Here is a 56,271-nt window from a genome sequence, read left to right on the forward strand (position 1 = left end):
ATCTGCCACGTGTGGCGCGGCGGCCCGCAGCATCGCCTGGCCGAGGCCCTGGCCACCGCCCGCCGCCGCACCACCGCCCAGCCCGCCCCGGCACGGCAGCCCGTACGGCCCCGGCAGTCCGCCCCGACGCGGGAGCCCGCCCCGACACCAGAGTCCGCCGCGCCCCGGCAGTCCCGCCCACCCGTGCAGCCGGGCCAACCCGTAGAGCCCGGGAAGCACGTGCAGCCAGGACAACCCGTACAGCCTGGACAATCCGTACAGCCGAATCAGTCCGAACAGCCCGTCGTGGCGCGGCGGTCCGGTGGGCGTGGCGAGGGGAGCGCGTCGTGATCGCGTCGGTGGCCGGCCGGGTGGCCGCGATCGCTCCCGACGGGGCGGTCATCGAGGTCGGCGGCGTCGGCATCCTGACCCACTGCACCCCCGGCACGCTTGCCACGCTCCGTCTGGGCGAGGAGGCCCGGCTGGCCACCTCGCTGGTGGTGCGCGAGGAGTCGCTGACGCTGTACGGGTTCGCGACCGACGACGAGCGGGCCGTGTTCGAGCTGCTGCAGACGGCCAGCGGCGTCGGGCCCAAGCTGGCGCTGGCGATGCTCGCCGTCCACACGCCCAACGCGCTGCGGGTCGCCGTGGCCGCCGCCGATCTCAAGGCGCTCACGCAGGTCCCGGGCATCGGGCAGAAGGGCGCGCAGCGGATCGTGCTGGAGCTCAAGGACCGCCTCGGCACCCCGGAGGAGGCCGTCAACGCGGCGATCCGCGGCGAGCGGCGCGTGGCGCTGTGGCGCGACCAGGTGCACTCGGGCCTGGTCGGGCTGGGCTATTCGGCGCGCGACGCCGACGAGGCCGTGGCCGCGGTGGAGCCCGAGGCCGACGCCGAGGTGGCCGCCGGGCGCACCCCGCAGGTGGCCGCGCTGCTCAAGTCGGCGCTGCGCGCGCTGAGCGTGCGATGAAGCCCGGTGGCGCGGGCGGTCCCGGCGCGGTGGGATGCTGGAGGGCGACGCGGGAGGCGGGTGAGACGTGAGTTTCGAACGGGAGCTGGTGTCGCCCGACGCCGGCGGCGACGAGCTGCAGATCGAGGCCGCGCTGCGGCCCAAGCGGCTGGCGGAGTTCATCGGCCAGTCCCGGGTCAGGGAGCAGCTGTCGCTGGTGCTGGAGAGCGCGCTGCGCCGGCAGCGCCCGCCCGACCACGTGCTGATGAGCGGCTCGCCGGGGCTCGGCAAGACGACGCTCGCCATGATCATCGCGGCGGAGCTGGGCGCCCCGCTGCGCATCACCTCGGGCCCGGCGCTGGAGCGGGCCGGCGACCTGGCGGCGATCCTGTCGACGCTGGCCGAGGGCGAGGTGCTGTTCATCGACGAGATCCACCGGATGGCCAGGCCCGCCGAGGAGATGCTCTACCTGGCGATGGAGGACTTCCGGGTCGACATCGTGGTCGGCAAGGGGCCGGGCGCGACCGCGATCCCGCTGGAGATCGCGCCGTTCACGCTGGTCGGCGCCACGACCCGGGCGGGGCTGCTGCCCGCGCCGCTGCGTGACAGGTTCGGCTTCACCGCGCACATGGACTTCTACGAGCCCGAGGAGCTGGAGCTGGTGCTGCACCGCTCGGCCGGGCTGCTGGGCGTCGACCTGCCGGAGGAGGGCGCCCGCGAGATCGCCGGCCGCTCGCGCGGCACGCCCCGCATCGCCAACCGGCTGCTGCGCCGGGTGCGCGACTTCGCCGACGTGCGCGCCGGCGGGGTCATCGACCGGGAGATCGCGGCGGCGGCGCTCAATCTTTACGAAGTCGATGCCGAAGGGCTCGACCGGCTCGACCGGGCGGTGCTGGGCGCGCTGCTGCGCAAGTTCGGCGGCGGGCCCGTCGGGCTGTCGACGCTGGCCGTGGCCGTGGGCGAGGAGCCGGAGACCGTGGAGGTGGTGGCCGAGCCGTTCCTGGTGCGCCAGGGGCTGCTCGCGCGCACGCCGCGCGGCCGGGTGGCCACCGCCGCCGCCTGGACGCACCTAGGCATGACCCCCCCACCACATGCATTCGGAGCGACATCTCTCGACTGATTACAGAACGGTTGCAACCGTTTCAAATTGGGAACTTCCCCGCGCGCCGAAACGCTGCTTCGTTGCCGCGTTTCGCAACAACCGCCTACACTCCGTGGCTTGGCTGGCTGTGTAGGCTGACGGGCTGAGCGGCGCGGCCCGAAGCAACGCACGGAATTTCCGGCGCGAGGCCGGTGTCAAACTTCTTTGTACGAGATGGAAGGTCGCCCCTGATGGACATGGGACAACTCGGAAGCATCCTGCCGCTGATCCTTCTGGTGGTGGTGTTCTACTTCCTGCTGATCCGCCCGCAGCGCAAGCGCCAGCAGGAGGCGATCAAGATGCAGAACTCCTTGACGCCCGGCACCCGCGTGATGACGACCACCGGCCTGTTCGCCACGGTCGTCGTGGTGGACAACGAGGACGTCGTCCTTGAGGTGGCCCCCGGCATCGAGACCCGCTGGGTCAAGGCCGCCATCGGCCGCGTCGTGACGCCGGGTGAGCCGGTGGCCGACGAGCCCGCCGCGGATGAGAGCGATGACACCGTCACCGGTGAGAGCGGCACCGCCGACGGTGAGGACTCCAAGAAGTCCTGAGAAGGCTCAGCCACCAACCCCTATCCGAAAGAACTGACGACCAGTGGCCCGACCGACCAGCAGCCACAGCAAGCCGGGGCGCACGCTCCTGCTGCTCCTGGCGCTCATCCTCGCCCTGGCCGGGACGATGTTCTTGCAGAAGGCGTACACGCCCAAGCTGGGACTCGACCTCGCCGGCGGCACGACGGTGACGCTGTCACCCGTCACCCAGACCGGTGCGGCTCCGCCTGAGGAGATCCTTGACCGCGCGGTCAACATCATCCGCGACCGGGTCAACGGCACCGGCATCTCCGACGCAGAGGTCGCCAAGTCCGGCGACAACATCATCATCTCGATCCCGGGCGTCGGGCAGAGCGAGGCCATCAAGCTGGTCGCCACCACCGCGGAGCTGCGGTTCCGGCAGGTGCTCTGGATGGAGATGACGCAGCTCGGCCAGGAGCAGCTCGCCACCGAGGCCCCGACGCCCAGCGGCTCCGCGTCGCCGGGCGTCTCCTCCTCGCCCGGCGCCTCCCCCGACGCGTCGCCCGACGCCACCCCGGCCTCGCCGGACGCCTCCCCCGACGCCACCCCGACCACCACGGTGCAGCCCCGGTCGATGCCCTCGCGCTCGCCGGGCGGCAACCAGCCCAGCGCGTCCCCGACGGGCAAGGCCCTGTCGTCGGCGCTGACCTCGCCCGTCCCGAGCCCGTCGCAGACGGCGAGACAGGGCGACGACCGTCAGGGCGACGACAAGCAGGGTGACAAGCAAGGCGACCAAAAGGGTGACCAGAAGGGCGACCAGAAGGCCGCGACGCCGACCCCGGAGCCCTCTCAGGACCCCAACGCCGGCATCAACACCGATGGCGTCGACCCGGCGGTGCTCAAGCAGTTCCACGCGCTCGACTGCACCGACCCGAAGAACCGGGGCCAGGGCGTCCAGGACGACCCGAACAAGCAGTACGCCGCCTGTGAGTCGGACGGCAGCTTCAAGTACATTCTCGACGTCGCCAAGGTCGTCGGCACCGACATCGACACCGCGACCTCCGGCGTCCAGCAGGGCAGCACCGAGTGGGTCGTCCAGCTCGACTTCAAGAGCAAGGGCGCGACGGAGTGGAGCAAGCTCACCTCGGCCGCCTTTAACTCCCAGGAGCCGCGCAACAAGGTCGCGGTCGTCCTCGACGGCGTGGTCATCACCGCCCCCAACATCATCAGCCCGATTCCCGGCGGACGCGCCGAGATCACCGGCGGCTTCGATCAGCAGAGCGCCGGTGAGCTGGCCGAGCAGCTCAAGTACGGCGCGCTCCCGCTGAAGTTCGAGCGCAGCTCCATCGACACCGTCTCCTCGACGCTGGGCCAGGACCAGCTCGAAGGCGGCCTCGTCTCCGGCATCATCGGCCTGGCGCTGGTCGTCGTCTACTGCCTCCTCTACTACCGCGGCCTGGGCATCGTCGCCGTGCTGAGCCTCGTGGTGGCCTCGATCCTCACCTACACCGCGGTCGTCGTGCTCGGCCACAACGCCGGCTTCCGGCTGTCGCTGCCGCACATCATCGGCCTGGTGGTCTCGATCGGCATCACGGCCGACTCCTTCATCGTGTACTTCGAACGCATCCGTGACGAGATGAAGGAAGGCAGGCGGTCGCTGCGCGCGGCCGTCGAGGTGGCCTGGGTCCGCGCGAGGCGCACGATCCTGATCGCCGACGCCGTCATGTTCATCGCCGCGGTGGTGCTCTACCTGCTGGCGGTCGGCGGTGTGGCGGGATTCGCGTTCGCGATGGGCCTGACCACGCTGATCGACATCGTGGTGGTGTTCATGTTCACGAAGCCGTTCATCGCGTTGCTGGCGAGGGTGAAGTTCTTCGCCAAGGGGCACCCGCTGTCCGGTCTGGACGCCGAGCGCATGAGCCTCGACTCCTCCACCGGCTCCGGCCACAAGACCACCCCGCAGGAGGCCTGAGATGGGACTGGGGCGTCGCCTCTATCGGGGCGAGATCGACGTCGACTTCGTCGGCAAGTGGCGGCTGTGGTACAGCCTGTCGGGCATCCTGCTGGCGATCTCCATCGCCGGTCTGCTGATCAACGGGCTCAACCTGGGCGTCGAGTTCAAGGGCGGATCGGTCTTCTCCTGGCAGCCGAAGACGACGGTCGGCATCGAGCAGGTCCGCGAGACGTTCCTGGACGAGGGCGTGCACCAGCCGATCGTGCAGACGGCCGGCGAGCGCTACCGGGTCACGACCGAGACGCTGCCCGAGAGCAAGACCCTCGAGCTGCAGAGCGTCATCGCCAAGGAGTACGGCGTCACGGTCGACGACGTCAACATCCAGTCGATCGGCGCCTCGTGGGGCGGTGAGGTGTCCACCAAGGCCTGGTGGGGCCTGGCCGTCTTCATGGTGGCGATCATCCTGTACCTGTCGATGGCGTTCGAGCCGAAGATGGCGCTGGCGGCGATCGTCGCGCTCATCCACGACCTGGTCATCACGGCCGGCATCTACGCCTGGTCGGGCTTCGAGGTCACGCCGGCGACGCTGCTGGGCTTCCTGACGATCCTCGGCTACTCGCTGTACGACGCGGTCGTGGTGTTCGACATGATCAAGGAGGTCACGGCCAAGCTGGGCGCGACGTCGAAGCAGACCTACTCGATGGCGGCCAACGACGCCCTGAACCACACGCTGATCCGCTCGCTCAACACCTCGCTGGTGGCGATCCTGCCGGTGGCGGCGATCCTGTTCATCGGCACCACGGTGCTGGGCGCGGGCACGCTGAAGGACCTGTCGCTGGCCCTGTTCGTCGGCATGATCGTCGGCACCTACTCCTCGATCTGCGTGGCCACGCCGCTGCTGGTGACGCTCAAGGAGCGGGAGCCGCGCTACCAGGCCATCGCCCGCCGGCTGGCCTCCACCGGGGGCGGCAAGGGCGCCAAGGGGTCGAAGGGCTCCAGGAGCGCGGCCACGGCCAAGGGCTGACCGCTTCGCCGACGCCCCCGCCCATGCGACCGGGCGGGGGCGTCCGCGCGTCTGAACGCCCCCGTGAGTGCGTCTGAACGCCCCCTGAGCGCTCGCGGGGCCGCGGGTGGGCTCCGGGGGCGCTGGTCGGATTACCGCCCGTCATGGGCCATCATGGAGCCCGCAAGCGTGGACAGCCCCCGAGGAGTGACGTGAAGACCGAGCTGAGCACGATGATCCTGGAGCGCATCCGGGACATCCCCGACTATCCGCAGCCCGGGGTGCTGTTCAAGGACATCACCCCGCTGCTGGACGACCCGGTGGCGTTCGCGGCCGTGGTGGACGAGCTGGCGGGGCTGCACGAGGTCGACAAGATCGTCGGCATCGAGGCGCGCGGCTTCATCCTGGCCGCCCCGGTCGCCTACCGGGCCGCCGCGGGATTCGTGCCGGTCAGGAAGAAGGGCAAACTGCCTGCCGCCACGCTGGAGGCGTCCTACGATCTGGAGTACGGTTCCGCGACCATCGAGGTGCACGCCGACGCGTTCCAGCCCGGCGACCGCGTCCTCATCGTCGACGACGTGCTGGCCACCGGCGGCACGGCGGAGGCGACGGTCGAGCTGGTGCGCAGGGCCGGAGCCGAGGTCGTCGGCGTGGCCGTCCTCATGGAGCTCGCCTTCCTCAAGGGGCGCGAGCGCCTGACGGGGGTGGAGACCCACGCCCTGGTGATCGTCTGAGCAGGACCCGCGGCGGCCCAGGTTCGCCGCCTGGATACACTGGGGGACCTGGACTCGAAAGTGAGGAGTCTGAGTGCCCCGTGATGTGGTCGCGCCCGACGTAGCGGACGCAGGCAGCGCCGAGACCGTGCCCGGCGCGCCCGCGGCACGTCGACGGCGATTTGGGGGTGGTGGCATGAACCCGGTGCTGGAGCCGCTGTTCCGGACCGTCCGCGCCACCCATCCCAAGGCCGACCTGCGGCTGATCGAGCGCGCCTACGACGTGGCCGCCTATCACCACCGCGATCAGAAGCGCAAGAGCGGCGACCCGTACATCACGCACCCGCTGGCCGTGGCGACGATCCTGGCCGAGCTCGGCACCGACGACGAGACGCTCTGCGCCGCCCTGCTGCACGACACGGTCGAGGACACCGCCTACAGCCTGGACGAGCTGCGCGGCGACTTCGGCGACACGATCGGCTCGCTGGTCGACGGCGTCACCAAGCTCGACAAGGTCAAGTTCGGTGACGCCGCCCAGGCCGAGACCGTGCGCAAGATGGTCGTCGCCATGTCGCGCGACATCCGGGTGCTCATCATCAAGCTGGCCGACCGGCTCCACAACATGCGCACGATGCGCTACCTGCCCGAGCACAAGCGCCACCAGAAGTCCCGCGAGACCCTGGAGATCTTCGCCCCGCTGGCCCACCGCCTGGGCATGAACACGATCAAGTGGGAGCTGGAGGACCTGGCGTTCGCCATGCTCTACCCCAAGCGCTACGACGAGATCGCGCGCATGGTGTCGGAGCGGGCGCCGCGTCGCGACCTGTTCCTGCAGGAGGTCATCGAGAAGGTCTCCGGCGACCTGCGCGACGCCAAGATCCGCGCCGTGGTCAAGGGCCGGCCGAAGCACTACTACTCGGTCTACCAGAAGATGATCGCCCGCGACGTGGCCTTCGACGACATCTACGACCTGGTGGGCATCCGGGTCCTCGTCGACAGCGTGCGCGACTGCTATGCGGCGCTCGGAACGATCCACGCGCGCTGGAACCCGGTCCCTGGCCGGTTCAAGGACTACATCGCGATGCCCAAGTTCAACATGTACCAGTCGCTACACACGACGGTGATCGGTCCCGAGGGCAAGCCGGTGGAGCTGCAGATCCGCACCCACGGCATGCACCACAGGGCCGAATACGGCGTGGCCGCGCACTGGAAGTACAAGGAGGAGGTCGGCGGCCCCGGACCCGCCGGCAAGGTCAAGCCGGGCAGCGACATGGCCTGGCTGCGCCAGCTCCTCGACTGGCAGAAGGAGACCGCCGACCCGGGCGAGTTCCTGGAGTCGCTGCGCTTCGACCTGTCGGTGTCGGAGGTCTACGTCTTCACCCCCAAGGGCCAGGTCATCCCGCTGCCCGAAGGGGGCACGCCGGTCGACTTCGCCTACGCCGTGCACACCGAGGTGGGCCACCGGTGCATCGGCGCCCGGGTCAACGGCCGGCTGGTGCCGCTGGAGTCGCGGCTGGGCAACGGCGACACCGTCGAGATCTTCACCTCCAAGTCGCCCGACGCCGGGCCGTCGCGCGACTGGCTCAAGTTCGTCAAGTCCGGCCGCGCCCGTAACAAGATCCGGCAGTGGTTTTCCAAGGAGCGCCGCGAGACCGCGATCGAGGCGGGCAAGGAGGCCATCGGGCGGGCGATGCGCAAGCAGGGCCTGCCGCTGCAGCGGCTGATGTCCGGCGAGGCGCTGCTGGCCCTGGCCCGCGACCTGCGCTACCCGGACGTCTCGGCCCTGTACGCGGCCGTGGGCGAGGGCCACACGGCCGCGCAGACGGTCGTGCAGAAGCTCGTGGCGTCCATCGGCGGGGTGGAGAGCGCCGAGGAGGACATCGCCGAGACGTCGCTGCCCACGCGCCTGCGCGGCCGTCCCAGGGGCGGCGGGGCCGGCGTGGTCGTGGCGGGCGACGCCGACGTGTGGGTGCGGCTGTCCAAGTGCTGCACGCCGGTGCCCGGTGACGAGATCGTCGGGTTCGTCACCCGCGGCCACGGCGTCTCGGTGCACCGCGCCGACTGCACCAACGTCCAGCAGCTGCGCACTCAGCCCGACCGGCTGGTCGAGGTGAGCTGGTCGCCGGGCGACGACAGCGTGTTCCTGGTGGCGATCCAGGTGGAGGCGCTCGACCGGCCGCGCCTGCTGTCCGACGTCACCCGTACGCTGTCCGACCAGCACGTCAACATCCTCAGCGCCTCCGTCACCACCTCGCGCGACCGGGTGGCGGTCAGCAAGTTCACCTTCGAGATGGGCGATCCCAAGCACCTGGGCCACGTGCTCAAGGCCGTCAGGAGCATCCAGGGCGTCTTCGACGTCTACCGGGTGAGCGGCGCGGGCAGCTAGCGGGGCCGCAGGTCGGGCAGGTTGACGACGATCGCCTCCTGGGTGCTGCGCGCGATGACGACGACGGCCTCCCGCGACGGGTCGGGGTTCTCCTCGCGGTGCGGCACGTACGGGGGCACGAAGACGTAGTCGCCGGGCCCGGTGTCGACGCGCCGCTCGCGACCGTCCTCCAGGAAGACGAACGACGGGGTGCCGCTGACCACGTAGATGGCGGTCTCCGAGGCGCCGTGGTGGTGGTCGGCCGAGCGGGTGGCGGGGGAGACGTGCGTCTGGCCCATCCACAGCCGCCGTGACCCGGTCGTGCCGTCGCTGATCGCGGCCAGCCGCCGCATGCCGGGCGTCTGCGCGGTGCCGCCGGACAGGCCGGAGGACGGCACGTGGCGCAGCGGCTGGTGGAACGGGTCGGCCTCGATGCGGTGGCCCTCCCACAGGCGGCCGCCGGCGCGGTCGAGGACGCCGGTCGCGGCGGCGGCCAGCCGGGCCGGGTCGTCGCGGGCGGCCAGCAGCTCGGCGGCCAGCTCGGGGTCCTGGGCGCGCAGCTCGCGCAGCAGCCACTTGCCGTCGCCGTGCCAGCGGCCCGCCAGCGACAGTGCCAGCCGGGCGGTCTCCTCGACGACGTGCCAGGAGGTGAAGGCGCGCTCGCCGGGGTCGCCGCCGCCCGCCAGGTCGTCCAGCAGGTCCGACAGCACGTAGCGGGCCCGGTCGAGCCGGGGCGCGGGCAGCGGGCCAGGACCGGCGTCGAGGCGGGCGCGCAGCTCGCGCTGGAGCTCGGCGGCCTGGCCGTCCGAGCGGTCCACGAGCAGGACGCCGTCGGCGCACAGGCGCATCAGCGTGGGCCGGTCGCGCGCGACGTCCTGCTCGACGAAGGCGAGCAGGCTGGTGCGGCTGTGCACGAGCAGCTCCACCGGCCACTCCCGCCACCGGCGCGACTCCTTCACCGGCCGGGCCAGGCCGTCGATCACCACGACGACGTCGAGGTCGGAGGTGGGCGTGCGCCGCCCGGTCACCGAGCTGCCGCCGAGGAAGGCGTACAGGGCGCCGGGAAAGAGCTCCTCGACGAGGGTGCGCGCGGCCGTCACGGGATCCATGACGGCCAGCATAGGTCTCAGAGCTGCCGGGAGAACGTGACCAGGTCGTTACCGGGGCCGTTGTAGCCGGGCACCGGCGGGCTCACCTCGAATCCCAGACGCCGGTGGAAGGCGATCGACGCCGTGTTGACGGGGGAGGTGATCGCCCTGACCACGTGGCAGCCGTGCTCACGGGCCAGGTCGAAGAAGCGCCCGTACAGGCGCCTGCCCAGGCCGGCCGCCCGCTCGCGCGGGCTGACGCCGACGAAGTGGATGTACGCCTCGCCGGGCAGCGACGGCGAGACGAGGCCGACGAGGAAGCCGGCCAGCCCGGCCGGCCCCTCGGCGACGAAGCTCGTGCGGTGAAAGTGGTCGAGGAAGAGCCGGGGGAGCACGGGCAGTATCGGCCGCCCCCACCACTCGTCGACCACCGCCGCGATCGCGTCATAGTCGCCGGGGACGGCGGACCGGATCTCGTCCACGCGCGTCAGCTGAACTCGGCCAGCGTGCGCTCGGCCTCCTCCAGCCAGGAGCGGCGCGCGATGATCGCCTCCTCGGCCTCCTTGGCGTCCTTGGCCCGGCCGTTGGCCTGGGCCTTGGCCAGCCGCTTCTCCAGCTGCTCGATCGAGGTGCGGAGCTGGTCGACCGTGCTCTGCGCGCGGGCGCGGGCCTCGGGGTTGGAGCGCTTCCACTCGGCGTCCTCGGCCTTGCGCACGGCGTCGTCGACCTTGCGCAGCCCGCCCTCCAGCCGGTCGCGCTGCTCGCGCGGCACCGGGCCGGCGGCCTCCCAGCGCTCCAGCAGGTTGCGCAGCGCCGCCCGGGCCGCGCGCACGTCGGTGACCGGGAGCAGCTTCTCGGCCTCGATCAGCAGCTCCTGCTTCACCTCCGCGTTGGCGGCCAGCGAGGCGTCACGCTCGGCGAAGACGGCCGAACGCGCCTGGAAGAACTGGTCCTGGGCGCCCTTGAAGCGCGCCCACAGCTCGTCCTCGACCTCGCGGGAGGCGCGGCCGGCGCTCTTCCAGCGCTGCATCAGGTCGCGGTAGACGGCCGCGGTCTCGCCCCAGTCGGTCGAGCCGGCGATCGCCTCCGCCTCGGCCACGATGGCCTCCTTGGCGGCGCGCACGCCCTCACGCTGCTCGTCGAGCCCGGCGAAGTACTGCTTGCGCCGCTTGGCGAAGGCCGTGCGGGCGGCCGAGAGCCGCTTCCACAGCTGCGCCTCGGTGACCCGGTCGATGCGGTCGGCGGCCTTCCACTCCTCGACGAGCTGGCGCAGCCGCTCGCCGCCGGACTTCCAGTGAGTGGTCTCGTCGGCGATGCGCTCGGCCTCGGCGACGATCCGCTCCTTGACGCCCCTGGCCTCGACCCGGGCCTGCTCACGCGCCGCCTTGACCTCCTCGCGGCGCTGGGCGACCAGCTCCGAGAGGGTGTCGAGGCGGGCCGTCAGCGCGCCCAGGTCGCCGACGGCGTGCGCGTCGGAGACCGCCTCACGCAGCTTGACGATGCTGGCCTCGGCCTGCGCCGGAGCCAGGTCGGTGCCGCGCACGCGCTGCTCCAGGAGCTGGACCTGGCCGGCCAGTTCGTCGTACTTGCGATGGAAGTAGGCCAGTGCCTCTTCGGGCTCGCCGGCCTGCCAGGACCCGACGGCCCGCTCTCCCTCAGCCGTACGCACGTAGACGGTGCCGTCGTCGTCTACCCGGCCCCACGGGTCGGTGCTCACCGTGTCCTCCCGCACTTTCCATCAGACCCTTCGGGACTCTTCGTCCCTAGTTTGTATTACGTCAGCTCTTGCCACTGATTGTCACGTCTTTGATTTCGACGGTTTCCTTGGGAGCTCCGGTCCCATCACCCGAATCGCCGATGACGCCCGCCTTGTTCACCTTGTCCAGGATGTCGAGCCCCTTCGTGATCGTACCCACCGGTGTGTAATCGGGGGTGAGACCGATGTCGCCGTACACGAGGAAGAACTGGCTCCCCGTCGAGCCCGGCGCCTGCGTCTTGGCCATCGCCATCACGCCGCGCTTGTAGGTGGCGCCCTCCAGGTTCTCCTCGACCATCACGTAGCCGGGCCCGCCCGAGCCGTCGCCCTGGGCCTTGCCGTCGGCCTTGGCCTTCGGGTCGCCGCACTGCAGCATCGGGAACTTGTCGTTGCCGAGCCGGTGGCACTTGCTGCCGTCGTAGAAGTTCTTGCTCGCCAGGTGGTCCAGCGAGTTGACGGTGCACGGCGCCTTGGCGTTGTCCAGCGTCACCACGATGTCGCCGAGATTGGTCTCCAGCGTCATCGTCTTGGTGGCCGGCTTGAGCTTCACCTCCGCCGGCGGCATGCCGACGTCCTTGACCTGTCCGCCCGCCGTGTCGGCGACGTAGCCGCACGTGCCGGTCGCCGGATCGTACGGCTTGGGCTGCGCGGCCGCGGAGGCGGTCTCCTGCGGCGCGGAGGCGGTCGGGGTGCTGGCTGCCTCCGTCGCGGAGTCGCCACCGCCCAGCATCGCCACCGCGGCGACGATGCCGCCCACCACGACGACCACGCCCACCGTGGAGCCGATGATCGCGGTGCGCTTGTTGCGCTGCTCACGCTCCAGGCGGCGCTGCATCTGCCGCTCGTAGTGCTCGCGTGCCAGCTGCTTCTGCCGGTCCTTCCCCGTGGCCACCGCTTTGCCTCCCATAGTCAATCAACTGAGGTGGGCGAATCGTATCGGCCAACGGGTAATGATTCGCAGCCCGGCGACCCGCACCGGTACCCTTCGGTTACATTCCCATTGGCATTTTTGACGAGATCAGCTGAGGCAGATGCTCATCGCCGGCTTCCCCGCAGGGGCCTTCCAGGCCAATTGTTACGCCGTCGCGCCCGCTGCGGGCGAGGAGTGCGTCATCATCGACCCAGGTCAGGACGCCACCGAGGGAGTCGAGGAGCTGCTGCGCGAGCACCGCCTCAAGCCGGTCGCGGTCCTGCTCACCCACGGCCACCTCGACCACGTGTGGTCGGTGGCCCCGGTCTGCGGCGCGCGCGACGTCCCCGCCTGGATCCACCCCGAGGACCGGCACCTGCTGAGCGACCCGGCGGCCGGCTGGTCGCCGACGAGCGCGTCGCTGTTCGGCGGCATCACGCTGAGCGAGCCCGACGACGTCCGCGAGCTGTCCGACGGCGCCGTGCTGGAGCTGGCCGGCATGGAGTTCACCGTCGACCACACGCCCGGCCATACCAGGGGGTCGGTGAGCTTCAGGCTGCCCGCTGACGAGATCATGTTCGCGGGTGACCTGCTGTTCGCCGGCTCCATCGGCCGCACCGACCTGCCGGGCGGTGACTATCCGACGATCCTGCGCAGCCTCGCTGCCAAGTGCCTGACGCTGCCTGACGATACGGTCGTCCTGCCGGGCCACGGACCACAGACCACGATCGGCCACGAGCGCGCCACCAATCCTTATCTCAAGGAGGCCGCGCCGCACGCCGGTCCCACACGAGGAATCTGATGACTTTCCAAGCACCGAAGGGCACGTTCGACTGGCTGCCACCCCGCTCCGAGCAGGTTCTCGCCGTCCGCGAGGCGCTCGTCGCCCCGGTACGGCTGGCGGGCTACGGCTATGTCGAGACGCCCGTCTTCGAAGACACGCAGCTGTTCGCCAGGGGCGTAGGCGAGTCGACCGACATCGTCTCCAAGGAGATGTACACCTTCCCCGACAAGGCCGGCCGCTCGCTGACCCTGCGGCCCGAGGGCACCGCGTCCGTGGTGCGCGCCGTCCTGCAGCACAACCTGCAGGCCGGGCAGCTCCCGGTCAAGCTGTGGTACTCCGGCAGCCAGTTCCGCTACGAGAACGTGCAGAAGGGCCGCTACCGGCACTTCTGGCAGGTCGGCGCGGAGGCGCTCGGCACCGAGGACCCCGCGCTCGACACCGAGCTGATCGTGCTGGCCGCCCGGGGCTTCGCCGCGCTGGGGCTGCGCAACGTCCGGCTGCTGCTCAACTCGCTGGGTGACAAGACCTGCCGGCCCGTCTACCGGGCGGCGCTGCAGGACTTCCTGCGCGGCCTCGACCTCGACGACGACACCCGCGCCCGGATCGAGATCAACCCGTTGCGCGTGCTGGACGACAAGCGGCCCGAGGTGCAGGCCCAGCTCACCGGCGCGCCGCTGATCGTCGACCACCTGTGCGAGGGCTGCAAGGCCTACCACGAGGAGGTCCGGTCCCTGCTGACCGCCTCCGGCATCGCCTTCGAGGACGACCCCAAGCTCGTGCGCGGCCTCGACTACTACACCCGCACCACGTTCGAGTTCGTGCACGGCGGGCTCGGCTCGCAGTCGGCCATCGGCGGCGGCGGACGCTACGACGGCCTCAGCGAGATGCTCGGCGGCCCGCCGCTGCCCAGCGTCGGCTGGGCGCTCGGCGTCGACCGCACGTTCCTGGCGATGGAGGCCGAGGGCCTGCTGCCCGAGACCGCGCCAGGCCGCGTCCAGGTGTACGGTGTCGCGCTGGGCGACGACGCCCGCCGCCGGATGTTCCACCTCGTCGCGGAGCTGCGCGGGGCGGGCGTCAGCGCCGACATGGCCTTCGGCGGCAAGGGGCTCAAGGGCGCGATGAAGGGCGCCGACCGCTCGGGCGCCCGGTTCGCGCTCATCCTGGGCGAGCGTGACCTGGCCGCCGGGGCCGCGCAAGTGAAAGACCTGACCACCGCTGAGCAGACCGAGGTGCCGCTGGCCCAGGTCGTCGACGTCTTGAAGGGGAAAGTGCAGTGATCCGCACGCATAAGGCCGGGGAGCTCCGCGAGGAGCACGCCGGGCAGCAGGTGACGCTCGCAGGATGGGTGGCCCGCCGCCGTGATCACGGCGGCGTGGTCTTCATCGACCTGCGCGACGCCTCCGGCTCGGCGCAGGTGGTCTTCCGCGAGGAGGACCACGCCCACGACCTGCGCGCCGAATACTGCGTGCAGGTGTCCGGCCTGGTACGGGTGCGGCCCGAGGGCAACGAGAACCCCGAGCTGCCCACCGGCGCGATCGAGGTCGTGGCCGAGACGGTCGAGGTGCTCAGCGAGTCGGCGCCGCTGCCGTTCCCCATCGAGGGCAACGTGGGGGTGTCGGAGGAGGCGCGGCTGAAGTACCGCTACCTCGACATCCGCCGCCAGCAGGTCGCCGCCGCGATGCGCACCCGCTCCAAGGCCACCTACCTGGCCAACGAGGTGATGAACGAGCTCGGCTTCGTCTACGTCGAGACGCCGACGCTCACCCGCTCCACGCCCGAGGGCGCGCGCGACTTCCTGGTGCCGGTGCGCCTGCAGCCGGGCAACTGGTACGCGCTGCCGCAGTCGCCGCAGCTGTTCAAGCAGCTGCTCCAGGTGGCCGGGCTGGAGCGCTACTACCAGCTCGCCAAGTGCTACCGCGACGAGGACCTGCGCGCCGACCGTCAGCCGGAGTTCACCCAGATCGACGTCGAGATGTCCTTCGTCGACCAGGAGGACGTCATCGAGGTCGGCGAGAAGCTGATCGGCAGGCTGTGGCGGGAGATCCTCGGCTACGAGATCCCCATGCCGCTGCCCCGCATGACCTACGCCGACGCGATGGCCCGCTACGGCTCCGACAAGCCCGACCTGCGCTTCGGCCAGGAGCTCGTCGAGATGACGGACTACTTCGCCGGCACGTCGTTCCGCGTCTTCCAGGCCGACTACGTCGGCGCGGTCGTCATGCCCGGCGGCGCCTCGCAGACGCGCAAGGAGCTCGACGGCTGGCAGGAGTGGGCGCGCAGCCGCGGCGCCAAGGGCCTGGCGTACGTGCTCGTCCAGGAGGACGGCACGCTCGGCGGCCCGGTGGCCAAGAACCTGTCGGAGTCCGAGACCTCGGGCCTGGCGGCGAAGGTCGGCGCGCAGCCGGGCGACGCCGTCTTCTTCGCGGCCGGCGCCCGCGGCGCCTCGCGCGACCTGCTCGGCGCGGCCCGGCTGGAGATCGGCCGCCGCTGCGGGCTCATCGACGAGTCGCAGTGGTCGTTCCTGTGGGTCGTGGACGCGCCCATGTTCGAGGAGGACGGCGAGGGCGGCTGGACGGCCGTGCACCACCCGTTCACCGGCCCCAAGCCCGAATGGGCCGACAACTTCCAGGACCACCCGGCCGAGGCGCTGGCCTACGCCTACGACATGGTCTGCAACGGCATGGAGATCGGCGGCGGCTCCATCCGTATCCACCGCGCCGAGATGCAGCAGCGCGTCTTCGACGTGCTCGGCATCTCCAAGGAGGAGGCGGAGAGCAAGTTCGGCTTCCTGCTGGAGGCGTTCAAGTACGGCCCGCCGCCGCACGGCGGCATCGCCTACGGCTGGGACCGGATCTGCATGCTGCTGTCGGGCGGCGACTCGATCCGCGACGTGATCGCGTTCCCGAAGACCGCCTCCGGCTTCGACCCGCTCACCGGCGCGCCCACGCCCATCACCGGCGTCCAGCGCAAGGAGGCGGGCGTCGACGCCCAGCCCAAGGAGAGCTGAGCCTCCGGCGCGCATGACAACGGCAGGCGTCCGACGGGACGCCTGCCGTTGTCGTTGCCGTCGCCGCTCGTCAGGTGAGGGTGACCTTCTTGATGATGATCGGCGTCTTGGGGGCCGTGGAGCCGCCGTCGCCGGTGATGTCGTTCTCGTTGACGATGACGCCGTCCTTGGCGACCTTCTCGATGATCTCCAGGCCCGACTGGACCATGCCGAGCACCGAGTAGACCGGGTCGATCTGGGCGTTCTCGTCCGAGAGCGAGATGGCGAACTGGCTGCTGTTCTGCCCGGCGGCGTCCTGCGGCTGGGTGAGGAACACCACGCCCTTCGTGTACGGCACCAGGCCCGCGGCCTCGTCACGGAAGACGTAGCCGGCCGTGCCCTGGCCGTCGGTCGGGTTCTTGCCGTCGGCCTTGGCCTTCGGGTCGCCGCACTGCAGCAGGAACAGGCCGGACGTCTCCGGGGTCACCAGGCGGTGGCACTTGGTGTTGTCGTAGAAGCCCTTCTTGGCCAGGAAGGCCATCGAGTTGACCGAGCACGGCGTGACCGCCGGGTCGACCTGGATGACGATGTCGCCGTGGTTGGTGGTGATCGTCATCTTCGAGAGCTTCATGTTGGGCTTCTTGCCCGGCATGCCCACGTACTTGACCGGGACACCGGAGGTGTCCTTCTTGTAGTCGCACGTCACGGGGCCGGTCGGCGTCGCCGTGGGCGACGGCATCTCGGTCACCGGCGGCGAGGGCGTGGCGGAGGCCGTGGGCGTGGTCGCCGCCGCGACCGTCTGCTTGTCGTCGCCGCCGACGAGGGTGGTCACCGCGAAGATGCCGCCCGCCACCACGGCCACGGCCACGCCGGCGCCGATGAAGGTGTTGCGCCTGGCCTTGGACGCCTGGCCCGCCGCGCGCTGCGCCTGCCGCTCCTTGTGCTCGCGAGCCAGCTGGCTCTGGCGGTCGTCGTCGTCGCCGCTCACCGGTATGTCCTCCATCTTTGCTGACACATGACCAAATAACTCCGCGAATGCTACCGGCCCCGCGATGTGCCGGACGTAAGTGACGAAAACTCACCGCAGTGACTCGACGGCGCTGACCACGGACGCGACCCGGGACGACCGGTGGCGGCGGGCGCGTAAACTCGCGATGTGGAGAGTCTGTTCGATTCAGCGGCTGAGGAGGCCACGCCGCAGCCTCTGGCGGTCCGCATGCGGCCCCGCACGCTCGACGAGGTGATCGGCCAGCGCCACCTGCTCGGCGCCGGCACGCCCCTGCGCCGGCTGGTCGAGAGCGAGGCGCCGATGTCGCTGTTCCTGTGGGGACCGCCCGGCACCGGCAAGACCACGCTGGCCTACGTGGTCTCCAACGTCACCAAGCGGCGCTTCGTGGAGATCTCCGCCGTCTCGGCCGGGGTCAAGGACGTCCGGGCCGCCATCGACGACGCCCGCCGCCAGCTCGGCATGTCCGGCCGCCAGACCGTGCTGTTCGTCGACGAGGTCCACCGCTTCAACAAGGCCCAGCAGGACGCGCTGCTGCCCGCCGTGGAGAACCGCTGGGTCACCTTCATCGGCGCCACCACCGAGAACCCCGCCTTCTCCGTCATCTCGCCGCTGCTGTCGCGCTCGCTGCTGCTCACGCTGGAGTCGCTGACCGACGACGACATCGCCGCCGTGCTGCGGCGCGCGGTCTCCGACGAGCGCGGGCTCGGCGGGCGCGCCACGCTCGCCGACGAGGCGCTGGAGCACCTGGTCCGGCTGGCCGGCGGCGACGCCCGCCGCTCGCTGACCTACCTGGAGGCCGCCGCGCTGCTCGACGACGAGATCACGGTCGAGGTCGTGGAGAAGGCCGCCGACAAGGCCGCCGTCCGCTACGACCGGCAGGGCGACCAGCACTACGACGTCATCAGTGCCTTCATCAAGTCGATGCGCGGCTCCGACGCCGACGCCGCGCTGCACTACCTGGCCCGGATGATCGAGGCCGGCGAGGACCCCCGGTTCATCGCCCGCCGCCTGGTCATCTTCGCCTCCGAGGACGTCGGCCTGGCCGACCCCACCTGCCTGCAGACCGCCGTCGCCGCCGCCCAGGCCGTGCAGCTCATCGGCCTGCCCGAGGGCCAGATCAACCTGGCGCACGCCGTCATCCACTGCGCGCTGGCGCCCAAGTCCAACGCCGTCGTCAAGGCCATCGGCGCGGCCGTCGGCGACGTGCGGCGCGGCCTCATCGGCCAGGTCCCCGGCCACCTGCGCGACGCCCACTACCCGGGCGCCGCCAAGCTGGGCCACGGCGAGGGCTACAAGTACCCGCACGACTTCGAGCACGGCCTGGTCCGCCAGCACTACGCGCCCGAGCAGGTGCGCGAGCGCCGCTACTACGAGCCGACCACGCACGGAGCCGAGGCGCCGGTCGCCGGACGCTGGGGAAAGATCCGCGAGTTCCTCAGGGGATCGGACCCGTCCTGACATGTCCTCACCGACCTCGTCCCCGGGACGCGATAGGGTCTTGGCGTTCCGGCCCAGCGTACGAGGGAGATGAGCGGATGCTTACCGCTGGAGAGGTCGCCGGGCTGATCGCCGCCACGGGATGGATCGTCCTGGTCTGCGTTCTCGCCATGGTGCTCGTCAAGCTCGCCAGGCTGCTCACCGAGACCACCAAGGCGGTCTCCGAGCTCAACGCGCGCCTGACGCCGCTGCTCGACGACATGAGCGTCACGGTCAACGAGACCAACCGGCAGCTCGTCGCGGTCGAGGCCATCGCCAGGGACGTCAAGCAGGTCAGCGGGCACGCCGCCAAGCTGAGCGCGGTGACCCAGACCGTCTTCACCGGGCCGCTGATCAAGGTGTCGTCGCTGAGCTACGGCGTCCGCAGGGCCATCGAGGCCCGCAGGCCGCGCAAGGCCGGGCGGCGGTGATCACGGCGATGATCAGACGGCTGTTCTACCTGTCGCTCGGCGCGCTCATCACGCTGTGGGTGATGCGCAGGCTGCAGGCGCTGCACCCCAACCACATCGCCCGCCGCACCGCCGACGGCGCCGCGGGCATGCTCGTGCGGGTGAGAGACTTTACCTCCGACGCGCTCGGCGAGGCCGCCGGACGCGAAATCGAGTTGCGGGCCCGCTTCGGTCTCGACAACGCTGAAGACAACCACTAAAGCAAAGGATGGCCACCATGGAGTCGGCAGAGATCGCGCGCCGCTTCCTGCGCTTCTTCGAGGAGCGTGGGCACAAAGTAGTGCCCTCGGCCAGCCTGATCGCAGAGGACCCCACGCTTCTCCTGGTTCCGGCCGGTATGGTGCCGTTCAAGCCGTACTTCCTGGGGCAGCGCAAGCCTCCGGCGTCCCGGCTGGCCACCGCCCAGAAGTGCGTGCGCACCCCCGACATCGACGAGGTCGGCAAGACCACCCGTCACGCCACGTTCTTCCAGATGCTCGGCAACTTCTCCTTCGGCGACTACTTCAAGGCCGAGGCGATCCCGTTCGCCTGGGAGCTGCTGACGCGCTCGGAGTCCGACGGCGGCTTCGGCTTCCCCGAGGAGAAGCTCTGGGCGACCGTCTACCTGGACGACGACGAGGCCTACGACCTCTGGCGCAACAAGGTCGGGCTGCCGGACGAGCGCATCCAGCGCCGCGGCCTGGAGGACAACTACTGGCACATGGGCGTCGCCGGCCCCGGCGGCCCCTGCTCGGAGATCTACTACGACCGCGGCCCCGAGTACGGCAAGGAAGGCGGGCCGGTCGCCGACGAGGACCGCTACCTCGAGGTGTGGAACCTCGTCTTCATGCAGTACCAGCTCAGCCAGGTCCGCACCAAGGTCGACTTCGACGTGGCGGGCGAGCTGCCGGCGAAGAACATCGACACCGGCATGGGCCTGGAGCGCATGGCGGCGATCCTGCAGGGCGTCGACAACATCTACGAGATCGACACCACGTACAAGATCCTCGACAAGGCGGCCGAGCTCACCAAGAGCCGCTACGGCAGCGACCCGCGCACCGACGTGAGCCTGCGCGTGATCGCCGACCACGTCCGCACCGGCACCATGCTGGTCGCCGACGGCGTGCTGCCCAGCAACGAGGGCCGCGGCTACGTGCTGCGCCGCATCCTGCGCCGCTCGGTGCGCAACCTGCGGCTGCTCGGCTCCGGTGACGAGCGCTACATGCACACCCTCACCGACGTGGCGATCAACGTCATGGGCGAGCAGTATCCCGAGCTCAAGGTCGACGCGCCGCAGATCCACGGGGTCATCGACGCCGAGGAGGCGTCGTTCCTCGGCACGCTGCGCACCGGCACGGCGATCTTCGACGTGGCCGTCGAGGAGACCAAGCGCAAGTCCGCAACGACGCTCTCCGGCGACCAGGCGTTCCAGCTTCACGACACCTACGGCTTCCCCATCGACCTCACCCTGGAGATGGCGGCCGAGCAGGGGCTCAAGGTCGACGAAGAGGGCTTCCGCCGGCTGATGAAGGAGCAGCGCGAGCGCGCCAAGGCCGACGCGGCGGCGAAGAAGACCGGCAACGCCGACATCTCCGTCTTCGGGCAGCTCCTGGAGAGCGCGGGCAAGGTCGAGTTCCTCGGCTACGACGAGACCGAGGCCGACACCACCGTCATCGGCATCCTGTCGGGCGGCGTCTCGGTCCCGGCGGCGGGCGCGGGCACCGAGGTCGAGGTCGTCCTCGGCCGCACCCCCTTCTACGCCGAGGGCGGCGGCCAGCTCGCCGACCAGGGCGTCATCCGCACCGCGGGCGCCGAGGTGGAGATCCACGACGTCCAGACGCCGGTCGCCGGCCTGGTCGTGCACCGCGGCAAGGTCCGCTCCGGCGAGCTGCGCGCGGGCGACGAGGCGCACGCGGAGATCGATCTGGAGCGCCGCCGCGCGATCTCGCGCAGCCACAGCGCCACCCACCTGGTCCACCGCGGCTTCAAGAACGCGCTCGGCGAGTCGGCGGCCCAGGCCGGCTCGGAGAACTCGCCCGGCCGCTTCCGCTTCGACTTCACCGCGGCCGGGGCGGTCCCGCCGAGCGTGCTGCGCGACGTCGAGGACGAGGTCAACGCCGTCCTGATCAACGACCTCAAGGTCAACGCCTTCTACACCTCGCAGGCCGAGGCGCGGGCGATGGGCGCGCTGGCGATGTTCGGCGAGAAGTACGGCGACGAGGTCCGCGTGGTCGAGATCGGCGACTACTCGCGCGAGCTGTGCGGCGGCACCCACGTGCACAGCTCCGGCCAGCTCGGCCTGGTCAAGGTGCTCGGCGAGCAGTCGGTCGGCGCGGGCGTGCGCCGCGTCGAGGCGCTGGTCGGCATCGACGCCTTCCGCTTCCTGGCGCGCGAGAGCCTGCTGGTCGCCCAGCTCACCGAGCAGCTCAAGGCGCGCCGCGAGGAGCTGCCCGAGCGCATCGAGGGCATCGTCACCCGGCTGCGCACCGCCGAGAAGGACCTGGAGAAGCTGCGCTCCGCCCAGGTGCTCCAGGTGGCGGGCGAGCTCGCCGCGCAGGCTGCCGACCTGCGCGGAGTCTCCGCGGTGACACACCGCGCGCCTGATGGCACCAGCGCCGACGATCTGCGTAAGCTCGCGCTTGACGTGCGCGGGAGGTTCCCGGCCGACCGTCCGGTGGTCATCGTGATCGCCGGAGTCCCCTCCGACCGGCCCGTGGTGGTTGCCGCGGTGAACGAGGCGGGACGCGAGCGCGGGCTCAAGGCCGGGAGACTGGTCGGCGTCGCCGCCAAGGCGCTTGGGGGTGGCGGTGGCGGCAAGGACGACGTCGCGCAGGGCGGTGGCACCAGGCCCGACGCGATCGACGACGCGTTGCGGCTGGTCGAGCAGGCCGTCGGCGAGCAGCTCGGCTGAGATGAGGTTCGGCACGCGGCTCGGCGTCGACGTCGGGTCCGTACGCATCGGCGTGGCGCGCAGCGACCCTTCGGGGATGCTCGCCACGCCGGTGGAGACCGTCAGGCGGGGCGAGGGCGACCTCGACCGCATCGCCGCGATCGCGGCAGAGCACGAGGCCGTCGAGGTGGTGGTGGGGCTGCCCACCTCGCTGTCCGGCCGACAGGGCCAGGCGGCCCAGCTGGCGCGCGAGTTCGCGGCGCGGCTGGCCGCCCGGCTGGCCCCCACGCCCGTCCGGCTCTTCGACGAGCGGCTCACCACGGTGGCCGCCCAGCAGGGGCTGCGGGCCAGCGGCGTGCGCGCCAAGAAGCAGCGCGGCGTCATCGACCAGGCGGCGGCCGTGGTGCTGCTGCAGGACGCGCTCGACGCCGAGCGCGCGACCCGCAGGCCGCCGGGCCGGCCGGTCGACCCGCCTTCCGCGACAGGCGACGGCCCGTCCGCATGACGGCCGTGCTCCACCGCTCGAAGATCGCTAAAGTGATCGTCGGCCGGTGCCGCGCGTGGAAACTGTTACCCAGCGTGACGATCAGATGCGCGTGGCGTGTCCGGCGACGGGTGATCCGCACCGGTTTAACGCGACGAATCCGGTGCATAGAATCACGAAATTCACCGACAAAGAGAGCGGGTTCGTGAGATACCGGAAAGAGCCGAACGACAACCTCGGGACGAACTGATGCTCGCCGGGCTGCATCCCACCCCGCGGGAGCGCGCCGGTGTCACCGCGCGAAGCTCCCGACCCGGGACACACACGCTCTTTCCGTCCTCTAGCATGGCTACTCACAGTGACCCCTGCCGGCCGTCGCAGCGTGTCCGGCACATCCCCCTCGTCCGCTCGGTGACCCCCCACCGCCGGGTGTCACCGAGTGACCCCGGGCCAGCAGTTCCGGGAGATTGGCCGGCTCACCTATGAACGATCTCGACATGGACTTCCTCCTCGGCGCCGAGGACGACGACGGCCGGGGCGGGCGTCGCGCCAGGGGCTCGGGCAGACGCGGCGGGCGCAGAAGGCGCAGGCGCCGCAGCCGGGGCCGCTTCCTGGCCCCGCTGCTCGCGTTCATCGTGCTGGCGGGCATCATCGGCGGTGGCGGCTACTACGGCTACCTGTGGGTCAGCGACGCCATCGTCCCCGACGACTACGCCGGCAAGGGCAGCGGCGAGGTCGTGATCGAGATCAAGGACGGCCAGAGCGCCTCCGAGGTGGCCCAGGAGCTGGAGCGGCAGGGGGTCGTCGCCAGCGCCAGGGCGTTCACCAACGCGGTCGACAGCGCGGGCAAGAGCTCGTCGCTGCAGCCCGGCTCGTACAAGCTCCGCAAGCAGATGGCCGCCGCCGAGGCCGTCAAGCTGCTCCACCCCGACGCGCGGCTGCGCCTGACGGTGACGCTCAAGGAGGGCCTGCGCCTCTCCGACACCTTCACCCAGCTCGCCGAGGCGACCGGCAGGAACGTGAAGGAGTTCGAGACCGCGGCCAAGAAGCCCGACGAGCTCGGCCTGCCCAGCTACGCCAAGGGCAAGCTGGAGGGCTACGCCTTCCCCGCCACCTATGAATTCCAGCCCAAGGCCACCGCGTCCGAGATGCTGGGCCAGATGGTCGAGCGGTTCAACCAGTCGGCCGAGAAGCACGACCTCAAGGCCGCCGCGAGGAAGCGCGGCTTCACCGCCCACCAGATGCTCACGATCGCCAGCATCGTCCAGGCCGAGGCGGGCCGGCACGAGGACATGGCCAAGATCGCCCGGGTCATCTACAACCGGCTCGACCACCAGCCGGAGATGCACCTGCGCATGGACAGCACGGTGATGTACGCCTGGAAGCGCTACAAGACCGCGGCCACGCACGCCGAGCTGGAGATCGATTCGCCGTACAACACCTACAAGCACCTCGGCCTGCCGCCGGGCCCGATCGCCAACCCCGGCGACCACGCGATCGAGGCGGCGCTGAATCCCGCCAAGGGCTCCTGGCTGTACTTCGTGGCCACCGATCCCAGCAGGAGCAGCGTGACCAAGTTCGCCACCACCGAGGCCGAGTTCGAGGCGCTGCTCGCCGAATACAGACGGAACGGCGGCTGAGCCGGGGATGAGGGCCGCGGTCCTGGGCTCGCCCATCAGCCACTCGCTCTCGCCGTTCCTGCACCGGGCGGCGTACCGGGAGATGGGCCTGACCGGCTGGAGCTACAAGGCGTTCGAGTGCGATGAGGCGCGGCTGCCCGCGAAGCTGCGCGAGCTGCGCCCGGTGCGCGGCGAGCGCGCCGGTGACGCGAGCGCGTGGGCGGGGCTGTCGCTCACGATGCCGCTCAAGCGCGCCGTGCTGCCCCTGCTCGACACCGTCTCGGAGCTGGCCGTCGAGGTGGGCGGCGCCAACACCGTGGTGTTCTCCGATGGCGCCGCGCACGGCGACAACACCGACGTGTACGGGATCACCCAGGCGCTGGCGGAGGCCGGGGTGCCAGCGCCGCGCTCGGCCACCGTGCTCGGCGGCGGCGCCACGGCCGGGTCGGCGCTCGCGGCGCTGCGCGAGCTGGGGCTGTTCGCGGTGACGCTGATCGTGCGCGATCCGGCCCGGGCGGGGGAGACCGCGGCCGTGGCCGAACGGCTCGGAGTGACGCTCTCGGTGCGGACGTTCGACAAGCTCGACGCCGCGCTGGAGGCCGACCTGGTCGTCTCGACGCTGCCCGGCGGGGCCGCCGACGCCTACGCCGACCGGCTGGCGCGGGTGCCGGCGCTCTTCGACGTGGTCTACGCGCCCTGGCCGACCGTCGCGGCGGCGGCCGTGCGCGCGGCGGGCGGCACCGTGGTCGGCGGGTTCGCCATGCTGCTGCACCAGGCGGTGCGGCAGGTGGAGCTCATGACCGGCCGCACGGACGTGCCGGTGGACGCCATGCGCGCGGCCGGCGAGGCGGAGATCCTCAGGCGATCCAGCGAGCGGGCATGACCAGCGCGGATGACCAGCGGGGATGATTCGAGGAAGCTCCGTGGTTGTGGTAATGTAGCTCTCTGATCGGTCCGGCATGACTTGCTGGACGCGCAAGCGGAGGTCTCCCTCCCACCCGAGTCGCCGCGAGGTGGCCGGGTAAAGGATCACGCCGGACTACTCCGGGGAGCTTGAGGCCACGAAGCCGAAAAGCTCAGTGGCCCCGCATGCGCGACGTGCGGGGCTTTTCGCGTTGCGGCGAAGAGCTGCCCGGCACGACGAGCACGTAGGGATCGCAAACCTAGGAGGCCCCATCAGCACTGAGCCCCGCATCAACGAGCGTATCCGAGTTCCCGAGGTCCGCCTCGTGGGCCCGAACGGCGAGCAGGTGGGCATCGTGTCCATTCACGACGCCCTGAAGCTCGCCCAGGAAGCCGACCTGGACCTCGTCGAGGTCGCGGCGACGGCTCGACCGCCCGTGTGCAAGCTCATGGACTACGGCAAGTTCAAGTACGAGTCCGCGATGAAGGCGCGCGAAGCGCGCAAGAATCAGGCGCACACGATCATCAAGGAGATCAAGCTCCGGCCGAAGATCGACCCGCACGACTACGAGACCAAGAAGGGTCACGTGGTGCGGTTCCTCAAGGCGGGAGACAAGGTCAAAGTCACGATCATGTTCCGCGGCCGTGAGCAGTCCCGGCCGGAGCTCGGCTTCCGGCTGCTGCAGCGGCTCGCCGAGGACGTCCAGGAGCTCGGGTTCGTCGAGTCCCAGCCCAAGCAGGACGGCCGAAACATGATCATGGTGATCGGTCCGCACAAGAAGAAGGCCGAGGCCAAGGCCGAGAAGGCCGCCGCCAAGGCACAGCGTGGCAGCGAGGAGCCTTCCGTAGAGGAAGTGTGACCCGCGGTTCGGGTTTAGCCTTACTGGACACCCGAGCAGGCCACCCCGCCACACGAAGACGCCGCGACCGGGCCGGCCAGCACCGGCCCGGCCACCGGCACGACCGAATGAGGAGAGACGGCGACATGCCGAAGATGAAGACGCACAGCGGTGCGAAGAAGCGGTTCCGGCTCACCGGCACCGGCAAGGTCAAGCGCCGCCGCGCCAACCGCGCGCACTACAACGAGTGGAAGTCGTCCACGCTGACGCGCCGTCTCAAGAACGAGGTCGTCCTTTCCGACGCCGATTCCAAGAAGATCAAGAAGCTGCTCGCCAAGTAGCGCGAACTTTCCCCGGGGAGAAGAAACATGGCACGCGTGAAGCGGGCGCTCAACGCCAAGAAGAAGCGCAAGGTCGTCCTCGAGCGGGCGAGCGGTTACCGTGGCCAGCGGTCGCGGCTCTACCGCAAGGCCAAGGAGCAGATGCTCCACTCGATGACGTACGCCTACCGGGACCGCAAGGACCGTAAGGGCACGTTCCGTCGTCTCTGGATCCAGCGGATCAACGCCGCCGCCCGCCAGAACGGCATCACCTACAACCGCCTGATCCAGGGTCTGCGTCTGGCCAACATCGAGGTCGACCGCAAGATCCTCGCCGACCTCGCGGTGAACGACAGCCAGACCTTCGCCACGCTCGTCGAGGCCGCCAAGAAGGCGCTCCCGGCGAACGTGAACGCGCCGGCCGCGAGCTGAGCCGTACCGAGCTGAGCCAAGGGCCCGCCTGACGGTGGGCCCTTTGCCGTGCCCGGGACCGGTTCGCCCGAGCCGGTCGTCCGGGCCGACCGTTGTGAGAGCCAGGGGGATGAGATGGCCGGGACCGAGCTGACCAACCTGAGGTCGCCGCGCGTGAAGGCGGCCCGCAGGCTCACCAAGCGCGCCTTCCGCGAACAGGACCGCAAGTTCCTGGCCGAGGGCCCGCAGGCGGTGCGCGAGGCGCTCAAGCTCGACGGCGTGACGCTGGAGCTGTTCACCACCGCCGAGGCCGAACTGCGCCATCCCGAGCTCGTCACCCAGGCCACCCTCCAGGGCCTGCCGGTCCACCGGGCCAGCGGCGAGGTCATGGCCGAGCTGTCGCAGACCGTCACCCCGCAGGGGCTGCTGGCCGTCTGCCGCCACGTCCACGTGCCGCTCGGCGAGGCGCTGCCCGCCGAGCCGAAGCTGGTCGCCCTGCTCGCCCACGTACGCGACCCGGGCAACGCCGGCACCGTGATGCGGGCCGCCGACGCCGCCGGGGCCGACGCCGTGGTCTTCACCGACGCCTCCGTCGACCCGTACAACGGCAAGTGCGTGCGCGCCAGCGCCGGGAGCCTGTTCCACCTGCCGGTCGTCATCGGCGAGCCGGTGGCGGCGGCCGTGGCGCGGCTCAAGGAGCGCGGGCTGCGCGTGCTGGCGGCCGACGGCGCGGGCAAGCACACCCTCGACGACGTCGACCTGTCCGGGCCGGCCGCGTGGATCTTCGGCAACGAGGCGTGGGGGCTGCCCGACGACGTGCTCGCGCTCGCCGACGACGTGGTCCGGGTGCCCATCTACGGGCAGGCGGAAAGCCTCAACCTGGCGACCGCCGCGGCGGTCTGCCTTTACTCGTCCGCGAGGGCTCAGCGAGTGCCCTAGGCGGCGGGAAACCCGCTATTGTCGGCCTTGTAGGCGGAGGAGGCGAGGTCGTGCACGGCGCAGACACCGACGGGCGGGTGGTGGCCGCCGCGTGTTCGATCGCCATCGACGACCTGCCCGACGGGCTCATCGTGACCGACCGGTTCGGCCGTGTCCTCGCCGTCAACCGGGCCGCCGCCCGTCTCACCTCCGTGACGGCCGAGCGCGCCGTCGGCCGCGACATGAGCGAGGTCTTCCCCTTCCGCGACAACGACGGGCGCGAGTGGTGGAAGGCCCTCGACCCCGAGGGCGGCCTGCGCACCCGCAGCCGCGTCCCCGAGCGCCCGCTCCACCTGCCCGGCGGCCAGGAGCTGTACGTGGCGGCCAGGCTCGTGCGCGAGCCCGAGCGGTGCGGCGACGTCGAGCGCGTCACGATCACCCTGCGCGACGGCGGCGCCCGCGCCCGGCTGGAGCGCAGCCGCGCCGACCTGGTCTCCACCGTCGCCCACGAGCTGCGCTCCCCGCTGACGAGCGTCAAGGGCTTCACCGCCACGCTGCTCGCCAAGTGGACGCGCTTCACCGACGAGCAGAAGCGCGTCATGCTGGAGACCGTCAACAACGACGCCGACCGCGTCACCCGGCTCATCACCGAGCTGCTCGACGTCTCCCGCATCGAGTCGGGCCGGCTGGAGCTGCACCGCCAGGTCGTCGACCTGCCCGCGCGGGCGCGCCGGGTCATCGCCGGCCGGGTCGCCGCGGGCGAGCAGGAGGACCGCTTCCGCCTCGTCGTCGGCGACGACCTGCCCGAGATGTGGCTCGACCAGGACAAGGTTGACCAGATCCTGGCTAACCTGGTGGAAAACGGAGTGCGTCACGGGCGCGGAACTGTGACGATCGAGATCGAGTCCGTCGAATGGGGAGTGGCCGTGTCGGTGCGCGACGAGGGCGAGGGCGTCAAGCCCGAGCTGGCTCCGCGCGTCTTCAGGCAGTTCTGGCGCGGCGGCAACAGCCGCCGGCGGGGCGGCACCGGCCTGGGCCTGTTCATCGTCAAGGGCCTGGTCGAGGCGCACGGCGGCACCATCATCGTGCAGCGCGCCCCTGAGGGCGGCGCGGAGTTCCGATTTACCATGCCCACCGGCACTCCTGACTTCGCATAAACAGGACCGGTGGGCCGGGCCACTAGACTTTTCCCGCTCAAGCCCTGGATACGGAGCTCACTCTTGTCTGACTACGACCCCGTCGAGGTCACCCCGCTGCACGCCGACGAGGTGGCGCGCATGGAGGCCGGCGCCCTGGAGGCGATCAAGGCGGCCGACACGCTCGACGCACTCAAGCAGGCCAGGCTGGCGCACGCCGGCGACCGCTCGCCCATCGCCCTGGCCAACCGCGAGATCGGCGCCCTGCCTCCGGCCGCCCGCGCCGAGGCCGGCAAGCGCGTCGGCGCCGCCCGCAGGGCCATCGGCGAGGCGCTGGCCGCCCGCCAGGCCGAGCTGGAGGCCGAACGCGACGCCCGCGTGCTCGTCGAGGAGACCGTCGACGTCACCCTGCCCTGGGACCGGCGCCCGCGCGGCGCCCGCCACCCGCTGACCACGATGCAGGAGCGCATCGCCGACACCTTCGTCGCCATGGGCTACGAGGTCGTCGAAGGCCCCGAGCTCGAAGGCGAATGGTTCAACTTCGAGGCGCTCAACATCGCCAAGGACCACCCGGCCCGCTCCGAGCACGACACGTTCTTCGTCGGCTCCGCCGACTCGGGCATGGTGCTGCGCACCCAGACCTCGCCGCTGCAGATCCGCGCGCTGCTGGAGCGCGGCGTGCCCTGCTACGCGATCGCGCCCGGCAAGACGTTCCGCACCGACGAGCTCGACGCCACCCACACCCCGGTCTTCCACCAGACCGAGGGCCTGGCCGTCGACAAGGGCCTGACGATGGCCCACCTCAAGGGCACGCTCGACCGGTTCGCCGAGGTCATGTTCGGCGAGGGCATCACGACCCGGTTCCGGCCCAACTACTTCCCGTTCACCGAGCCGTCGGCCGAGCTGGACCTGAAGTGCTTCGTGTGCCGCGGCGCCTCCGCGGTGCCCGGCAACCCGCCCTGCCGCACCTGCAAGAGCGAGGGCTGGATCGAGTGGGGCGGCTGCGGCATGGTCAACCCGCGGGTGCTCGTCGCCTGCGGCGTCGACCCGTCGGTCTACTCCGGGTTCGCCTTCGGGATGGGCATCGAGCGGACGCTGATGTTCCGCCACAACGCCGAGGACATGCGCGACATGATCGAGGGAGACGTGCGCTTCACGCTCCCGTTCGGAATGGAGATCTGATGAGGGTCCCGCTTTCCTGGCTGCGGGAGTGTGTCGATCTCCCGGCGGCGGTCACCGCGCAAGAGGTGGCCGACCAGCTCACCGCGGCAGGGCTCAAGCTGGAGTCCATCACCTCGCACGGCCACGACGTCAAGAACGTCGTCGTCGGCGAGGTGCTGGAGATCGAGGAGCTGACCGGCTTCAAGAAGCCGATCCGCCACTGCAAGGTCGAGGTCGGCGAGGCCGCGCCCCGCGAGATCGTCTGCGGCGCCACCAACTTCGCCGCCGGCGACCGCGTCCCGGTCGTCCTGCCGGGCGGCGTGCTGCCCGGCGGGTTCGAGGTCGGCGCCCGCAAGACCTACGGCCGCATGTCCGAGGGCATGATCTGCTCCGAGCGCGAGCTGGGCCTGGGCGACGACCACGGCGGCATCATGGTGCTGCCCGAGGGCACGCCCATCGGCGCCGACGTGGTCGAGCTGCTCGGCCTGCGCGACGACGTGCTGGAGCTGGAGATCACCCCCGACATCGGCTACGCGCTGTCGATCCGGGGCGTGGCCCGCGAGGTCGCCACCGCCTTCGGCGTGCCGTTCCGCGACCCCGCCGCCGTCGAGCCGCCCGCCGAGACCGAGCAGTCCTGGCCGGCGTCCATCGCCGACGAGAACGCCTGCGACCGGTTCGTGCTGCGCCGCGTCACCGGCTTCGACCCGGCCGCGCAGAGCCCGCTGTGGATGCGCGTACGCCTCACCCGCGCCGGCATGCGGCCCGTGTCGCTCGCCGTCGACATCACCAACTACCTCATGCTGGAGCTCGGCCAGCCGCTGCACGCCTTCGACGGCGCCAAGCTCACCGGCCCCGTCGTGGTGCGCCGGGCGCGCGCGGGCGAGCGGCTGGAGACGCTCGACCACGTCGTACGCGACCTCGACCCCGACGACATCCTCATCACCGACGAGTCCGGGCCGATCTCGATGGCCGGCACCATGGGCGGCCTGCAGACCGAGATCTCCGAGGGCTCGACCGACATCGTCATCGAGGCCGCGCACTTCTCCGCGACCGGCATCTCCCGCGAGTCCCGCAGGCACAACCTCGTCTCCGAGGCGTCCAAGCGGTTCGAGCGGGGCGTCGACCGCGAGCTGCCGCTCGTCGCCTCCTGGAGGGCCGTGTCGCTGCTGGCCGAGCTCGGCGGCGCCACCGTCCAGCCGGGCGTCACGCACGCCGAGGTGGACGTGACGCCCGCCCGCATCGCCATCCCGGCGAGCCACCCCGGCGACATCGCGGGCCTGCCCTACTCCAAGGAGACCGTCGTCCACCGCCTGGAACAGGTCGGCTGCGTCGTCACCGACGGCGCCGACCCGGCGGTGCGCAGCGGCGGCGTCGACCCGACCGGCGTCGTCACCGGCGGCGAGCTGGCCGCCCGGCTGGCCGTCACCGGCGACGACATGATCACGGTGACGCCGCCGTCGTGGCGCCCCGACCTCACCGACCCCAACGACCTGGCCGAAGAGGTCATCCGGCTGGAGGGCTACGAGAAGCTGCCCTCCGTGCTGCCCAAGGCCCCGGCCGGCGCCGGGCTCACCGAAGGGCAGCGGCTGCGCAGGCGCGTCGGCCGGGCGCTCGCCGAGGCGGGCTACGTCGAGGTGCTGGCCTACCCGTTCATCAGCGCCGACGACTTCGACCGGCTCCAGCTGCCCGCCGACGACGCGCGCCGCCGGGCCATGCGGCTGTCCAACCCGCTGGCCGAGGACGAGCCGCTGATGCGCACCACGCTGCTGCCGGGGCTGCTCAAGGTCCTGGTCCGCAACGCCGGACGCGGCTTCGCCGACGTGGCGCTGTTCGAGACCGGCGCGGTCTACCGGCCGCGCGAGGGCGCCCCCTCGGTCGCGCCGGTGCTCGGCGTCGAACGCCGTCCCGCGGCCGACGAGCTCGCCTCCATCGAGGAGGCGCTGCCCGACCAGCCGATCCGGGTCGCGGCCGTGCTCGCCGGCGAGTTCGAGCGCTCCGGCTGGTGGGGCGCCGGCCGCCAGGCCTCCTGGGCCGACGCCGTCCAGGCCGCCCGCCTGATCGCGGGCGAGGCCGGGCTGGAGCTGTCGATCACCGCCGACCAGCACGAGCCGTGGCACCCGGGCCGCTGCGCCGCCCTCTACCTGGGCGACACGCTCATCGGCCACGCCGGCGAGCTGCACCCGCGCGTGGTCGAGGCCTACGGGCTGCCGCCGCGCACCGCCGCGCTGGAGCTGGAGCTGACCCGCCTGGAGGCGGCGCTGACCGGCCCCGTCGACGCCCCGGCCATCTCGTCCTACCCGATCGCCACCCAGGACGTGGCGCTCGTCGTCCCCGACTTCACCCCGGTCGCGGACGTCGAGGCCGCGCTGCGTGACGGGGCGGGCGAGCTGCTGGAGTCGGTGAGGCTGTTCGACGTCTACGCGGGCGAGCAGGTGGGCGAAGGCAACAAGTCGCTCGCCTACAGCCTGCGCTTCCGCGCCCCGGACCGCACGCTGACGGTGGAGGAGACGACGGCCGCCCGCGACGCCGCGGTCGCCCTCGCCGCCGACCGCGTCGGTGCCCACCTGCGCACCTCCTGACCCCGACCCCCAGGGCCGGTACGGACTCCCGTACCGGCCCTCGCCATGCCTAGAAGGTGTCGATCTCGGTGAGGTCGAGGTCGATGTCGAAGGGGACGGTGACCTTGAGGCGGTCGTGGTAGATGCCGGTGGGCACGTAGGAGCGGGTGGGCGGGTCGAGCTCGTGGACGTAGACGACGGGCCTGCCGGAGTCGCTTTCGACGCGCCAGAAGTGCGGGATGCCGGCTTCGGCGTAAAGGACGGGCTTGCGGTCGCGGTCGCGCGTCCTGGACTCGGGGGAGACCACCTCGACGACGAGCGTGACGTCCCGGGCGCGGTAGAAGGTCTGCTCCGGGCTGGTGTCCGCCTCGGCCCTGATGACGCACACGTCGGGCTCCGGCCGCTGGTCCCGGCCGAGGACGACGCTCATCTCCCGCCGCACCCGGAGGTCACGCGGGACACTGCGGCGCAGCGAGACGACCAGGAGGTCGGTCAGGCGGGTGCGGAGGGAGGTCCGGGGGCCCGCGGGCACCAGGTGGCCGTCGATCAGCTCCGTGTGCGCGGGCAGGCCGGGGAGGTGGTCGAGGTCGTCCGCCGTGAAGCCTCGCGGCTCGGTCGTCACGGGCTAGAAGGTGTCGATCTCGGTGAGGTCGAGGTCGATGTCGAAGGGGACGGTGACCTTGAGGCGGTCGTGGTAGATGCCGGTGGGCACGTAGGAGCGGGTGGGCGGGTTGAGCTCGTGGACGTAGACGACGGGCCTGCCGGAGTCGCTTTCGACGCGCCAGAAGTGGGGGATGCCGGCTTCGGCGTAGAGGGCCGGTTTGCGGGCGCGGTCGCGCTCCTCCGACTCGGGCGAGACCACCTCCGCCGCCAGCACCACGTCGGCGGCCTCGTAGAAGGTGGCGTCGGGGCGGATGACGGCCCGGGGGCCGAGGACGATGAGGTCCGGCTCGGGGCGCTGCCGGGGGCCGAGCTTCACGCTCATCTCGCGGCGGACCCGGTGCCCTTCGGGGGCCGCCGCGCGCAGCCCCACGGCCAGCAAGAACAGCGCCGAGGTGTGGAAGTCTCGCTGTGGGCTCACGAAGACCAAGCTTCCGTCAATCAACTCCGTGTGCGCAGGCAGATCCGGAATGTGATCGAGGTCTTCCGCCGTGAAGCCCTGCGGTGGCGGGAACACCCAGTCGGGTAGCGAAGGTGGCGTCATCGTCAGGCTCACCGCTTCGGCCGTCATGGTTCTTACCGTAGCAAGCTACTTCGATCACTGTAGGTGAACGAGTGCCGGGCTGACGAGTGGTGAGAGAATGCGGCTCTATGAGGCAGCTGCTCGTGTTCGGTGAGAGGGACGACGCCGAAGAGGTGGCCGAGACGCTGGGGGAGTGGTTCCCGGGGCTGGGGGTGCCGCGGGTGGTGCGGGAGACCCTGGCGGGGGAGGACGACGCCGAGGACGCCCAGTGGGTCGTGGTGCTCGACGGCGCCGACGGGGTGGATCCGGTGAAGGTCGACGAGCTGGTGGAGCGCTACGACGGGTGGCGCGAGGACGCGTAGGGCGCCGGAGCGGGCGTGCTCCGGCGCCCGGCGGGGCGGTGCGGGTCAGCCGATGGGCTCGAAGGGGTTCGGAGGCTGGGCGGTCCAGCGGTGGAGCTGGGCGTGGGCGGTCTGCTTGGTCACCCCGTCCTCGACGATCTTGCCGTCCTTGACGACGTAGAAGCGGCCGTCGTCCAGCGAGGCGAGGCCGTACTGGCCGCCCGACTCCCAGCCGCGGACGCCGCTCTGCGGGTCGTGCAGGCCCTTGGGGGCGAGGGGGAGGATGGCGCCCTGCTCCGGCTGCGGCTGGCCCTCGACGGGCCCGGTGACGGGCTTGGCCGAGGCGTCGACGGTGAAGAGCGAGTAGTTGGGGAAGCCCGGCTTGGCGCCCTTGTAGGCGGCCATGAGCCAGGTGCCGCTGTGGCCGTCGAACTCCAGGTTCTGCACTCCGTACCTGGTGTTGCCGGTGCGGACGAAGTACTTGCCGGCGGGGGCGTCGGGTCCGGCGGTGTGCGGGGCCGACTGGGTGAGGGGGCGCTCGTACTTGCGCCACTGGTTCACGTCGTACTGCAGCAGGACCTGGTGGTCGTTGTCGGCGCGGGTGGTGTTGGAGTAGACGCCGTAGGCGACGGTGAGCTTCTGCTTGCCGTGCCGCTTGCCGAACTCGGGCCCGAACGCGACGCCGTCGATGCCGCTGCAGCCGTAGCGGTGGTCGGGGGTGTCGGCCACGTTGCCGTCGAAGACGCCGTCGCCGTTCATGTCGGCGCTGTAGTCGGCCACGACCTCCTTGAGGTAGACGGTCTTGACCACGTCGGAGTTCTCGGCGTCCATGCCGAGGCTGGTGATGCGGTCGACGTCGAAGATCGCGATGTAGAACGCCTTGGCGTCCTTGTACTCCAGCGAGCCGTAGACGCGGCCGTCCTGCCGGTTGAGGTCGAGGTCGCCCAGGTGGCCGGTGAAGCCGGTCACCGAGCCGACGGGCTTGCCGGTCAGGTCGGTCTTGACGAGGAGGTTGGTGAACGAGAAATACATGAAGCCCTTCTTCTCGTCCACCGCGATCCCCTGGACGTGCCCCGCCTGCCAGGCCCCGCCGTACACCTCCGCCGGGAAGGACGGCCGGTCGGCCGCGTGGGCGGGGAGGGAGACGAGGGTGGAAGCCGTGAGGGCGGCGGCCAGGACGTGTGCGACCCGCATGTGTTGCCTTTCAGGATGTTCCTTGACGAACCCGGACAATAGGGCGCCGCAGAAGATCCTTACAGACTTCTAGACGGCCAGTCCATGTCCGCTGGTCAAACTCCTGGTGAGGCGGAGGTCGTGGGAGCCGTCGGCGCGGGTCAGCTCGTAGTAGAACCACCACTCGTCCCCGACGGCCAGCGCGTTCACGTAGCGGAGGGACCCGGTGGCGTACGGCGAGACCGACCAGGGGCCGCCGGGCGTGAGGCTGCGCCAGGAGCGCAGGTCGGCGGAGACGGCCAGGCCGCAGCGCTCCTCGTAGTTCTCCTCGTGGGAGGCCGAGCCGTCGTAGAAGCCGAGGAAGCCGCCCTCGACGGGCACGACGCTGTTGAGCCGGGCCTGGTAGCGGTCCCAGCCGCCGCCGACCGCCAGCGCCTCGCCCTCCCAGCGGAACTCCTCGCCGCCGTCGTGGGAGACGGCCAGGCCGGTGGGGTGGGTGGTGGCGCCGACCGCGTAGACGTCGCCGCTCGCGTGGGCGTCCGCGCGCGGCCCGGCGAACGGGGCGGCGTAGCTGGCGAACAGGTACGTCATCCCGCCCCAGGTCAGCGCGTACGGGTCCTTGACCCCCTCGGTGCCGGTGGACGCGGCCGTCAGGACCGGGCGGCGGGCGGCGAGGTCGAAGCGCGCGGGGTGGGCGGCGGTCAGGCCGTCGATCCGCCAGCGGTTGTCGGCGGGATCCACGTACGAGATCAGCAGCCGGTAGCCGCCGGACGCGGTGCGGGTCAGGCAGAAGCGTTCCATGGAGGGGGTGCCGAGCTCGTCCTTGCGCACCGACCACACGTCGGTGAAGCGCACGCCGTCGTCGGAGACGGCCACGGCGCAGCGCCAGCCGCGCTCGGCGTCGGCGCCCCGGGGGCGGCGCTGCCGGTAGGTGAGCCAGAACCGCTCGCCGTCGTGCAGCACGCCGGCGCTGCCGGCCCAGTAGCCGGGCTCGTCGCGTTCGGGCCGCAGGACGACGGTCGCGCCGGCGGGGTCGATCGGGGGGAGGGGCATGGGGCCTCGCAGGCGGGAACGGGCGGCCCGCGGAGGCCGCCGTGAGATTTGCTCAGGTTGCGAAATTAACCCGCCGTTCGTCACGCGCCGCAACCCTCGTTACGCGAACGTTACGGGCCGTACACGATCATCTACGGCGTCATTTCTGCTGGTGAAAGCCGAAATTCGGCCCGTAGACAGTTTTTTCCGGGTTATTGACCAAAAAGAGTGGCGGTCGGCAGACTCTGCCCTATGCCCGGTCCACTCTCACAGTTGCGCCGCGGGCACGAGGAGCTCGTCCTCGGCCTGTTGCGCCGGCACGGCCCGCTGAGCCGCGGCGAGCTCGGCAAGCACTGCGGCCTGTCCCGCACCACCCTGTACGACATCCTGGCCGAACTCGTGGCCAGCGGCGCGGTCGTCGCCGCCACCCAGCAGGAGGCGCCGCGCGGGCGCGGCAGGCCCGCCGAGACCCTCACCCTCAATCCCGACGCCGGCCAGGCCATCGGCATCGACTTCGCCCGGCGCGCCGTGCACGTCGCCGCCGTCAACGTGGCGCACGAGGTCGTCGGCTCGGCGAGCGAGCCGCATCCGGCCGGCCTGCCGTGGGAGGAGCGGGTGGAGCTCGCCGCCCGGCTGGTGCGCGGCCTGACCGGCGCCCACGGCGGCGGCGCGCTGCGGCTCGGCGCGCTCAGCGCGATCGGCGTCGGCGTCGTCGGCCCCGTGGGCGGCGGCCCGAGAACCGAGGACGGTCGCGGTGACGGTCGCGGTGACGGTCGCGGGGGGAGCGATCCCCGGGGGCACGAACGGCTCGCCGGGCTGCTGCGCGAGCGCTTCGGCGTGCCGGTGCTGGCCGACAACAACACCCGGCTGGCGGCGCTGGCCGAGTCCATCTGGGGCGCGGCCACCGGTGTCGAGGACGTGCTCTACCTGCGGCTGTCGCACGGTGTCGGCGGCGGGCTGGTGGTCGGCGGATCGCTGCACCGCGGCGCGTACGGGCTGTCGGGGGAGTTCGGCCACATCACGGTCGACCCGGCGGGCGCGCGCTGTGACTGCGGCGGGACCGGCTGCCTGGAGACCGTCGCGTCGATAAGGGCCGTGCTCGACGCCTACCGGGCGGCGGGCGGGCGCGCCGAGGACGTGCCGGAGCTGGTGAAGGCGGTGCGCGAGGGCGACGCCGTCGCGCTCGGCCTGCTGCGCGACGTCGGCTCGCGCGTCGGTGCGGTGCTCGCCGCGCTGTGCAACGCGATCGGCCCCAGCGTGGTCGTCGTCGGCGGCGAGCTGGCGGAGGCCGGGGCCGCGCTGCTGGACCCGGTCGGGGAGACGCTGGGCGCGCAGATCATGCCCGTCACCCGCGACCGGGTGAGCCTGCGCAGGGCCACGCTGGGCGAGGCCGCGGGCGCGCTCGGGGCGATCGCCCTGGTCCTGCATGAATCGCCCCTGCTGTCCCGCTACCCGGCGGACGGCGACGAGGCGGAGCGGCCTCCGGCGGCGCCGGAGCGAGCGGAGGAGACCATGAGCCCTGGGAGGCGGCGATGACCGCGATCTCCGCGCCGCAGCGCAAGACGGGCGGCGGGGCCGAGGGGCGCAGGCCGCGCCGCTCGATCGTGCTCAACCTGGTGGCCGTCGTCATCGGCCTGGCGGTCTGGACGCTGCTGGCGTCGGTCGGCGTGCAGGGCATGCCCGGCCCGGCCGAGGTCGCCGCCCGGGCGGTCGAGCTGGTCGCCGACGGCACGCTGGCGATGGACGCGCTGGCCAGCCTGCGCCGCGTGCTGCTCGGCTTCCTGCTGGGCACGCTGCTGGCCGTGCCGGTCGGGTTCCTGATGGGCTGGTACGCCACCGCGCGCGGCCTGCTGGAGCCGTACGTGCAGTTCTTCCGCACGATCCCGCCGCTGGCGATCATTCCGCTGGCCATCGTGCTCATGGGCATCGGCGAGGTGCCCAAGGTGTTCGTGATCTTCCTGGCGTCGTTCCTGTCGAGCGTCGTCGCGACGTTCCAGGGCGTGGTGGACGTGGACAAGACGCTGATCAACGCCGCCCGGGTGCTCGGCGCCTCGGACCGGACCATCTTCCTCAAGGTCGTGGTGCCGGCCTCCACGCCGTTCATCCTGGTCGGCATGCGGGTCGGGCTCGGCTCGGCGTGGGGCACGCTGGTGGCCGCCGAGCTGATCGCCGCGCAGGAGGGGCTCGGCTTCCGGATGCAGCAGGCCCAGCTCTACTACGACCTGTCCACGATCTTCGTCGGACTGATCGCCATCGGCGTGCTCGGCCTGCTGATGGACCGGCTGCTGCTCCTGGCCGAGCGACGACTCACCGACTGGCAGGAGCGCCGATGACCACCAAGATCTCCTTCAGGGACGTCGTCAAGACCTACCCGATGCGCGAGGGCACGTTCACCGCGCTCGACCACGTCAGCCTGGACATCGCCGACCAGGAGTTCGTCACCGTCGTCGGCCCGTCGGGGTGCGGCAAGAGCACGCTGATGAGCATGGCCGCCGGGCTCGTCGAGCCGTCGGCGGGCCAGGTGCTCGTGGACGGCGAGCCGGTCGCCGGCCCCGGCCCCGACCGCGGCGTGATCTTCCAGCAGTACGCGCTGTTCCCCTGGCTGACCGTGCGCAAGAACGTCGAGTTCGGGCTGAAGCTGGCCGACCTCCCTGCGGAGGAGCGCAGGCGCCGCGCCGAACGGGCCATCGAGCTCGTCGGCCTGTCGGACTTCGCCGACGCGCTGCCCAAGACGCTGTCCGGCGGCATGAAGCAGCGCTGCGCCATCGCCCGCGCCTACGCGGTCAACCCGAAGGTGCTGCTCATGGACGAGCCGTTCGGCGCCCTCGACGCGCTCACCCGGGTGCAGCTCCAGGACCAGCTCCTGCACACCTGGAGCCAGGACCAGCGCACGGTCATGTTCATCACCCACGACGTGGACGAGGCCGTCTACCTGGCCAGCCGGGTGATCGTCATGGCCGCCAGGCCCGGCCGGGTCCAGCGGATCATCGACGTCGGCCTGCCCTACCCGCGCACCGAGGAGATCCGCCTGTCGCCCGAGTTCGGCCGCGTCCGCAACGAGGTCTGGCACTCCGTCTACCACCAAGCTCCCGCGGCCTGATCGGCCGACGAAACCCCCCGGAAAGGACGTACCCGCCATGCGTGTGCTTCGCCGCGCCCTGACGGCCGCCACAGCGGTGATCATGATGTCGCTGTCCGTGTCCGCGTGCTCCGAGGACGGCTCCACCGTCCGCTTCGGCTACATCAGCGACTACAACGGCGCCAGCCTGCTGGCCATCGCCGACAAGCAGGGCCTGTGGGAGAAGCAGGGCCTGACGCCCGAGATCAAGGTGTTCACCAACGGCCCGCTGCAGATCCAGGCGCTCGGCGCGGGCGACCTCGACTTCGGCTACATCGGCCCGGGCGCCATGTGGCTGCCCGCGTCCGGCAAGGCCAAGGTCGTGGCGGTCAACACCCTCGCCTACGCCGACCGCGTCATCGCCCGGCCCGGCATCGCGAGCATCCAGGACCTGAAGGGCAAGAAGGTCGGCGTGCCCGAGGGCACCTCCGGCGACATGGTGCTCAACCTGGCCCTGCGGAAGGCCGGCATGACCGTCGAGGACATCGAGAAGGTGCCGATGGACCCGGCCACGGTCGTCTCCGCGTTCGCCGCCGGGCAGATCGACGGCGCCGGCATCTGGTACCCGCTGATCGACACGATCAAGGCCAAGGTGCCCGGCACGGTCGAGCTGGCCAGCACCAAGGAGTTCCCGGACAACTCGTTCCCGACCGCGTTCGTCGGCGGCAACGAGGTGGCGCCTGAGCTGACCGAGAAGGTGCTCAAGGTGCTGCAGGAGGCCAACGACTGGCGCGCCGCCCACCCGGACGAGGCGATCGCCGAGGCGGCGGCCCTGCTCAAGCTCGACAAGGCCAAGGTCGCGGCCGACGCGGCGAACGTGCAGACGATGTCGACCGCCGACCTGGTCGCCAAGACCCAGGACGGCAGCGTCGGCAAGTGGCTGAACAGCCTGAGCGAGTTCTTCGTCAGCACCGGCCAGCTCCCGTCGGCCCCCGACCCGGCCACCTACTACACCGGCGATCTCTACACGAAGGCCTACAGTAAGTGAACCTGCTGTTCCTGATGACCGACCAGCACCGCGTCGACACGCTGGGCTGCTACGGCAACCCGCACGTCGCCACGCCGAATCTCGACCGGCTGGCCGAGACCGGCACGCGGTTCGACCGGTTCTACACGCCCACGGCCATCTGCACCCCGGCGCGGGCCAGCCTGCTCACCGGGCAGGCGCCGTTCCGGCACCGGCTGCTGGCCAACTACGAGCGCAACGTCGGCTACCTGGAGGACCTGCGCGACGACGCCTTCACCTTCCCGGAGGCGCTGAAGGAGCGCGGCTACCGGCTCGGGCTGATCGGCAAGTGGCACGGCGGCACCCACCGCAACGCCGCCTCGTACGGCTTCGACGGCCCCGACCTGCCCGGCTGGCACAACCCCGTCGACCACCCCGACTACCTGGCGTACCTGAAGGAGCGTGACCTGCCGCCGTACCGGATCTCGGACCTGATCCGCGGCACCACGCCCAACGGCAACCCGGGCAACCTGCTGGCGGCGCGGCTGCACCAGCCGGTGGAGGCCACGTTCGAGCACTACCTGGCGACGCGGGCGATCGAGCACCTGGACCGTTACGCGGCCACCGGGGAGCCGTTCTTCCTGGCGACCCACTTCTTCGGGCCGCACCTGCCGTACCTGCTGCCGGACGAGTACTTCGACCTGTACGACCCGGCGCTGGTCGAGCTGCCGCCCTCGATCGCCGAGACGTTCGAGGGCAAGCCGCCGGTGCAGCGCAACTACAGCGAGCACTGGACATTCGACACGATCCCCATCGAGGTGACGCGCAAGCTGATCGCCGTCTACTGGGGGTACGTGACGCTCATCGACCAGCAGATCGGCCGCATCCTGGACAGGCTCGACGAGCTTGGTCTTTCCGACCGGACCGGGGTGTTCTTCACCGCGGACCACGGCGAGTTCACCGGGGCGCACCGGCTGCACGACAAGGGCCCGGCGATGTACGAGGACATCTACCGCATCCCCGGCATCATCCGCGTCCCGGGGGCGCAGCCGCAGGTCAGGGACGAGTTCGTCACGCTCACCGACTGCACGGCGACGATCCTCGACCTGGCCGGCTGCGACACCTCCCCGGCGGTCGACAGCCGCAGCCTGGTCCCGCTGGTGCGCGGCGAGCGGCCGGAGTGGGCCCCCGAGCTGATCGCCGAGTTCCACGGCCACCACTTCCCCTACCCGCAGCGGATGATCCGCGACGAGCGCTACAAGCTGGTGGTCAACCCCGAGTCCGTCAACGAGCTGTACGACCTCGCCGGCGACCCGCACGAGCTCAGCAACCGCTACGAGCACCCCGAGCTGCGGCCGGTCCGTCAGCGCCTCATACGCAGGCTGTACGACCTGCTCCGGGAGCGCGGCGACAACTTCTATCACTGGATGACGCCCATGTACGACATCGGCGCCTCGGACTACGACCCGAGCCTGAGCGCCTTCGAACCAGAGAACAGTCCGGTCTAGGCGGTCGTCGGCTCCTGGGCGCGGCGCGCCCGCTCCGCCAGCGCGTGCTCGTCGGTACGGGCGTCGTAGCGGCGGAAGGCGGGCAGCGCCGCGCTCAGCAGCGCGACCGCGCCCACGCACATCAGCCCGCCCAGGCCCAGCGACAGCCTCGGCCCGCCGAGCTGGCCCATCAGCGACGCCCTGGCGTTGCCCAGCATCGGCCCGGTCGAGTAGGACAGCAGCTCGATGCCCGCCAGCCGGCCGCGCATCTCGTTCGGGATCGTCTGGTTCCACATCGTCATCCGGAAGATGCCGCTGATCATGTCGGCGGCCCCGGCCAGGGCCAGGCAGGCGACCAGCGCCCAGAACTGCGGGATCGCGGCGGCCAGCGCCACCGCGACGCCCCACACCGACGCGGCCACGATCACGCCGAGCCCCTGCCGCTGCACCCGGGCCGCCCAGCCGCCGGTCACCGAGGCGATGAGGGAGCCGATCGCGCCCGCCGAGTAGAGCAGGCCGACGGCCGGCAGCGCTCCGTACTCCTCGGCCAGGCCGGGGAACAGCGCGGTGGACATGGCGAACACCATCGCCGCGATGTCCACCAGGTAGGTGCCGACCAGGTCCTTGCGGCTCGCCGCGTAGCGCAGCCCGTCGATCAGCGACCTGATCGAGGCGGGCTGGGCGTCCTCGGCCGGCGGGCGGGATCCGATCCGCCACAGCAGCGCCAGCGACAGCAGGAAGCTGACCGTGTCGAGCCCGTAGGCGAAGGCCGCACCCCATTCGGCCACCAGCCAGCCGCCCAGCGCGGGGGCGGCGATCGCGCCGAAGTTCCACCGCAGGCTCGTCAGCACCGCCGCGGCGCCGAGCTGCTCGTGCTTGACCACCTGCGGGATCAGCGACTCCATGCTGGGCCGCTGCAGGCACGAGATGGCCATCGCCAGCGCCCCGACCACGTACAGCACCCAGATCTGCGGCTCCGGCAGCATGGCGTTGACCATGAGCGCCGCCGCCGTCACGGCCAGCCCGACCTCGCTCAGCAGGATGATCCTGCGCCGGTCGAGGGAGTCGGCGATCGCGCCGCCCCACAGCCCGAACACGACCATGGGCACGAACTCGACCAGGCTCATCATCCCGACGGCCACGTACGAGCCGGTGAGCTGCCACATCTGGAACGGCAGCGCCACCATCGTGATGAACGTGCCGAACATCGTCACGACGCCGGAGGCCATCAGCAGCCGGAAGTCACGCGAGTCACGCAGCGGGCTCAGGTCCGGGGCGAGTCTGCTGAGCTGGGATATCACACGACGGCGCACGGGCGTCGATTGTCCACGCCCGTGCGCGTTCCCGGCAAACCGTTTTCCGCCCCGGTGGTCAGCGGAGCTTGCGCAGGCCCATGATCTGCAGCTCGGCGAACACGCCCACCACGAGCGCCTGGGCGATGGCCCACACGGCGCCGATCGTGGTGAACTCCATCATCCCGGTGATCACGGCGGCGACGCTGCCGAGCGTCCAGGCGATGTTCAGCCCGATCACGGCCTTGACACCCGCCTGGCTGACCGTGCCCCTGGCCGCCAGGAGGCCCACGGCGGCGCCGTACACGAGCAGGAACGCCCCGATGCCGCGCAGCAGGCCCGCGTCCGGCCCGAGCAGGTCGCTCACCAGGCCGGCCCCGGCGAGGTAGACCAGCCCGTTGGCGCCGGTGACGACGGCGTCGAGGGCCAGCACGAGGCGCAGGAACTTGGCGCGGCCGGTGGTGGCGACGGTGAGAGTGGTCATCTCGCTTCTCCTTCAAGGATTCTGTCCGACACCGCAACCGTGCCATCACGGGCGTAGGCGGCGCGATTACGCGTGAGGTAATGCGCCCTCCGGGCGGCGGTTCAGGCGGGCGAGCTCGCCGGGGGTGAGCCTCAGCCCGGCAGCGGCGGCCGAGTCGGTGATCGAGGCTGGCCGGGTCGCGCCCGGGATGGGGATCACCCGCGCGCTCAGCGCGAGCAGCCAGGCGAGGCAGACGCGCTGCGGGCTCACCCCGCGCTCGCGGGCGACCTCGTGGAAGACGGTCCCCCCGGCGGGCTCGCCGCTCTCCAGGGCGCTGCGGGAGATGCCGCCGAGCGGGCTCCACGGCAGGAACGCCAGCCCGAGCTCGTCGCACAGCCGCAGCTCCGGCTCGCCGTCGCGGACGGCGGGGGAGAAGCGGTTCTGCACCGACACCAGCCTTTCGCCCAGGTCGAGCCGGGCCAGGGCGATCTGGTCGCGGTCCACGTTCGACAGGCCGATCATGCGGATCTTGCCCTCGTCGTGCAGCTCGCGCAGCGCCCCGACCGACTCGGCGAACGGCACCGCCGGGTCCGGCTTGTGCAGCTGGTACAGGCCGATGGCCTCGGCGCCCAGCCGCCGCAGCGACGCCTCGCAGGCGCGCCTGAGGTGGCGCGGGTCGCCGTTCACCGTCCAGGAGCCGTCGCCGGGCCGCCCCCGCCCGCCCTTGGTGGCCACCAGGACGCCGTCCACGCCCCGCAGGGCCCGGGCGACGAGCCGCTCGTTGTGGCCCTCCTCGCCGGCGTGCCAGTGGTAGGAGTCGGCCGTGTCGATCAGCGTGACGCCGGCGTCCAGCGCCGCGCGGATCGTGGCCACGGCCCGGTCGCGGTCCGGCCGCCTCTCGACGGACAGCGGCATCGCGCCCAGCCCGACGGCGCCCACGCGGACGTCCCCGATCACGCGCACCCTGCCACCCCCGCCACAACCTCCGCCGCCACCCCGGGCAGCCAGGCGCCCAGCTCCGAGAAGCGGAACCCGAGCCCGCTCGCCCGGCCGTTGTCCAGGGCGTACGCGCGCCCGAACGAGTACGGGGACACCTCCTCGCCGACGGTGTAGACGGCCCGGCCGGCCCCCGCGGCGGCCAGTGCGTCGCACAGGCCGAACACGTCGGCCGCCCCGTGCGAGCAGGCGTTGACCGGCCCGGTGAACGAGCCGCGCACCGCCCACACGAGCACGTCGGTGATCTCCTCGTGGCTGACGAACGTCGCCGGGCGGGGCCGCCGGTGCACCACGATGGGGACGCCGTCGCGCATCCGCCGCGCGTAGTGGGCCAGCCGCCCGGTGAAGTCGGCCCCGCCCAGCACGTGCGCGGTGCGCACCGCCACCACCTCGAACGGCGGGCGCCCGGCCAGCACCGCCTCCGCCTGCCGCTTGCCCTCGCCGTAATGGGCCGCCAGGAAGCCCGGGTCGCGCCACGGCAGCTCCGGCCGCACCGGCCAGGCGCCCGCGTCCACCGCGTCCTCCGCCCACGGGCCGCCGTCGAGCCGGTCGTACACCTCGGCCGTCGAGGTCATCACGTAGCGGCCGGCGCGCCCGGCGAAGACGCGCCGCGCCGACGCCGCCTGCAGCGGCGTGTAGCAGACCTGGTCGAGCACCACGTCGAAGGAGCGTCCCGCGAGCGCGGCCCGCAGCCCCGCCTCGTCGTCGCGGTCGGCCGCCACGTGCCGCACCCCTTCGGGCACGGGGGCCGAGCCGCGGCTGACCACGGTCACGTCGGCCCCCTCGTCGCGCAGGCGCTCGACCACCCGCCTGCCGAAGTACCGGCTGCCGCCGATCACGCACACACTGTCCATGCGCACAGCCTCGCGGCACTACAGTCATCAGCGGTAGTGGTGATCTGCTTATCCGGTCGTAAGGAGCACTGATGATCGATGTCCAGCGCCTGCGGGTGCTGCGCGAGGTCGCCCGGCACGGCAGCTTCAACCGCGCCGCCGCCACCCTGCGCTTCACCCCGTCGGCCGTCTCCCAGCAGATCGCCGCCCTCGAACGCGGCCTCGGCCTCCCGGTGGTCGAGCGCAGCACGCGCGGCGTGACGCTCACCGCGGCCGGGCGCACGCTGGTGGAGACCGCCGACGCCATCGCGGCCGAGCTGGCCGACGCCCAGGAGCGCCTCGACCGGCTCTCCCGCCAGAGCGCGCGGTTCACGGTCGCGGCGTTCGCCAGCGGCGGCAGGCGGCTGCTGCCGGCCGCGCTGGCCGCCTTCAGCGCCCGGCACCCCGAGGCGGAGCTGACGATCCTGGAACGGGAGCCGGAGGAGAGCCTGCCGCTCGTCCGGGAGGGGCGGGCCGACCTCGCCCTCGCCTACCACTTCGACGGCCCGCCGCCCGCCAGGCCGGGTGACCGGTCCGGCCTCGACTGGACGCCGCTCGCCGCCGACCCGCTCCAGGTGGTGCTGCCCGCGGGCCACCCGCACGCCGGGCGCGCCGCCGTGCACCTGGCCGAGCTGGCGGGCGAGCGGTGGGTGCTCGGCTGCCTCAAGACGGCCGGGCTGATGGACCGCTACGCCGCGCTGGCCGGGTTCGAGCCGCGCGTCTGCTGCGCGGCCACCGACTACGGGTTCGCCCAGTCGCTGGTCGGCGCGGGCGTCGGCGTCGCGCTCATCCCGAGCGTCGCGCTCGGCGACACGCCCGGCCTGGTGGCCGTGCCGCTGGAGCCGCCCGCCCCGGCGCGCCACATTGGCGTGGCCACGCCGCGCCGCCACCGCGGCGCCACGCAGCCGTACGTCGAGTCGCTGCTGGAGCTGCTGCGCGGTTAGGCGCCCAGCACCTCCCTGCGCAGGCGGGTCTTGAGGATCTTGCCGCCGGGGTTGCGGGGCAGCTCGGTGTCGCGGAACCACACGTGCGCCGGGATCTTGAACTTGGCGATCCGGTCGGCCAGGAACGCCGTCAGCTCCTCGCGCGTGGCCGAGGCGCCCGGGGCGAGCCGGATCACCGCCCCGACCTCCTCGCCCAGCTCGTCGTGCGGCACGCCGATCACCGCCACGTCGTCCACCGCCGGGTGCTCGAACAGCGCGGCCTCGACCTCGGCGCAGTAGACGTTCTCGCCGCCCCTGATCACCATGTCCTTGGCCCGGTCGACGATGTAGACGAAGCCCTCCTCGTCGATCCTGGCCAGGTCGCCCGTGTGCAGCCAGTTGTCGACGAACGTCTCGGCGGTGGCCTGCGGCTTGTTCCAGTAGCCCATGATCACGTTCGGGCCGCGCAGGCAGAGCTCGCCCACCTCGCCCGGCGGCAGCTCCTCGCCCATCGGGTCCACCACGCGCACGTCCACCACGGCCGTCGGGCGGCCGATGCTGTCGGGCTTGGCCTGGTAGTCGGCGCCGCCGTTGCCGATGGCCAGCGCGGTCGTCTCGGTCATGCCGTAGCCGTTGGACGGCGCCCGGTCGGGCAGGTTCGCGGTGATGCGCTCCAGCAGCTTGGGCGGGGCGGGGGCGCCGCCGTAGCCGAGCGTCGTCAGCGAGGACAGGTCGTGCTTGCCGAAGTCGGGGTGCGACATGAGCTGCCAGGCGTTCGTCGGCACGCCGATCATCGCGGTGACCTTCTCCCGCTCGATCAGCTCCAGCGCCTGCTTGGGGTCCCACTTGTACATGAGCACCAGGCCGCCGCCGCTGAAGATCGTCGTCATCAGCGCCGAGAAGCAGCCCGTCACGTGGAACAGCGGCACCGTCAGCAGCGTCACCCGGCGCACCGCCGACGCCTCGGTGTAGTCCTTGCCCGCCATCGTCACCGCGCGCATCAGCCCGTAGGCGACCGTCATCGGCGCCTGGCCCAGGTTGCGGTGGCTGCCCAGCGCGCCCTTGGGGCTGCCGGTGGTGCCGGAGGTGTAGAAGATCGTGGCCGGGTCCTCGGGGGACAGCTCCACGTCGGGCAGCCGCACGCCGGGCTCGACCACGCCCAGCACGTCCTCGAACGAGCGCGCGCCCGCCGGGACCTCGCCGCGGGCGACGATCAGCGGCACGCCGGTGCCCGTCAGCCGGGCTGCGCGCTCCCCGTCGGCGACGATCACCTTGGCGCCCGAGTCGCTGACCCCGTAGGCCAGCTCCTTCTCCGTCCACCAGGCGTTGAGCGGCACCGCGATGGCCCCGGCGGCCAGCGCCGCCGAGAACGCGATCGACCACTCCGGGTAGTTGCGCATGGCCACGGCGACCCGGTCGCCCTTGCGGACCCCGTACTCCTCGACGAGCCGGTTGGCGAGCGTGGCGGCCCTGCGGAAGTGGCCCTCGAACGTGACGTGCTCGTCCTCGTACACCAGGAAGACCTTGTCGCCGTGGAAGGCGCTGTTCTCCAGCAGGGTGCGGAAGTGGCCGGGGGCGTGCTTCCACGTCCGTATCCCGCTCTCGCCGATCTCCTCGACCTCGAAGAGCTGGCCAGGGCCGGTGAGCTGGGCTTGCACCTCGGCGTGCGACAGGGTCATGACGCAGAACTCCCGCAGTGGAACGGCATCCGGATAAATCACAGTACCGACCGGTTAGTACGTCGCGCTAGACCAATGTTCCGGAGTTCCTGATCTCGACATGTGGGACGGCGAGACGCCTCGACTTGCATGTTCATCATCGGGAGTACATAGTCTTTACAAGCAAGCCTATGAGCTATGATGCATGAATATGCAGGAGGTCAGATGAGAGCCGCGATCGCCGGAGCCAGCGGCTATGCGGGCGGCGAGCTGCTCCGCCTGCTGCTCGGCCATCCGGAGCTGGAGATCGGCGCCCTCACCGCGGCGTCCAGCGCCGGCAGCGCGCTCGGCTCCCACCAGCCCCACCTGCCGCAGCTGGCCGACCGGGTCATCCAGGAGACCACCGCCGACGCCCTCGCCGGGCACGACGTCGTCTTCCTCGCCCTGCCCCACGGCCACTCCGCCGCCGTGGCCGCCCAGCTCGGCCCCGCGACGCTCGTCGTCGACTGCGGCGCCGACCACCGGCTCGCCGACCCCGCCGCCTGGCAGGAGTTCTACGGCGGCGAGCACGCCGGCACCTGGCCCTACGGCCTGCCCGAGCTGCCCGGCCAGCGCGAAGCGCTCCGGAGCACCCGCCGCGTCGCCGTCCCCGGCTGCTACCCCACCTCCGTGCTGCTCGCGCTGACGCCCGCGTTCGCCGCCGGGCTCGCCGAGCCGGACGTGGTCGTCGTCGCCGCCAGCGGCACCAGCGGCGCCGGCAAGTCGCTCAAGCCCAGCCTGCTCGGCAGCGAGGTCATGGGCTCCGTCAGCGCCTACAGCGCCGGCGGTGTCCACCGCCACACCCCCGAGATGGAGCAGGGCCTCAGCGCCGCCGCGGGCGCGCCCGTACGGGTCTCGTTCACCCCGACGCTCGCCCCCATGAGCCGCGGCATCCTGGCCACCTGCACGGCCCCCGCCCGGCCCGGCGTCACCCGCGACTCGCTCCGGGCGGCCTACGAGACGGCCTACAAGGCGGAGCCGTTCGTGCACCTGCTCCCCGAGGGAGCCTGGCCCGCCACCGCCATGACCTACGGCGCCAACACCGCCGCCCTCCAGGTCGCGCTCGACGAGCGCGCGGGCCGGATGATCGCCGTCATCGCCATCGACAACCTGACCAAGGGCACGGCCGGAGGCGCGATCCAGAGCGCCAACCTCGCCCTCGGCCTCCCGGAAGAGCTCGGACTTCCCACGACAGGAGTTGCTCCATGAGCGTGACCGCCCCCCTCGGCTTCAGGGCCGCGGGCATAGCCGCAGGCATCAAGGCCGGCGGCGCCCGCGACCTGGCCCTCGTCGTCAACGACGGGCCGAGCCGTGCCGCCGCCGGCGTCTTCACGGCCAACCGCGTGAAGGCCGCCCCGGTGCTCTGGTCGCAGCAGGTGCTGCGCGGCGGGCGGTTGCGAGCGGTGGTGCTCAACTCCGGCGGCGCCAACGCCTGCACCGGCCCCGAGGGCTTCCAGGACACCCACGCCACGGCCGAGAAGGCCGCCGCCGCGCTCGACGACTCCGCGGGAGAGATCGCGGTCTGCTCCACCGGCCTGATCGGCGAGCGGCTGCCGATGGACGCGCTGCTGCCCGGCGTCGAGCTGGCCGCCTCCCAGCTCTCCCGCGACGGCGGCCTGGCCGCCGCCGACGCGATCCGCACCACCGACACCGTCTCCAAGATCTCCTTCAAGCGCGGCGACGGCTACATGGTGGGCGGCATGGCCAAAGGCGCGGGCATGCTCGCCCCCGGCCTGGCCACCATGCTCTGCGTCATCACCACCGACGCCGACCTGACCGCCGAGCAGCTCGACAGCGTGCTGCGCCGCGCCACCTCGCGCACCTTCGACCGGCTCGACACCGACGGCTGCATGTCGACCAACGACACCGTCCTGCTGCTGTCCAGCGGCGCGGCGGGCGTGAGGCCCGAGCTCGCCGAGTTCGAGCAGAAGGTCACCGAGGTCTGCGCCGACCTCGCCCGCCAGCTCCTCGTCGACGCCGAGGGCGCCTCCAAGGCCATCGCCATCGAGGTCATCGGCGCCGCCTCCGAGGACGACGCCGTCACCGTCGGCCGCGCGGTCTCCCGCTCTAACCTGCTCAAGTGCGCCATCCACGGCGAGGACCCCAACTGGGGCCGGGTGCTGGCCGCCGTCGGCACCACCGACGCCGTCTTCGAGCCCGACCGGCTCAACGTCGCCATCAACGGCATCTGGATCTGCCGCGCCGGGGCCGTCGGCGACGACCGCGCCAAGGTCGACATGCGCCCCCGCGACGTGACGATCACCATCGACCTGTCGGCCGGCCCCCACACGGCCACCGTCCACACCACGGACCTGACGGCCGACTACGTCCACGAGAACTCGGCGTACTCCTCATGAGGGCCGGCACCGCGCAGGCGAAGGCCGGCACGCTCATCGAGGCGCTGCCCTGGCTGACGCGCTTCCACGGCGCGACCGTCGTCATCAAGTACGGCGGCAACGCCATGACCGACGAGTCCCTCAAGGCGTCGTTCGCCGAGGACGTCGTCTTCCTGCGCTACGCCGGGCTGCGCCCGGTCGTCGTGCACGGCGGCGGCCCGCAGATCAGCGAGCACCTCGACAAGCTCGGCATCGAGTCCACGTTCACCGCCGGGCTGCGCGTGACCACGCCCGAGGCCATGCAGGTCGTCCGGATGGTCCTGGTCGGCCAGGTCGGCCGCGACATCGTCGGGCTGCTCAACCAGCACGGCCCGTTCGCCGTCGGCCTGTCGGGCGAGGACGCCCACCTGTTCACCGCCGAGCGCAAGAGCGCCGTCGTCGACGGCAGCCCCGTCGACATCGGCCAGGTCGGCGAGATCGTCGACGTCCAGGCCGGAGCCGTGCGCGCGCTGCTCGCCGACGGCCGCATCCCCGTCGTCTCCAGCGTGGCGCGCGGCGACGACGGGGAGATCTACAACGTGAACGCCGACACCGCGGCCGCCGCGCTCGCCGTGGCGCTGCAGGCCGACAAGCTCGTCGTCCTCACCGACGTCGAGGGCCTGTACGCCAACTGGCCCGACGACTCGGAGGTCATCAGCCGGCTCGACGCCGCCGAGCTGGCCGAGCTCATGCCGACGCTGTCGAGCGGCATGGTGCCCAAGATGGAGGCGTGCCTGACCGCGGTCAAGGGCGGCGTGCCGCAGGCCCACGTGCTCGACGGCCGGGAGCCGCACGCGCTGCTGCTGGAAATCTTCACCAACGAAGGAATCGGAACGATGGTGGTGCCCTCATGAGCCTCTTCGACAGGTTCGAGCAGGCCTTCATGCCCAACTACGGAGTCCCCCCGGTCGCGCTGGCGCGCGGTGAGGGCACCCGCGTCTGGGACGTCGACGGCCGGGCCTACCTCGACTTCATCGGCGGCATCGCCGTCACCTCGCTCGGCCACGCTCACCCGGCGCTCGTCGAGGCCGTCTCCACCCAGGTGGCCACGCTCGCCCACACGAGCAACCTGTTCCTGCACGAGCCCGAGGTGCTGCTCGCAGAGAAGCTGCTGGAGCTGCTCCAGGCCCCCGGCCGCGTCTTCCTCGCCAACTCCGGCACCGAGGCCAACGAGGCCGCGCTCAAGCTCGCCATCAAGTACGGCAAGCGCCACGGCCGCACCTACTTCGTCGCCGCCGAGAACGGCTTCCACGGCCGCACCCTCGGCGCCCTGTCGCTGACCGGCAAGCAGGCGATCCGCGACCAGTTCGGCCCGTTCCCGGTCGAGGTCCGCTTCGTCCCCTACGGCGACGCCGACGCGCTGAAGGCGGCCGTGACCGGCGAGTGCGCCGCCGTCTTCCTGGAGCCCACGCAGGGCGAGGCGGGCGTGGTCCCGCCGCCCGACGGCTACCTGGCGGCCGCCCGCGAGATCTGCGACGCCGCCGGCGCGCTGCTGGTGGCCGACGAGATCCAGTCGGCGATCGGCCGCACCGGCCACTGGTTCGCCCACCAGGCCGACGGCTGCACGCCCGACATCCTCACGCTGGCCAAGGGCCTCGGCGGCGGCCTGCCGATCGGCGCCTGCGTCGGCTTCGGCGAGGCGGGCACGCTGTTCGACAAGGGCGACCACGGCTCGACGTTCGGCGGCAACCCGGTCTCCTGCGCCGCCGCGCTGGCCGTGCTCGCCAACGTCGACCTCGGCCACGTCCGCACGGTCGCCGCGCGGCTGCGCGACGGCCTGGAGGCGATCGGCCACCCGCTGCTGAAGGGGGTGCGCGGGCGCGGGCTGTGGCTGGGCGTCGTCCTCACCGAACCGGTCTCGGCGCGGGTCCAGAAGGCCGCCGCCGACGCCGGCTTCCTCGTCAACGCCCTGCAGCCCGACGCCGTACGCCTCGCGCCCCCGCTGGTCGTGACCGAGCAGGAGATCGACGCCTTCGTGACGGCGTTCCCCCGGATTCTCTCGGAGGCAGCCAAATGACCCGCCACTTCCTCAAGGACGACGACCTCACGCCCGAGGAGCAGGCCGAGGTTCTCGACCTGGCCGCCGCGATGAAGAAGGACCGGTTCGGCTACCGGCCCTTCGAGGGCCCCCAGTCGGTCGCCGTCCTGTTCGACAAGCCGTCCGCGCGCACCCGCGTGTCCTTCCACACCGGCATCGGCGAGCTCGGCGGCCTGCCGCTCATCGTCGACGGCGTCTCCACGCTCATGGGACGCGGCGAGCCCACTGAAGACATCGCCCGCGTGCTCGGCAGGCAGGTGTCCGCCATCGTCTGGCGCACCAGCGGCCAGGAGCTGATCGAGACCATGGCCGCCCACGCCGGCGTGCCCGTGGTCAACGCGCTCACCGACGACTACCACCCCTGCCAGATCCTCGCCGACCTGCAGACGGTGCGCGAGCGGTTCGGCCGCACCGCCGGGCTGACCCTCGCCTACACCGGCGACGGCGCCAACAACATGGCCCACTCCTACCTGCTCGGCGGCGCCACCGCCGGCATGCACGTACGGATCGCCGCCCCGCCCGGCTACCAGCCCGACGCCGTCATCCTCGGCCGCGCCGCCGCCATCGCCGCCCGCACCGGCGGCTCGGTGGTCGCGCTGTCCGACGCGGCGGCCGCCGTCCAGGGCGCGCACGTGGTCGCCACCGACACCTGGGTGTCGATGGGCCAGGACGGCAAGGAACGGCGCATCGCCGACCTCATGCCCTACCAGGTCAACGACGAGCTGCTGGAGCACGCCGACGCCGAGGCGATCGTGCTGCACTGCCTGCCCGCCTACCGCGGCCACGAGATCACCGCCGAGGTCCTCGAAGGCCCGCGCAGCGCCGTCTGGGACCAGGCGGAGAACCGGCTGCACGCGCAGAAGGCCCTGCTCCACTGGCTGATGAGCGAGACATGACGATCCCGATGACCAAGGCCGGCAGACAGGCCAAGATCACCGACCTGCTGCAGCGCCAGCCCGTCCGCTCCCAGCCGGAGCTGGCCAAGCTGCTCGCCGAGAGCGGCGTGGAGGTCACCCAGGCCACCCTGTCCCGCGACCTCGACGAGCTCGGCGCGCTCAAGCTGCGCGCCGAGGACGGCTCCCTCGTCTACGCGCTGCCCGGCGAGGGCGGCGGGCGCATCCCGCTCGCCCGGCTCGGCACCGGCGAGTCGCCGGCCGCCCGGCTGCACCGTATCGCCGAGGAACTGCTGGTCAGCGCCGAGGCGTCGGCCAACCTGATCCTCGTCAGGACACCGCCGGGAGCCGCCCAGTTCCTGGCCTCCGCCATCGACCACGCCGACTGGGAGTCCATCCTCGGCACCGTCGCCGGCGACGACACGATCCTGGTCATCAGCCGCGACCCGCTCGGCGGGCAGGCGGTGGCCGAGGCGCTGCTGAAGACGGCCGACAGGCGCAGCCAGCACGCCGAGTGACGAAGTTCGACCCATGACCGCGAGAGTGGTCCCGGCTCGCCCGGGAGGGCCCGGCACGTCCGCCGCCCTCCCGGCGCCGCCGGGCGCCACACCGCCGGCCACGACCAGGCCACAGGGTTCGTGCACCCGCCTTCCATGATCGCCGCGACCCGCGACACGGGGAACGGCCGGGGTGCACTATGGTCGCGGAGACGGTGGCAGGACAGTTTGAGGAGATGACGGTGAGTGATGGCAAGCCGATGCGGCTGTGGGGCGGGCGTTTCGAAGGGGGACCGTCCGACGCGCTGACCCGGCTGTCGGTGAGCGTGCACTTCGACTGGCGGCTGGTGCCGTACGACCTGGCGGCGTCCAGGGCGCACGCCCGCGTGCTGCACAGGGCGGGGCTGCTCAGCGCGGACGAGCTCGAGCGCATGATCGGCGCCCTCGACGACCTGGAGCGCGCCTGCAAGGCCGGAGAGTTCCGGCCGACGGTCGCCGACGAGGACGTGCACACCGCCCTGGAGCGCGGCCTGCTGGAGCGGCTCGGCTCGCTCGGCGGCAAGCTCCGCGCCGGCCGCAGCCGCAACGACCAGATCGCCACCGACCTGCGCCTCTACCTGCGCGACCACGCCCGCACGATCGTCTCGCGGCTGGTCGAGCTGGAGACGGCGCTCATGGCGCAGGCCGAGCAGCACGCCGAGACGGCCGCGCCCGGCATGACCCACCTGCAGCACGCCCAGCCCGTCTCGTTCGGCCACCAGCTCCTGGCCCACGTGCACGCCTTCGCCCGCGACGTCGACCGGCTGTCCGACTGGGACCGGCGCGCCGCCGTCTCGCCGCTCGGCGCGGGCGCGCTGGCCGGCTCGTCGCTGCCGCTCGACCCGCAGGCCGTGGCGGAGGAGCTCGGCTTCTCCTCGGCGGCTCCCAACTCGATGGACGCCGTCGCCGACCGCGACTTCGCCGCCGAGTTCCTGTTCGCCGCGGCGATGATCGGCACCCACCTGTCGCGGCTGGGCGAGGAGATCGTCCTGTGGGCCTCGCAGGAGTTCCGCTGGATCGAGATGGACGACGCCTACTCCACCGGCTCGTCGATCATGCCGCAGAAGAAGAACCCCGACGTGGCCGAGCTGGCCCGAGGCAAGTCCGGCCGCCTCATCGGCAACCTCATGGCGCTGCTGACGACGCTCAAGGGCCTGCCGCTGACCTACAACCGCGACCTCCAGGAGGACAAGGAGCCGGTGTTCGACTCGGTCGACACGCTGCTGCTCGTCCTGCCCGCGATGGCCGGCCTGGTCGCCACCATGCGCGTCAACACCGCCCGCATGGAGGCGTCGGCCCCCGACGGGTTCGCGCTCGCCACCGACCTGGCCGAGCTGCTGGTGCGGCGCGGCGTGCCGTTCCGCGAGGCGCACGAGGCCGTCGGCCACCTGGTGGTGTGGTGCCAGGTCAACGACAAGGACCTCGGCGACCTCACTGACGACGAGCTGGCCAAGGTGTCGGCCCACCTGACGCCCGACGTGCGCGACGTGCTCAACGTGCCCGGCGCGCTGGCCGCCCGCAAGGCCCACGGCGGCACGGCCCCCGACCGCGTCCGCGACCAGCTCGTCGCGCTGCGCGAGTCGGTCGACACGCAGGCGGCCTGGGCGGCGGGCGAGTCCTGACCGCAGTGTCGTCATCCGCGCTGTCCTTCGAGCCGCTCCCGCGCGGCTTCTTCGACCGGCCCTCCCACGAGGTGGCGCCCGACCTGCTCGGGCGCGTCCTCGTGCACAGCGGCGCCGACGGGTCCGTCGCCGTGCGCCTCACCGAGGTCGAGGCGTACGGCGGGCCCGGCGAGGACCCCGCCGCCCACACCTACCGGGGCAAGACGCCGCGCAACGCCGTGATGTTCGGCCCGCCGGGACACCTGTACGTGTACTTCACGTACGGGATGCACTTCTGCGCCAACCTGGTCTGCCTGCCCGAGGAGCACGGCTCGGCGGTGCTGCTGCGGGCCGGTGAGGTGGTGGCGGGCCTCGGCCTGGCGCGCGAGCGGCGCTCGAACGGGACCAGGCGGCCCGCGGACCGTGACCTCGCCCGCGGTCCCGCCCGGCTGGCCGTGGCGCTCGGACTGCGGCGCGAGCACAACGGGCTCGACGCCGTCCTGGACGGGGCGGCGCCCGGCTTCATGCTGGGAGACCGGCTCACCGGGTGGCCCGCCGGGGCGGCGGCCGTGCTCGAAGGCAGCCCGCCCGCCCGCGCGCGGATCCGGTCAGGCCCCCGGACCGGGATCTCGACCGCCAAGGACACGCCGTGGCGGTTCTGGATCGACGCCGACCCGACCGTCTCGCCGTACCGGGCTCACGTGCCGCGGCGGCGCAACGCCGCGGCCACCTCCGTGGGCGAGGCGCCCAGCTCGTGAGGGCTGAAGATGTGCAGATGGTCGCCGGTGTCGATCTCCAGCATCTCGCTGCGCAGCCCGAACCGCGTGCGCACGTCGACCTTGACGTCCTGGATGTCCTCCCACGGCACGTGCCGCCGGCCGGCGAAGCCGTGCGTCACGGTGATGCCGCTCTCGTCGGCCGCCAGCCGCACCGGCACCAGCACGTCACGCAGGCCCATCGCGCCCACCAGCACGGCGGCGGGCACGGCCAG

The 56,271-nt window shown here is 71.7% G+C and carries 54 protein-coding genes and 1 pseudogene (2 of these 55 cut by a window edge); 40 read left to right on the plus strand and 15 right to left on the minus strand.

The features are described 5' to 3' along the window. From ruvC to KME80_RS08355, 8 genes and pseudogenes are all read left to right on the plus strand, one after another. Positions 1-48, plus strand: a pseudogene (gene ruvC / locus KME80_RS08320) (crossover junction endodeoxyribonuclease RuvC); its annotated part reaches 447 nt to the left of the window's first position; the annotation flags it as partial. 278 nt (positions 49-326) lie between these two features. Then, on the plus strand, positions 327-947 hold the full coding sequence (gene ruvA, locus KME80_RS08325) for a Holliday junction branch migration protein RuvA (protein WP_219502169.1): 621 nt from the start codon (positions 327-329) through the stop codon (positions 945-947). Between the two features lie 67 nt (positions 948-1,014). Continuing rightward, on the plus strand, positions 1,015-2,046 hold the full coding sequence (gene ruvB, locus KME80_RS08330; protein WP_219502170.1) for a Holliday junction branch migration DNA helicase RuvB: 1,032 nt from the start codon (positions 1,015-1,017) through the stop codon (positions 2,044-2,046). Between the two features lie 218 nt (positions 2,047-2,264). Then, positions 2,265-2,621 carry a preprotein translocase subunit YajC gene (gene yajC / locus KME80_RS08335; protein ID WP_246644319.1) on the plus strand — a complete coding sequence of 119 codons (357 nt, stop codon included), beginning with the start codon at positions 2,265-2,267 and terminating at the stop codon, positions 2,619-2,621. Between the two features lie 43 nt (positions 2,622-2,664). Next, positions 2,665-4,554, plus strand: a complete 1,890-nt coding sequence (secD, locus tag KME80_RS08340; RefSeq protein ID WP_308125659.1) for a protein translocase subunit SecD — start codon at positions 2,665-2,667, stop codon at positions 4,552-4,554. A gap of 1 nt (position 4,555) precedes the next feature. Continuing rightward, positions 4,556-5,560 carry a protein translocase subunit SecF gene (gene secF / locus KME80_RS08345; protein WP_219502172.1) on the plus strand — a complete coding sequence of 335 codons (1,005 nt, stop codon included), beginning with the start codon at positions 4,556-4,558 and terminating at the stop codon, positions 5,558-5,560. Between the two features lie 191 nt (positions 5,561-5,751). After that, positions 5,752-6,273, plus strand: a complete 522-nt coding sequence (locus KME80_RS08350) for an adenine phosphoribosyltransferase (protein ID WP_219502173.1) — start codon at positions 5,752-5,754, stop codon at positions 6,271-6,273. A 175-nt stretch (positions 6,274-6,448) separates the two neighbouring features. Continuing rightward, positions 6,449-8,638: a RelA/SpoT family protein gene (locus KME80_RS08355; protein ID WP_219502174.1), complete on the plus strand. Its 2,190-nt coding sequence runs from the start codon at positions 6,449-6,451 to the stop codon at positions 8,636-8,638. Here KME80_RS08355 and KME80_RS08360 read toward each other — a convergent pair. The 4 genes from KME80_RS08360 to KME80_RS08375 all read right to left on the minus strand — a co-directional run bounded on the left by KME80_RS08360 (position 8,635) and on the right by KME80_RS08375 (position 12,353). Next, the gene (locus tag KME80_RS08360) at positions 8,635-9,726 is read right to left on the minus strand and encodes a cupin domain-containing protein (RefSeq protein ID WP_219502176.1); all 1,092 of its coding nucleotides are present in this window, start codon (positions 9,724-9,726) and stop codon (positions 8,635-8,637) included. The two genes, KME80_RS08355 and KME80_RS08360, sit on opposite strands and share 4 nt — an antisense overlap. A gap of 17 nt (positions 9,727-9,743) precedes the next feature. Continuing rightward, entirely contained in the window at positions 9,744-10,196 is a 453-nt protein-coding gene (locus KME80_RS08365) for a GNAT family N-acetyltransferase (protein ID WP_219502278.1), read from the minus strand. Next, on the minus strand, positions 10,193-11,422 hold the full coding sequence (locus KME80_RS08370; RefSeq protein ID WP_219502179.1) for a DUF349 domain-containing protein: 1,230 nt from the start codon (positions 11,420-11,422) through the stop codon (positions 10,193-10,195). Before KME80_RS08370 ends, KME80_RS08365 begins: the two co-directional genes overlap by 4 nt. Positions 11,423-11,483: 61 nt before the next feature. Continuing rightward, positions 11,484-12,353: a peptidylprolyl isomerase gene (locus KME80_RS08375; RefSeq protein ID WP_308125660.1), complete on the minus strand. Its 870-nt coding sequence runs from the start codon at positions 12,351-12,353 to the stop codon at positions 11,484-11,486. Between the two features lie 139 nt (positions 12,354-12,492). Between KME80_RS08375 and KME80_RS08380 the strand changes: the two genes are divergently transcribed. From KME80_RS08380 to aspS, 3 genes are read left to right on the plus strand one after another with little or no spacing between them, the layout of a single operon-like run. Further along, complete coding sequence (locus KME80_RS08380; protein WP_219502183.1) at positions 12,493-13,173, plus strand: MBL fold metallo-hydrolase; 681 nt, start codon at positions 12,493-12,495, stop codon at positions 13,171-13,173. Further along, positions 13,173-14,432 (plus strand): histidine--tRNA ligase, encoded by a 1,260-nt coding sequence (hisS, locus tag KME80_RS08385; RefSeq protein WP_219502190.1) that lies wholly within the window; start codon positions 13,173-13,175, stop codon positions 14,430-14,432. Before KME80_RS08380 ends, hisS begins: the two co-directional genes overlap by 1 nt. After that, positions 14,429-16,162 carry an aspartate--tRNA ligase gene (aspS, locus tag KME80_RS08390; RefSeq protein WP_219502191.1) on the plus strand — a complete coding sequence of 578 codons (1,734 nt, stop codon included), beginning with the start codon at positions 14,429-14,431 and terminating at the stop codon, positions 16,160-16,162. The genes hisS and aspS overlap by 4 nt, the downstream gene beginning before the upstream one ends. Before the next feature lie 70 nt (positions 16,163-16,232). Here the strand turns inward: aspS and KME80_RS08395 are convergent, their stop codons facing one another. Then, positions 16,233-17,129: a peptidylprolyl isomerase gene (locus KME80_RS08395; RefSeq protein ID WP_219502192.1), complete on the minus strand. Its 897-nt coding sequence runs from the start codon at positions 17,127-17,129 to the stop codon at positions 16,233-16,235. Positions 17,130-17,357: 228 nt separating this feature from the next. Here KME80_RS08395 and KME80_RS08400 point away from each other — a divergent pair, with 228 nt between their 5' ends. From KME80_RS08400 to KME80_RS08465, 14 genes are all read left to right on the plus strand, one after another. Beyond that, a complete protein-coding gene (locus KME80_RS08400; RefSeq protein ID WP_246644345.1) occupies positions 17,358-18,608 on the plus strand; it encodes a replication-associated recombination protein A in 1,251 nt (416 codons plus the stop codon). A gap of 77 nt (positions 18,609-18,685) precedes the next feature. Continuing rightward, positions 18,686-19,057, plus strand: a complete 372-nt coding sequence (locus KME80_RS08405) for a DUF948 domain-containing protein (RefSeq protein WP_049568533.1) — start codon at positions 18,686-18,688, stop codon at positions 19,055-19,057. 8 nt (positions 19,058-19,065) lie between these two features. After that, entirely contained in the window at positions 19,066-19,296 is a 231-nt protein-coding gene (locus tag KME80_RS08410; RefSeq protein WP_219502194.1) for a hypothetical protein, read from the plus strand. A 17-nt stretch (positions 19,297-19,313) separates the two neighbouring features. Then, positions 19,314-21,986 carry an alanine--tRNA ligase gene (alaS, locus tag KME80_RS08415; RefSeq protein ID WP_219502195.1) on the plus strand — a complete coding sequence of 891 codons (2,673 nt, stop codon included), beginning with the start codon at positions 19,314-19,316 and terminating at the stop codon, positions 21,984-21,986. Between the two features lies 1 nt (position 21,987). Beyond that, complete coding sequence (gene ruvX, locus KME80_RS08420; protein WP_219502196.1) at positions 21,988-22,470, plus strand: Holliday junction resolvase RuvX; 483 nt, start codon at positions 21,988-21,990, stop codon at positions 22,468-22,470. A 476-nt stretch (positions 22,471-22,946) separates the two neighbouring features. Then, entirely contained in the window at positions 22,947-24,089 is a 1,143-nt protein-coding gene (gene mltG, locus KME80_RS08425) for an endolytic transglycosylase MltG (protein WP_246644321.1), read from the plus strand. A gap of 7 nt (positions 24,090-24,096) precedes the next feature. Further along, positions 24,097-24,951, plus strand: a complete 855-nt coding sequence (locus tag KME80_RS08430; protein WP_219502199.1) for a shikimate dehydrogenase — start codon at positions 24,097-24,099, stop codon at positions 24,949-24,951. A 232-nt stretch (positions 24,952-25,183) separates the two neighbouring features. Continuing rightward, positions 25,184-25,831, plus strand: a complete 648-nt coding sequence (infC, locus tag KME80_RS08435; protein ID WP_246644322.1) for a translation initiation factor IF-3 — start codon at positions 25,184-25,186, stop codon at positions 25,829-25,831. A gap of 125 nt (positions 25,832-25,956) precedes the next feature. Beyond that, a complete protein-coding gene (rpmI, locus tag KME80_RS08440) occupies positions 25,957-26,151 on the plus strand; it encodes a 50S ribosomal protein L35 (protein WP_219502200.1) in 195 nt (64 codons plus the stop codon). 27 nt (positions 26,152-26,178) lie between these two features. Next, positions 26,179-26,562, plus strand: coding sequence for a 50S ribosomal protein L20 (gene rplT, locus KME80_RS08445; RefSeq protein WP_049568547.1), 384 nt, complete (start codon positions 26,179-26,181; stop codon positions 26,560-26,562). 114 nt (positions 26,563-26,676) lie between these two features. Then, positions 26,677-27,480, plus strand: coding sequence for a TrmH family RNA methyltransferase (locus tag KME80_RS08450; RefSeq protein WP_219502201.1), 804 nt, complete (start codon positions 26,677-26,679; stop codon positions 27,478-27,480). A gap of 50 nt (positions 27,481-27,530) precedes the next feature. Then, positions 27,531-28,616, plus strand: coding sequence for a sensor histidine kinase (locus KME80_RS08455; RefSeq protein WP_308125661.1), 1,086 nt, complete (start codon positions 27,531-27,533; stop codon positions 28,614-28,616). Between the two features lie 120 nt (positions 28,617-28,736). After that, on the plus strand, positions 28,737-29,777 hold the full coding sequence (pheS, locus tag KME80_RS08460; RefSeq protein WP_246644347.1) for a phenylalanine--tRNA ligase subunit alpha: 1,041 nt from the start codon (positions 28,737-28,739) through the stop codon (positions 29,775-29,777). After that, positions 29,777-32,335 carry a phenylalanine--tRNA ligase subunit beta gene (locus tag KME80_RS08465; RefSeq protein ID WP_219502203.1) on the plus strand — a complete coding sequence of 853 codons (2,559 nt, stop codon included), beginning with the start codon at positions 29,777-29,779 and terminating at the stop codon, positions 32,333-32,335. The genes pheS and KME80_RS08465 overlap by 1 nt, the downstream gene beginning before the upstream one ends. Before the next feature lie 49 nt (positions 32,336-32,384). On the opposite strand, the gene KME80_RS08470 is transcribed toward KME80_RS08465, so the two are convergent. After that, positions 32,385-32,936: a Uma2 family endonuclease gene (locus KME80_RS08470; RefSeq protein WP_219502204.1), complete on the minus strand. Its 552-nt coding sequence runs from the start codon at positions 32,934-32,936 to the stop codon at positions 32,385-32,387. A gap of 3 nt (positions 32,937-32,939) precedes the next feature. Next, the gene (locus tag KME80_RS08475; RefSeq protein WP_219502284.1) at positions 32,940-33,518 is read right to left on the minus strand and encodes a Uma2 family endonuclease; all 579 of its coding nucleotides are present in this window, start codon (positions 33,516-33,518) and stop codon (positions 32,940-32,942) included. 107 nt (positions 33,519-33,625) lie between these two features. Between KME80_RS08475 and KME80_RS08480 the strand changes: the two genes are divergently transcribed. Then, the gene (locus KME80_RS08480) at positions 33,626-33,859 is read left to right on the plus strand and encodes a hypothetical protein (protein WP_219502205.1); all 234 of its coding nucleotides are present in this window, start codon (positions 33,626-33,628) and stop codon (positions 33,857-33,859) included. A 45-nt stretch (positions 33,860-33,904) separates the two neighbouring features. Here the strand turns inward: KME80_RS08480 and KME80_RS08485 are convergent, their stop codons facing one another. After that, positions 33,905-35,032 carry a hypothetical protein gene (locus KME80_RS08485; RefSeq protein WP_219502206.1) on the minus strand — a complete coding sequence of 376 codons (1,128 nt, stop codon included), beginning with the start codon at positions 35,030-35,032 and terminating at the stop codon, positions 33,905-33,907. A gap of 69 nt (positions 35,033-35,101) precedes the next feature. Next, positions 35,102-36,064 (minus strand): glycoside hydrolase family protein, encoded by a 963-nt coding sequence (locus tag KME80_RS08490; RefSeq protein WP_219502208.1) that lies wholly within the window; start codon positions 36,062-36,064, stop codon positions 35,102-35,104. A gap of 231 nt (positions 36,065-36,295) precedes the next feature. Between KME80_RS08490 and KME80_RS08495 the strand changes: the two genes are divergently transcribed. From KME80_RS08495 to KME80_RS08515, 5 genes are read left to right on the plus strand one after another with little or no spacing between them, the layout of a single operon-like run. Next, positions 36,296-37,579 (plus strand): ROK family transcriptional regulator, encoded by a 1,284-nt coding sequence (locus tag KME80_RS08495; protein WP_219502210.1) that lies wholly within the window; start codon positions 36,296-36,298, stop codon positions 37,577-37,579. Continuing rightward, a complete protein-coding gene (locus tag KME80_RS08500) occupies positions 37,576-38,376 on the plus strand; it encodes an ABC transporter permease (protein WP_219502212.1) in 801 nt (266 codons plus the stop codon). The genes KME80_RS08495 and KME80_RS08500 overlap by 4 nt, the downstream gene beginning before the upstream one ends. Beyond that, entirely contained in the window at positions 38,373-39,143 is a 771-nt protein-coding gene (locus KME80_RS08505) for an ABC transporter ATP-binding protein (RefSeq protein ID WP_219502214.1), read from the plus strand. Before KME80_RS08500 ends, KME80_RS08505 begins: the two co-directional genes overlap by 4 nt. Before the next feature lie 37 nt (positions 39,144-39,180). Then, complete coding sequence (locus tag KME80_RS08510; RefSeq protein WP_219502216.1) at positions 39,181-40,149, plus strand: aliphatic sulfonate ABC transporter substrate-binding protein; 969 nt, start codon at positions 39,181-39,183, stop codon at positions 40,147-40,149. Continuing rightward, complete coding sequence (locus KME80_RS08515; protein WP_219502218.1) at positions 40,146-41,615, plus strand: sulfatase family protein; 1,470 nt, start codon at positions 40,146-40,148, stop codon at positions 41,613-41,615. The genes KME80_RS08510 and KME80_RS08515 overlap by 4 nt, the downstream gene beginning before the upstream one ends. Here KME80_RS08515 and KME80_RS08520 read toward each other — a convergent pair. The 4 genes from KME80_RS08520 to KME80_RS08535 all read right to left on the minus strand — a co-directional run bounded on the left by KME80_RS08520 (position 41,612) and on the right by KME80_RS08535 (position 45,199). Then, positions 41,612-42,907 (minus strand): MFS transporter, encoded by a 1,296-nt coding sequence (locus KME80_RS08520; protein ID WP_308125662.1) that lies wholly within the window; start codon positions 42,905-42,907, stop codon positions 41,612-41,614. The genes KME80_RS08515 and KME80_RS08520 overlap by 4 nt on opposite strands. A gap of 58 nt (positions 42,908-42,965) precedes the next feature. Continuing rightward, positions 42,966-43,370: a hypothetical protein gene (locus tag KME80_RS08525; RefSeq protein ID WP_219502221.1), complete on the minus strand. Its 405-nt coding sequence runs from the start codon at positions 43,368-43,370 to the stop codon at positions 42,966-42,968. Positions 43,371-43,436: 66 nt separating this feature from the next. Then, a complete protein-coding gene (locus KME80_RS08530) occupies positions 43,437-44,312 on the minus strand; it encodes an aldo/keto reductase (RefSeq protein WP_308125663.1) in 876 nt (291 codons plus the stop codon). Beyond that, positions 44,303-45,199, minus strand: coding sequence for an NAD-dependent epimerase/dehydratase family protein (locus KME80_RS08535; protein ID WP_219502223.1), 897 nt, complete (start codon positions 45,197-45,199; stop codon positions 44,303-44,305). Before KME80_RS08535 ends, KME80_RS08530 begins: the two co-directional genes overlap by 10 nt. A gap of 71 nt (positions 45,200-45,270) precedes the next feature. Here KME80_RS08535 and KME80_RS08540 point away from each other — a divergent pair, with 71 nt between their 5' ends. Beyond that, positions 45,271-46,161, plus strand: coding sequence for a LysR family transcriptional regulator (locus tag KME80_RS08540; RefSeq protein WP_219502225.1), 891 nt, complete (start codon positions 45,271-45,273; stop codon positions 46,159-46,161). Here the strand turns inward: KME80_RS08540 and KME80_RS08545 are convergent. Then, on the minus strand, positions 46,158-47,819 hold the full coding sequence (locus tag KME80_RS08545; protein ID WP_219502227.1) for a class I adenylate-forming enzyme family protein: 1,662 nt from the start codon (positions 47,817-47,819) through the stop codon (positions 46,158-46,160). The genes KME80_RS08540 and KME80_RS08545 overlap by 4 nt on opposite strands. A gap of 204 nt (positions 47,820-48,023) precedes the next feature. Between KME80_RS08545 and argC the strand changes: the two genes are divergently transcribed. The 8 genes from argC (at position 48,024) to KME80_RS08585 (ending at position 56,038) form a co-directional block, all read left to right on the plus strand. Further along, the gene (gene argC, locus KME80_RS08550; RefSeq protein ID WP_219502229.1) at positions 48,024-49,046 is read left to right on the plus strand and encodes an N-acetyl-gamma-glutamyl-phosphate reductase; all 1,023 of its coding nucleotides are present in this window, start codon (positions 48,024-48,026) and stop codon (positions 49,044-49,046) included. Continuing rightward, positions 49,043-50,194 (plus strand): bifunctional glutamate N-acetyltransferase/amino-acid acetyltransferase ArgJ, encoded by a 1,152-nt coding sequence (gene argJ / locus KME80_RS08555; protein WP_219502239.1) that lies wholly within the window; start codon positions 49,043-49,045, stop codon positions 50,192-50,194. The genes argC and argJ overlap by 4 nt, the downstream gene beginning before the upstream one ends. Continuing rightward, positions 50,191-51,066, plus strand: a complete 876-nt coding sequence (gene argB, locus KME80_RS08560; protein WP_219502242.1) for an acetylglutamate kinase — start codon at positions 50,191-50,193, stop codon at positions 51,064-51,066. The genes argJ and argB overlap by 4 nt, the downstream gene beginning before the upstream one ends. Further along, positions 51,063-52,229, plus strand: coding sequence for an acetylornithine transaminase (locus KME80_RS08565; RefSeq protein WP_219502248.1), 1,167 nt, complete (start codon positions 51,063-51,065; stop codon positions 52,227-52,229). Before argB ends, KME80_RS08565 begins: the two co-directional genes overlap by 4 nt. Continuing rightward, positions 52,226-53,146: an ornithine carbamoyltransferase gene (gene argF, locus KME80_RS08570; RefSeq protein ID WP_219502249.1), complete on the plus strand. Its 921-nt coding sequence runs from the start codon at positions 52,226-52,228 to the stop codon at positions 53,144-53,146. The genes KME80_RS08565 and argF overlap by 4 nt, the downstream gene beginning before the upstream one ends. Continuing rightward, positions 53,143-53,661 carry an arginine repressor gene (locus tag KME80_RS08575; protein ID WP_219502250.1) on the plus strand — a complete coding sequence of 173 codons (519 nt, stop codon included), beginning with the start codon at positions 53,143-53,145 and terminating at the stop codon, positions 53,659-53,661. Before argF ends, KME80_RS08575 begins: the two co-directional genes overlap by 4 nt. A gap of 215 nt (positions 53,662-53,876) precedes the next feature. Beyond that, positions 53,877-55,301, plus strand: coding sequence for an argininosuccinate lyase (gene argH / locus KME80_RS08580; protein WP_219502251.1), 1,425 nt, complete (start codon positions 53,877-53,879; stop codon positions 55,299-55,301). A 5-nt stretch (positions 55,302-55,306) separates the two neighbouring features. Beyond that, positions 55,307-56,038, plus strand: coding sequence for a DNA-3-methyladenine glycosylase (locus KME80_RS08585; protein WP_219502252.1), 732 nt, complete (start codon positions 55,307-55,309; stop codon positions 56,036-56,038). Here the strand turns inward: KME80_RS08585 and KME80_RS08590 are convergent. Beyond that, positions 55,978-56,271: the 3' portion of a PH domain-containing protein gene (locus KME80_RS08590; protein ID WP_219502253.1), read on the minus strand. It continues 108 nt past the right edge of the window; only the last 294 of its 402 coding nucleotides appear in the window; its start codon lies beyond the right edge, outside the window; its stop codon occupies positions 55,978-55,980. The genes KME80_RS08585 and KME80_RS08590 overlap by 61 nt on opposite strands.

Source organism: Nonomuraea ceibae (assembly GCF_019396325.1).
GTDB lineage: Bacteria > Actinomycetota > Actinomycetes > Streptosporangiales > Streptosporangiaceae > Nonomuraea > Nonomuraea ceibae.

What these genes read in the sequence shown, in the direction of transcription:
- KME80_RS08540 (WP_219502225.1), top strand. Translation starts at nt 45,271, where the DNA reads ATGATCGATGTCCAGCGCCTGCGGGTGCTGCGCGAGGTCGCCCGGCAC.
- KME80_RS08405 (WP_049568533.1), top strand. Translation starts at nt 18,686, where the DNA reads ATGCTTACCGCTGGAGAGGTCGCCGGGCTGATCGCCGCCACGGGATGG.
- rplT (WP_049568547.1), top strand. Translation starts at nt 26,179, where the DNA reads ATGGCACGCGTGAAGCGGGCGCTCAACGCCAAGAAGAAGCGCAAGGTC.
- KME80_RS08495 (WP_219502210.1), top strand. Translation starts at nt 36,296, where the DNA reads ATGCCCGGTCCACTCTCACAGTTGCGCCGCGGGCACGAGGAGCTCGTC.
- KME80_RS08500 (WP_219502212.1), top strand. Translation starts at nt 37,576, where the DNA reads ATGACCGCGATCTCCGCGCCGCAGCGCAAGACGGGCGGCGGGGCCGAG.
- KME80_RS08505 (WP_219502214.1), top strand. Translation starts at nt 38,373, where the DNA reads ATGACCACCAAGATCTCCTTCAGGGACGTCGTCAAGACCTACCCGATG.
- KME80_RS08565 (WP_219502248.1), top strand. Translation starts at nt 51,063, where the DNA reads ATGAGCCTCTTCGACAGGTTCGAGCAGGCCTTCATGCCCAACTACGGA.
- pheS (WP_246644347.1), top strand. Translation starts at nt 28,737, where the DNA reads ATGGAGGCCGGCGCCCTGGAGGCGATCAAGGCGGCCGACACGCTCGAC.
- rpmI (WP_219502200.1), top strand. Translation starts at nt 25,957, where the DNA reads ATGCCGAAGATGAAGACGCACAGCGGTGCGAAGAAGCGGTTCCGGCTC.
- hisS (WP_219502190.1), top strand. Translation starts at nt 13,173, where the DNA reads ATGACTTTCCAAGCACCGAAGGGCACGTTCGACTGGCTGCCACCCCGC.
- argB (WP_219502242.1), top strand. Translation starts at nt 50,191, where the DNA reads ATGAGGGCCGGCACCGCGCAGGCGAAGGCCGGCACGCTCATCGAGGCG.
- KME80_RS08510 (WP_219502216.1), top strand. Translation starts at nt 39,181, where the DNA reads ATGCGTGTGCTTCGCCGCGCCCTGACGGCCGCCACAGCGGTGATCATG.
- KME80_RS08490 (WP_219502208.1), bottom strand. Translation starts at nt 36,064, where the DNA reads ATGCCCCTCCCCCCGATCGACCCCGCCGGCGCGACCGTCGTCCTGCGG.
- KME80_RS08525 (WP_219502221.1), bottom strand. Translation starts at nt 43,370, where the DNA reads ATGACCACTCTCACCGTCGCCACCACCGGCCGCGCCAAGTTCCTGCGC.
- KME80_RS08430 (WP_219502199.1), top strand. Translation starts at nt 24,097, where the DNA reads ATGAGGGCCGCGGTCCTGGGCTCGCCCATCAGCCACTCGCTCTCGCCG.
- KME80_RS08465 (WP_219502203.1), top strand. Translation starts at nt 29,777, where the DNA reads ATGAGGGTCCCGCTTTCCTGGCTGCGGGAGTGTGTCGATCTCCCGGCG.
- KME80_RS08575 (WP_219502250.1), top strand. Translation starts at nt 53,143, where the DNA reads ATGACGATCCCGATGACCAAGGCCGGCAGACAGGCCAAGATCACCGAC.
- KME80_RS08480 (WP_219502205.1), top strand. Translation starts at nt 33,626, where the DNA reads ATGAGGCAGCTGCTCGTGTTCGGTGAGAGGGACGACGCCGAAGAGGTG.
- argF (WP_219502249.1), top strand. Translation starts at nt 52,226, where the DNA reads ATGACCCGCCACTTCCTCAAGGACGACGACCTCACGCCCGAGGAGCAG.
- KME80_RS08410 (WP_219502194.1), top strand. Translation starts at nt 19,066, where the DNA reads ATGATCAGACGGCTGTTCTACCTGTCGCTCGGCGCGCTCATCACGCTG.
- secF (WP_219502172.1), top strand. Translation starts at nt 4,556, where the DNA reads ATGGGACTGGGGCGTCGCCTCTATCGGGGCGAGATCGACGTCGACTTC.
- KME80_RS08450 (WP_219502201.1), top strand. Translation starts at nt 26,677, where the DNA reads ATGGCCGGGACCGAGCTGACCAACCTGAGGTCGCCGCGCGTGAAGGCG.
- mltG (WP_246644321.1), top strand. Translation starts at nt 22,947, where the DNA reads ATGGACTTCCTCCTCGGCGCCGAGGACGACGACGGCCGGGGCGGGCGT.
- KME80_RS08545 (WP_219502227.1), bottom strand. Translation starts at nt 47,819, where the DNA reads ATGACCCTGTCGCACGCCGAGGTGCAAGCCCAGCTCACCGGCCCTGGC.
- KME80_RS08400 (WP_246644345.1), top strand. Translation starts at nt 17,358, where the DNA reads ATGCGGCCCCGCACGCTCGACGAGGTGATCGGCCAGCGCCACCTGCTC.
- ruvX (WP_219502196.1), top strand. Translation starts at nt 21,988, where the DNA reads ATGAGGTTCGGCACGCGGCTCGGCGTCGACGTCGGGTCCGTACGCATC.
- argH (WP_219502251.1), top strand. Translation starts at nt 53,877, where the DNA reads ATGACGGTGAGTGATGGCAAGCCGATGCGGCTGTGGGGCGGGCGTTTC.
- argJ (WP_219502239.1), top strand. Translation starts at nt 49,043, where the DNA reads ATGAGCGTGACCGCCCCCCTCGGCTTCAGGGCCGCGGGCATAGCCGCA.
- KME80_RS08360 (WP_219502176.1), bottom strand. Translation starts at nt 9,726, where the DNA reads ATGGATCCCGTGACGGCCGCGCGCACCCTCGTCGAGGAGCTCTTTCCC.
- KME80_RS08535 (WP_219502223.1), bottom strand. Translation starts at nt 45,199, where the DNA reads ATGGACAGTGTGTGCGTGATCGGCGGCAGCCGGTACTTCGGCAGGCGG.
- KME80_RS08380 (WP_219502183.1), top strand. Translation starts at nt 12,493, where the DNA reads ATGCTCATCGCCGGCTTCCCCGCAGGGGCCTTCCAGGCCAATTGTTAC.
- yajC (WP_246644319.1), top strand. Translation starts at nt 2,265, where the DNA reads ATGGGACAACTCGGAAGCATCCTGCCGCTGATCCTTCTGGTGGTGGTG.
- KME80_RS08485 (WP_219502206.1), bottom strand. Translation starts at nt 35,032, where the DNA reads ATGCGGGTCGCACACGTCCTGGCCGCCGCCCTCACGGCTTCCACCCTC.
- alaS (WP_219502195.1), top strand. Translation starts at nt 19,314, where the DNA reads ATGGAGTCGGCAGAGATCGCGCGCCGCTTCCTGCGCTTCTTCGAGGAG.
- argC (WP_219502229.1), top strand. Translation starts at nt 48,024, where the DNA reads ATGAGAGCCGCGATCGCCGGAGCCAGCGGCTATGCGGGCGGCGAGCTG.
- KME80_RS08355 (WP_219502174.1), top strand. Translation starts at nt 6,449, where the DNA reads ATGAACCCGGTGCTGGAGCCGCTGTTCCGGACCGTCCGCGCCACCCAT.
- KME80_RS08475 (WP_219502284.1), bottom strand. Translation starts at nt 33,518, where the DNA reads ATGACGCCACCTTCGCTACCCGACTGGGTGTTCCCGCCACCGCAGGGC.